Origin of the sequence: Mycobacterium sp. Root135 (assembly GCF_001426545.1) — a bacterium.
In the GTDB taxonomy this organism is placed as follows: domain Bacteria; phylum Actinomycetota; class Actinomycetes; order Mycobacteriales; family Mycobacteriaceae; genus Mycobacterium.
The window spans coordinates 574,303-631,973 of record NZ_LMEZ01000004.1 but is presented as its reverse complement, the minus strand read 5'-3'; the positions used below and the strand labels follow the sequence as shown (position 1 = coordinate 631,973).

The 57,671-nt window shown below is 67.7% G+C and carries 55 protein-coding genes (2 of these 55 only partly in view); 36 read left to right on the top strand and 19 right to left on the bottom strand.

The genetic code is table 11. The features are described 5' to 3' along the window. The 4 genes in view from dnaK to ASD37_RS10725 are tightly spaced (at most 35 nt apart) and all read left to right on the top strand, a layout consistent with a single transcriptional unit that may run on beyond the window. Positions 1-797 carry the 3' end of a molecular chaperone DnaK gene (gene dnaK, locus ASD37_RS10740; protein ID WP_056550918.1) on the top strand. 1,060 nt of this gene lie to the left of the window's left edge, so only the last 797 of its 1,857 coding nucleotides appear in the window; its start codon lies off the left edge, out of view; it ends in the stop codon at positions 795-797. Continuing rightward, complete coding sequence (gene grpE / locus ASD37_RS10735; RefSeq protein ID WP_056550917.1) at positions 794-1,420, top strand: nucleotide exchange factor GrpE; 627 nt, start codon at positions 794-796, stop codon at positions 1,418-1,420. The genes dnaK and grpE overlap by 4 nt, the downstream gene beginning before the upstream one ends. A gap of 35 nt (positions 1,421-1,455) precedes the next feature. Beyond that, positions 1,456-2,631 (top strand): molecular chaperone DnaJ, encoded by a 1,176-nt coding sequence (dnaJ, locus tag ASD37_RS10730; protein WP_056550916.1) that lies wholly within the window; start codon positions 1,456-1,458, stop codon positions 2,629-2,631. Then, on the top strand, positions 2,631-3,008 hold the full coding sequence (locus ASD37_RS10725) for a heat shock protein transcriptional repressor HspR (RefSeq protein WP_056551066.1): 378 nt from the start codon (positions 2,631-2,633) through the stop codon (positions 3,006-3,008). The genes dnaJ and ASD37_RS10725 overlap by 1 nt, the downstream gene beginning before the upstream one ends. On the opposite strand, the gene ASD37_RS10720 is transcribed toward ASD37_RS10725, so the two are convergent. The 3 genes from ASD37_RS10720 to ASD37_RS10710 are packed head-to-tail and all read right to left on the bottom strand — an operon-like array spanning position 3,009 to position 5,776. Beyond that, complete coding sequence (locus ASD37_RS10720; RefSeq protein WP_056550915.1) at positions 3,009-3,911, bottom strand: aldose 1-epimerase; 903 nt, start codon at positions 3,909-3,911, stop codon at positions 3,009-3,011. It lies immediately after the preceding gene. Between the two features lie 18 nt (positions 3,912-3,929). Further along, positions 3,930-5,096, bottom strand: a complete 1,167-nt coding sequence (locus tag ASD37_RS10715) for an FAD-binding oxidoreductase (RefSeq protein WP_056550914.1) — start codon at positions 5,094-5,096, stop codon at positions 3,930-3,932. Positions 5,097-5,125: 29 nt separating this feature from the next. After that, positions 5,126-5,776: a GAP family protein gene (locus ASD37_RS10710; RefSeq protein WP_056550913.1), complete on the bottom strand. Its 651-nt coding sequence runs from the start codon at positions 5,774-5,776 to the stop codon at positions 5,126-5,128. A 122-nt stretch (positions 5,777-5,898) separates the two neighbouring features. Between ASD37_RS10710 and ASD37_RS10705 the strand changes: the two genes are divergently transcribed. Then, positions 5,899-9,072, top strand: coding sequence for a multicopper oxidase domain-containing protein (locus ASD37_RS10705; RefSeq protein WP_056550912.1), 3,174 nt, complete (start codon positions 5,899-5,901; stop codon positions 9,070-9,072). Between the two features lie 45 nt (positions 9,073-9,117). Next, on the top strand, positions 9,118-10,263 hold the full coding sequence (locus tag ASD37_RS10700; protein WP_056550911.1) for an AI-2E family transporter: 1,146 nt from the start codon (positions 9,118-9,120) through the stop codon (positions 10,261-10,263). Here the strand turns inward: ASD37_RS10700 and ASD37_RS10695 are convergent. The 3 genes from ASD37_RS10695 to ASD37_RS10685 are packed head-to-tail and all read right to left on the bottom strand — an operon-like array spanning position 10,244 to position 14,765. After that, positions 10,244-11,215, bottom strand: coding sequence for an antibiotic biosynthesis monooxygenase (locus tag ASD37_RS10695; RefSeq protein WP_056551065.1), 972 nt, complete (start codon positions 11,213-11,215; stop codon positions 10,244-10,246). The genes ASD37_RS10700 and ASD37_RS10695 overlap by 20 nt on opposite strands. 8 nt (positions 11,216-11,223) lie before the next feature. Beyond that, positions 11,224-13,941 carry a molybdopterin-dependent oxidoreductase gene (locus ASD37_RS10690; protein WP_056550910.1) on the bottom strand — a complete coding sequence of 906 codons (2,718 nt, stop codon included), beginning with the start codon at positions 13,939-13,941 and terminating at the stop codon, positions 11,224-11,226. After that, complete coding sequence (locus ASD37_RS10685; protein ID WP_056550909.1) at positions 13,938-14,765, bottom strand: xanthine dehydrogenase family protein subunit M; 828 nt, start codon at positions 14,763-14,765, stop codon at positions 13,938-13,940. Before ASD37_RS10685 ends, ASD37_RS10690 begins: the two co-directional genes overlap by 4 nt. A 121-nt stretch (positions 14,766-14,886) precedes the next feature. Between ASD37_RS10685 and ASD37_RS10680 the strand changes: the two genes are divergently transcribed. The 3 genes from ASD37_RS10680 to clpB all read left to right on the top strand — a co-directional run bounded on the left by ASD37_RS10680 (position 14,887) and on the right by clpB (position 20,813). Continuing rightward, positions 14,887-15,834, top strand: coding sequence for a hypothetical protein (locus ASD37_RS10680; RefSeq protein ID WP_056550908.1), 948 nt, complete (start codon positions 14,887-14,889; stop codon positions 15,832-15,834). Positions 15,835-15,874: 40 nt separating this feature from the next. After that, positions 15,875-18,184, top strand: a complete 2,310-nt coding sequence (locus ASD37_RS10675; RefSeq protein WP_162253255.1) for a bifunctional diguanylate cyclase/phosphodiesterase — start codon at positions 15,875-15,877, stop codon at positions 18,182-18,184. Positions 18,185-18,266: 82 nt separating this feature from the next. Beyond that, complete coding sequence (gene clpB, locus ASD37_RS10670) at positions 18,267-20,813, top strand: ATP-dependent chaperone ClpB (RefSeq protein WP_056550906.1); 2,547 nt, start codon at positions 18,267-18,269, stop codon at positions 20,811-20,813. Between the two features lie 70 nt (positions 20,814-20,883). Here clpB and ASD37_RS10665 read toward each other — a convergent pair whose 3' ends face one another. After that, entirely contained in the window at positions 20,884-21,561 is a 678-nt protein-coding gene (locus ASD37_RS10665; protein ID WP_056550905.1) for an SDR family oxidoreductase, read from the bottom strand. Between the two features lie 109 nt (positions 21,562-21,670). On the opposite strand from ASD37_RS10665, the gene ttfA reads away from it, so the two are divergent. The 7 genes from ttfA to ASD37_RS10630 are packed head-to-tail and all read left to right on the top strand — an operon-like array spanning position 21,671 to position 28,945. Beyond that, the gene (gene ttfA / locus ASD37_RS10660) at positions 21,671-22,477 is read left to right on the top strand and encodes a trehalose monomycolate transport factor TtfA (RefSeq protein WP_056550904.1); all 807 of its coding nucleotides are present in this window, start codon (positions 21,671-21,673) and stop codon (positions 22,475-22,477) included. Positions 22,478-22,502: 25 nt separating this feature from the next. Beyond that, positions 22,503-23,279 (top strand): SDR family oxidoreductase, encoded by a 777-nt coding sequence (locus ASD37_RS10655; protein ID WP_056550903.1) that lies wholly within the window; start codon positions 22,503-22,505, stop codon positions 23,277-23,279. Continuing rightward, on the top strand, positions 23,280-24,179 hold the full coding sequence (locus ASD37_RS10650) for a hypothetical protein (protein WP_056550902.1): 900 nt from the start codon (positions 23,280-23,282) through the stop codon (positions 24,177-24,179). It abuts the gene before it with no gap. After that, a complete protein-coding gene (locus tag ASD37_RS10645) occupies positions 24,124-24,825 on the top strand; it encodes a TrmH family RNA methyltransferase (protein WP_156720827.1) in 702 nt (233 codons plus the stop codon). The genes ASD37_RS10650 and ASD37_RS10645 overlap by 56 nt, the downstream gene beginning before the upstream one ends. Before the next feature lie 45 nt (positions 24,826-24,870). Then, complete coding sequence (locus ASD37_RS10640; protein WP_056550900.1) at positions 24,871-26,016, top strand: glycoside hydrolase family 76 protein; 1,146 nt, start codon at positions 24,871-24,873, stop codon at positions 26,014-26,016. Positions 26,017-26,030: 14 nt separating this feature from the next. After that, positions 26,031-27,986, top strand: a complete 1,956-nt coding sequence (locus tag ASD37_RS10635) for an acetoacetate--CoA ligase (protein ID WP_156720826.1) — start codon at positions 26,031-26,033, stop codon at positions 27,984-27,986. A 50-nt stretch (positions 27,987-28,036) separates the two neighbouring features. Then, positions 28,037-28,945, top strand: a complete 909-nt coding sequence (locus tag ASD37_RS10630; RefSeq protein WP_056550899.1) for an LLM class F420-dependent oxidoreductase — start codon at positions 28,037-28,039, stop codon at positions 28,943-28,945. On the opposite strand, the gene ASD37_RS10625 is transcribed toward ASD37_RS10630, so the two are convergent. Further along, positions 28,942-29,610 carry a DedA family protein gene (locus tag ASD37_RS10625; protein WP_056550898.1) on the bottom strand — a complete coding sequence of 223 codons (669 nt, stop codon included), beginning with the start codon at positions 29,608-29,610 and terminating at the stop codon, positions 28,942-28,944. The genes ASD37_RS10630 and ASD37_RS10625 overlap by 4 nt on opposite strands. A gap of 77 nt (positions 29,611-29,687) precedes the next feature. Here ASD37_RS10625 and ASD37_RS10620 point away from each other — a divergent pair, with 77 nt between their 5' ends. Continuing rightward, positions 29,688-30,701: an alcohol dehydrogenase catalytic domain-containing protein gene (locus ASD37_RS10620; protein WP_056550897.1), complete on the top strand. Its 1,014-nt coding sequence runs from the start codon at positions 29,688-29,690 to the stop codon at positions 30,699-30,701. Here the strand turns inward: ASD37_RS10620 and ASD37_RS10615 are convergent. Both ASD37_RS10615 and ASD37_RS10610 read right to left on the bottom strand, forming a co-directional pair. Further along, the gene (locus tag ASD37_RS10615) at positions 30,677-33,514 is read right to left on the bottom strand and encodes an RND family transporter (protein ID WP_056550896.1); all 2,838 of its coding nucleotides are present in this window, start codon (positions 33,512-33,514) and stop codon (positions 30,677-30,679) included. The two genes, ASD37_RS10620 and ASD37_RS10615, sit on opposite strands and share 25 nt — an antisense overlap. Continuing rightward, a complete protein-coding gene (locus ASD37_RS10610; RefSeq protein ID WP_056550895.1) occupies positions 33,511-33,945 on the bottom strand; it encodes an MmpS family transport accessory protein in 435 nt (144 codons plus the stop codon). Before ASD37_RS10610 ends, ASD37_RS10615 begins: the two co-directional genes overlap by 4 nt. Positions 33,946-34,132: 187 nt before the next feature. Between ASD37_RS10610 and ASD37_RS10605 the strand changes: the two genes are divergently transcribed. Both ASD37_RS10605 and fbaA read left to right on the top strand, forming a co-directional pair. Next, positions 34,133-34,711 (top strand): TetR/AcrR family transcriptional regulator, encoded by a 579-nt coding sequence (locus tag ASD37_RS10605; RefSeq protein WP_056551063.1) that lies wholly within the window; start codon positions 34,133-34,135, stop codon positions 34,709-34,711. Between the two features lie 76 nt (positions 34,712-34,787). Then, positions 34,788-35,825: a class II fructose-bisphosphate aldolase gene (gene fbaA / locus ASD37_RS10600; protein WP_056550894.1), complete on the top strand. Its 1,038-nt coding sequence runs from the start codon at positions 34,788-34,790 to the stop codon at positions 35,823-35,825. Here the strand turns inward: fbaA and ASD37_RS10595 are convergent, their stop codons facing one another. Beyond that, entirely contained in the window at positions 35,826-36,611 is a 786-nt protein-coding gene (locus tag ASD37_RS10595) for a hypothetical protein (protein WP_056550893.1), read from the bottom strand. Between the two features lie 101 nt (positions 36,612-36,712). On the opposite strand from ASD37_RS10595, the gene ASD37_RS10590 reads away from it, so the two are divergent. Beyond that, positions 36,713-37,129 (top strand): DUF3151 domain-containing protein, encoded by a 417-nt coding sequence (locus ASD37_RS10590; protein ID WP_056550892.1) that lies wholly within the window; start codon positions 36,713-36,715, stop codon positions 37,127-37,129. Here the strand turns inward: ASD37_RS10590 and ASD37_RS10585 are convergent. From ASD37_RS10585 to ASD37_RS10575, 3 genes are read right to left on the bottom strand one after another with little or no spacing between them, the layout of a single operon-like run. Continuing rightward, a complete protein-coding gene (locus ASD37_RS10585; protein ID WP_156720825.1) occupies positions 37,126-38,835 on the bottom strand; it encodes an FUSC family protein in 1,710 nt (569 codons plus the stop codon). The two genes, ASD37_RS10590 and ASD37_RS10585, sit on opposite strands and share 4 nt — an antisense overlap. 12 nt (positions 38,836-38,847) lie before the next feature. Continuing rightward, entirely contained in the window at positions 38,848-39,630 is a 783-nt protein-coding gene (locus ASD37_RS10580; RefSeq protein WP_056550890.1) for a site-2 protease family protein, read from the bottom strand. A gap of 10 nt (positions 39,631-39,640) precedes the next feature. Then, the gene (locus tag ASD37_RS10575; RefSeq protein WP_056550889.1) at positions 39,641-40,249 is read right to left on the bottom strand and encodes a hypothetical protein; all 609 of its coding nucleotides are present in this window, start codon (positions 40,247-40,249) and stop codon (positions 39,641-39,643) included. 90 nt (positions 40,250-40,339) lie between these two features. Here ASD37_RS10575 and ASD37_RS10570 point away from each other — a divergent pair, with 90 nt between their 5' ends. From ASD37_RS10570 to ASD37_RS10560, 3 genes are read left to right on the top strand one after another with little or no spacing between them, the layout of a single operon-like run. Beyond that, positions 40,340-41,635 (top strand): adenylosuccinate synthase, encoded by a 1,296-nt coding sequence (locus ASD37_RS10570; protein ID WP_056550888.1) that lies wholly within the window; start codon positions 40,340-40,342, stop codon positions 41,633-41,635. 4 nt (positions 41,636-41,639) lie between these two features. Then, complete coding sequence (locus ASD37_RS10565; protein WP_056550887.1) at positions 41,640-42,269, top strand: PaaI family thioesterase; 630 nt, start codon at positions 41,640-41,642, stop codon at positions 42,267-42,269. Positions 42,270-42,302: 33 nt separating this feature from the next. Continuing rightward, positions 42,303-42,968: a hypothetical protein gene (locus ASD37_RS10560; protein WP_235568052.1), complete on the top strand. Its 666-nt coding sequence runs from the start codon at positions 42,303-42,305 to the stop codon at positions 42,966-42,968. Here ASD37_RS10560 and ASD37_RS10555 read toward each other — a convergent pair. Genes ASD37_RS10555 through ASD37_RS10545 form a run of 3 tightly spaced genes read right to left on the bottom strand, consistent with a single transcriptional unit; the run spans position 42,948 to position 45,979 of the window. Continuing rightward, positions 42,948-43,136: a ferredoxin gene (locus ASD37_RS10555; protein WP_056550886.1), complete on the bottom strand. Its 189-nt coding sequence runs from the start codon at positions 43,134-43,136 to the stop codon at positions 42,948-42,950. The two genes, ASD37_RS10560 and ASD37_RS10555, sit on opposite strands and share 21 nt — an antisense overlap. Positions 43,137-43,148: 12 nt before the next feature. Then, a complete protein-coding gene (locus ASD37_RS10550; protein WP_056550885.1) occupies positions 43,149-44,357 on the bottom strand; it encodes a cytochrome P450 in 1,209 nt (402 codons plus the stop codon). A gap of 26 nt (positions 44,358-44,383) precedes the next feature. After that, positions 44,384-45,979, bottom strand: a complete 1,596-nt coding sequence (locus ASD37_RS10545) for a Na+/H+ antiporter (RefSeq protein ID WP_056550884.1) — start codon at positions 45,977-45,979, stop codon at positions 44,384-44,386. Positions 45,980-46,033: 54 nt separating this feature from the next. Here ASD37_RS10545 and ASD37_RS10540 point away from each other — a divergent pair, with 54 nt between their 5' ends. From ASD37_RS10540 to ASD37_RS10510, 7 genes are read left to right on the top strand one after another with little or no spacing between them, the layout of a single operon-like run. Further along, positions 46,034-46,348 (top strand): UBP-type zinc finger domain-containing protein, encoded by a 315-nt coding sequence (locus ASD37_RS10540; protein WP_056550883.1) that lies wholly within the window; start codon positions 46,034-46,036, stop codon positions 46,346-46,348. A 22-nt stretch (positions 46,349-46,370) separates the two neighbouring features. After that, a complete protein-coding gene (locus ASD37_RS10535; RefSeq protein WP_056550882.1) occupies positions 46,371-47,471 on the top strand; it encodes an ATP-grasp domain-containing protein in 1,101 nt (366 codons plus the stop codon). Beyond that, entirely contained in the window at positions 47,468-47,902 is a 435-nt protein-coding gene (locus ASD37_RS10530) for a hypothetical protein (protein ID WP_056550881.1), read from the top strand. The genes ASD37_RS10535 and ASD37_RS10530 overlap by 4 nt, the downstream gene beginning before the upstream one ends. 19 nt (positions 47,903-47,921) lie before the next feature. Continuing rightward, positions 47,922-48,335, top strand: coding sequence for a rhodanese-like domain-containing protein (locus ASD37_RS10525; RefSeq protein WP_056550880.1), 414 nt, complete (start codon positions 47,922-47,924; stop codon positions 48,333-48,335). Beyond that, on the top strand, positions 48,332-49,546 hold the full coding sequence (locus tag ASD37_RS10520; RefSeq protein WP_056550879.1) for an O-succinylhomoserine sulfhydrylase: 1,215 nt from the start codon (positions 48,332-48,334) through the stop codon (positions 49,544-49,546). Before ASD37_RS10525 ends, ASD37_RS10520 begins: the two co-directional genes overlap by 4 nt. Then, positions 49,547-49,921, top strand: coding sequence for a hypothetical protein (locus ASD37_RS10515; protein WP_056550878.1), 375 nt, complete (start codon positions 49,547-49,549; stop codon positions 49,919-49,921). A 31-nt stretch (positions 49,922-49,952) separates the two neighbouring features. Next, on the top strand, positions 49,953-50,471 hold the full coding sequence (locus ASD37_RS10510; protein ID WP_056550877.1) for a hypothetical protein: 519 nt from the start codon (positions 49,953-49,955) through the stop codon (positions 50,469-50,471). 10 nt (positions 50,472-50,481) lie between these two features. On the opposite strand, the gene ASD37_RS10505 is transcribed toward ASD37_RS10510, so the two are convergent. Continuing rightward, entirely contained in the window at positions 50,482-51,339 is an 858-nt protein-coding gene (locus tag ASD37_RS10505) for an SDR family oxidoreductase (protein WP_056550876.1), read from the bottom strand. 117 nt (positions 51,340-51,456) lie between these two features. Here ASD37_RS10505 and ASD37_RS10500 point away from each other — a divergent pair, with 117 nt between their 5' ends. From ASD37_RS10500 to ASD37_RS10490, 3 genes are read left to right on the top strand one after another with little or no spacing between them, the layout of a single operon-like run. Then, entirely contained in the window at positions 51,457-51,954 is a 498-nt protein-coding gene (locus ASD37_RS10500) for a GNAT family N-acetyltransferase (protein ID WP_056551061.1), read from the top strand. Beyond that, complete coding sequence (locus ASD37_RS10495) at positions 51,951-53,066, top strand: LLM class flavin-dependent oxidoreductase (RefSeq protein WP_056550875.1); 1,116 nt, start codon at positions 51,951-51,953, stop codon at positions 53,064-53,066. Before ASD37_RS10500 ends, ASD37_RS10495 begins: the two co-directional genes overlap by 4 nt. Positions 53,067-53,085: 19 nt before the next feature. Beyond that, entirely contained in the window at positions 53,086-53,376 is a 291-nt protein-coding gene (locus ASD37_RS10490; protein ID WP_056550874.1) for a hypothetical protein, read from the top strand. On the opposite strand, the gene ASD37_RS10485 is transcribed toward ASD37_RS10490, so the two are convergent. Further along, on the bottom strand, positions 53,373-54,113 hold the full coding sequence (locus tag ASD37_RS10485) for an MBL fold metallo-hydrolase (RefSeq protein WP_056550873.1): 741 nt from the start codon (positions 54,111-54,113) through the stop codon (positions 53,373-53,375). The genes ASD37_RS10490 and ASD37_RS10485 overlap by 4 nt on opposite strands. A 59-nt stretch (positions 54,114-54,172) precedes the next feature. Here ASD37_RS10485 and fgd point away from each other — a divergent pair, with 59 nt between their 5' ends. The 3 genes in view from fgd to ASD37_RS10470 are tightly spaced (at most 18 nt apart) and all read left to right on the top strand, a layout consistent with a single transcriptional unit that may run on beyond the window. Further along, complete coding sequence (gene fgd, locus ASD37_RS10480) at positions 54,173-55,183, top strand: glucose-6-phosphate dehydrogenase (coenzyme-F420) (protein WP_056550872.1); 1,011 nt, start codon at positions 54,173-54,175, stop codon at positions 55,181-55,183. 18 nt (positions 55,184-55,201) lie between these two features. Then, a complete protein-coding gene (gene pta, locus ASD37_RS10475; RefSeq protein ID WP_056550871.1) occupies positions 55,202-57,274 on the top strand; it encodes a phosphate acetyltransferase in 2,073 nt (690 codons plus the stop codon). Continuing rightward, positions 57,271-57,671: the 5' portion of an acetate kinase gene (locus ASD37_RS10470; RefSeq protein ID WP_056550870.1), read on the top strand. It continues 748 nt past the right edge of the window; only the first 401 of its 1,149 coding nucleotides appear in the window; its start codon is at positions 57,271-57,273; its stop codon lies off the right edge, out of view. The genes pta and ASD37_RS10470 overlap by 4 nt, the downstream gene beginning before the upstream one ends.

Sequence of the window (57,671 nt, the reverse complement as noted above, 5' to 3'; positions counted from 1 at the left end):
TGCTGGCCGGTGAGGTCAAGGACGTCCTGCTGCTCGACGTGACCCCCCTGAGCCTCGGCATCGAGACCAAGGGTGGCGTGATGACCAAGCTCATCGAGCGCAACACCACCATCCCCACCAAGCGGTCGGAGACCTTCACCACCGCTGACGACAACCAGCCGTCGGTGCAGATCCAGGTCTTCCAGGGTGAGCGTGAAATCGCCTCGGCGAACAAGCTGCTCGGCTCCTTCGAGCTGACCGGCATCCCGCCCGCCCCGCGTGGCACGCCGCAGATCGAGGTCACCTTCGACATCGACGTCAACGGCATCGTCCACGTCACCGCCAAGGACAAGGGCACCGGCAAGGAGAACACGATCAAGATCCAGGAGGGCTCCGGCCTCTCCCAGGACGACATCGATCGGATGATCAAGGACGCCGAGGCGCACGCCGAGGAAGACCGCAAGCGTCGCGAAGAGGCGACCGCTCGCAACGACGCCGAGGCGCTGGTCTACCAGACCGAGAAGTTCATCAAGGAACAGCGCGAAGCCGAGGGTGGCTCCAAGGTTCCCGAGGAGACGCTCGCCAAGGTTGAGTCCGCGATCGGCGAGGCGAAGTCGGCGCTCGAGGGCACCGACATCACGGCGATCAAGTCCGCGATGGAGAAGCTGGGCGTCGAATCCCAGGCTCTCGGCCAGGCGATCTACGAGGCCACCCAGGCCGAGCAGGGCGCCGCTGGAGCCGACGGTTCCGCATCGCAGGCTGACGACAACGTGGTTGACGCGGAGGTCGTCGAAGACGACGAGCAGGAGCGCAAGTGACCCAGGAGAACGATCCGCACGAGCCGGTGACCATCACCGACAAACGGCGCGTCGATCCCGACACGGGTGCAGTTCGTGACAGCGCGGATTCGGCGTCGGCCCCCAGTGGGTCGACGCCGGACCCGGCACCCGAGAACGACGAGGCTGCCGAGCTCAAGGCGACGCTGCAACGCGTCAAGGCGGAATACGACAACTACCGCAAACGATCCGTCCGGCAGGAACAAGCGGCCTCCGAACGCGGTAAGGCGTTCGCGGCCACCCAGTTGCTGCCCGTGCTCGACGACCTCGAGCGCGCGCGGCGCCACGGTGACCTGGAGTCTGGTCCGCTGAAGTCGGTGGCAGACAAGCTCACCGGCGCACTGCAGGCCATCGGACTGGTGGCCTACGGCGTGGAGGGCGACCCGTTCGACCCGTCACTGCACGAGGCCGTGCAGCACGACGGTGACGGATCGAACCCGGTGATCGGCACCGTCATGCGCCAGGGCTACCGCCTCGGCGACGGCCCGGTGCTTCGGCACGCGATGGTCGGGGTGGTCGATTCCGTCGTCGCTCCCGACACGAACGACGTGTCGGACGCGCAAAACGCATCGAATGGCAACGAGAATTCACAATCAGATCGATAGTTCGACAGAACTGACTGGCAAGGAGGTGACGCAGCATGGTCCAGCGCGAATGGGTTGAGAAGGACTTCTACAAAGAACTCGGCGTCGCCTCCGATGCCAGCGACAGCGAAATCAAGAGTGTCGCCCGCAAGCTGATGGCCGAGCTGCACCCCGACCGCAACCCGAACAATCCGGTTGCCGAGGAGCGGTACAAGGCGGTCGGCGAGGCCAAGGACGTCCTTCTGGACAAGGCCAAGCGCAAGGAATACGACGAAACCCGCAGGCTCTTCGCCAACGGTGGTCGTCGGTTCGGCGGTGGCGGTGGCGGTGGCAACTTCGGCGGGTTCAGCGGTGAGGGAGCCGAATTCAACCTCGGCGACCTGTTCGACGCCGCTCCGCAGACCGGTGGCGCCAACATCGGCGACCTCTTCGGTGGACTGTTCGGTCGCGGCGCTCAACAGCCGCGGCCCAGTCGTCCGCGCCGAGGCAACGACCTGGAGACCGAGACGGAACTGTCGTTCCTCGAGGCGACCAAGGGCGTGGCCATGCCGCTGCGGCTGACCAGCCCGGCGCCGTGCACCAACTGCCATGGCAGTGGCGCACGCCCCGGCACCAGCCCCAAGGTGTGCCCGAACTGCAACGGCGCGGGCGTCATCAACCGCAATCAGGGTGCGTTCGGCTTCTCGGAGCCGTGCACCGAATGCCGTGGCACCGGCTCGATCATCGAGGAGCCGTGCGACGAGTGCGGCGGCAAGGGTGCGACCACCCGGACCCGCACCATCAACGTGCGGATACCGCCCGGTGTCGAGGACGGCCAACGCATCCGTCTCGCCGGCCAGGGTGAAGCGGGGCTGCGCGGCGCACCGTCTGGCGACCTGTTCGTCACCGTGCACGTCCGCCCCGACAAGGTGTTCGGCAGGACCGGCGACGACCTGACCGTGACGGTTCCCGTCAGCTTCCACGAACTCGCCCTTGGCACAACGCTTTCGGTGCCGACGCTGGAGGGCAAGGTCGGGGTCCGGGTGCCCAAGGGAACGTCCGACGGACGCATCCTTCGGGTCCGCGGTCGCGGGGTGCCCAAACGCGCCGGCGGTCACGGTGACCTGCTGGTCACGGTGAAGGTCGCGGTCCCCCCGAACGTCGAAGGCGAAGCCGCCGAGGCACTCGAGGCCTACGCCAAGGCCGAGCGGGCAAGCGGGTTCGACCCGCGGGCCGGATGGACCGGTGCGTGATGTCCAAGAAGGACGATGCGCGTACCTTCCTCATCTCGGTCGCCGCGGAGCTCGCGGGCATGCACGCCCAGACGCTGCGGACCTACGACCGGCTCGGCCTGGTCAGTCCGCAGCGTAGCTCCGGCGGCGGTCGGCGCTACTCCGAGCGCGACGTCGACCTGCTCCGCGAGGTGCAGCGACTGTCGCAGGACGAGGGCGTCAACCTCGCAGGCATCAAGCGCATCATCGAGCTGACCAATCAGGTCGAGGCGCTGCGCTCCCGGATGGCCGAGATGGCCGACGAGATGGAACGCCTGCGGGCCAACCAGCGCCGCGACCTGGCCGTCGTGCCGAAGAGCACCGCGCTGGTCGTGTGGCAGCCCCGAAGCAAGCGCTGATCAGGTCGCCGTGATCGAGAACCTCATGGTCTCGGGTTTGCCGGCGACCGCGAAGCGGTAGTTGCCGCTGCGCAGCGCGTCGGTTGGCGCGGCCATCGGTTCGATCGCGATGACGTCGTCGTTGGGTGGCGCGAACAGCTGGGTGGCGGGATACCCCTTGAGGAACGCAATCTCGACCCTGCGGTCGCCGGCTGAGATGGCGAACACCGAACCCTCTGGCACCTGGTCGAATCCGTCGTCGTAGAGCGTGGACCCCATCGGTTCCGAGCTGGCCTGCCACTCGTCGTGGGCGCCGGTGGGGAGGCCCCAGTTGTCGGTCGGCCGGTGCCGCATCGCCGGGGTGGTCAAGGTCCATTCGGCGCGAGGGATCCCCGGCAGCTGGACGTACGGGTGGTAGCCGAAGCACAGCGGTACGGACGCGGCCGTCGTCGGCATCACGGTCGTCTCGACGGACAGGGTGCGATCGGCGAGCGTCACGCGTTGGGTCAGCACGTGGGGAAACGGGAACGACGCCAGCAGGCGGGGTCGTCCGCCGTAGTCGAGGACCGCGGTCAACGAGTTCTCCGACCGGTCGGAGATCAGCCAGCCGGGATAACCCGTGAGGACTCCGTGGATCGGCACGCCGTGCTCGTCGGTACGCACTCCACCGGTCCCGGGGGTGAGCGTCACGACGGCGCCGTTGATCCCATACTTGCTGGCGCTCAACCGGTTTGCCCACGGATAGAGGATCGGCACGCCCATGGTCTTGCCCGCGGTGATGTAGGCGTCGAGGCCGCGTCGTTGGCCGAGGAACTCGTGTTTCCCGTCGCGCAGCGACGTGACGATCATGCCTGCCATGGGGACGACGGTCGCGGTCAGCGACGACGACGGATCGGTCAGCGTGACGGCTTCGAACTCGGACATTTGGCGATTCTGTCACGCTCAACTGGCAAGTGGATCGTGTTGGATGCGACGTGGATCGGCACCCTTCGCGATCAGGGCCGCCGTGGTCGCCGCGACCATCCCCGGTCCGCCGCAGACCAGGATCTGCCGATCGCTCCAGCCGCCGTAGCGGGTCACCACCTCGGGAAGGGTGCCGACCTGGCGCACGTGTAGCCCGCGGGGAGGTTCGACGTCGGGATAGTCGGCCGCCCACGGCGGGTTGGTGGAGTACTCCGAGACCGGGGTCACCGACAACCACGGATTGGTCGACGCGACCTGCCATAGCGTCCGGAGGTCGTACAGGTCGCAGGGGTACCTGGCGCCGAAGAACAGGTGCACCCGCGGATTCTGGCCCCACTGTGCGAGATTCATGATGATCGACCGCAGCGGAGCCAGTCCGGTTCCACCCGCCACCATCAGCACGTCCCCGCCGTCGCGGTCGACGTGCATCGCGCCGAGCGGGTTGGACAGCCGCCACCGGTCACCGGGCTTCGTCTCGCCGACGATGGCGCTGCTCACCATGCCGCCCATCACCGAACGCACGTGGAACTCGATGGCGCCGCCGCGGTCGGCGGGAATCGAGGGGCTCAGAAACCGCCAGCGGCGCGGCCACTGCGGCACCTGCACCGTCACGTACTGGCCCGCGTGGAAGTGCAGCGGCTCGTCGAGTTGCAACCGGATCACCGACACGTCGCGGGTGGCGCGAATGTGTTCGACGACGCCGCCGTCGACGAAGGGCGGACCTTGCTCGGCGTCGGCCGCGCCGCGCATGATCCCGACGATCAACGTGACGGCCTGGAGCGTGGCATCGGCCAGCCGGTCGTCCCATCGGTCGATCAGGTGGCTGCGCAGCGTGGTGAGCAACGCGTCCTGCATGGAATCGTAATGTCGTTGCATGACACCGTATTTGCGGTGATCGCGACCCAGCTGAGCGAGGAAGGCCACGGGCTCGTCGGCGCGCTGGGCGATCAGCTCGCCGAACAGCCACGTCATGGCTTCGGCGAACACGGTGCGCTGCCTGCTCAGGTCCGGTGGGAACAGGTCCCGCACCTCGGCGTCGACGGCGAACCAGCGGGTGTAGAAGCGGTGGATCAGCTCATTCGAACCGGCCTGGGGATCGAACGCGGCGCGCAGCGTCGCCAGCGCGTCACGGTCGTCGAGTCCCACGCCGTTCGAGTGTAGGGGCGGGCTCGGGATCAGAGTCCGTGGAGGCCCTTGTAGAGCACCAACAGGCCCAGGACGATCAGGATGCCCGCGACGAGGGCGGCGTGTTGGGCTTCCATCCAGTCCTTCAGCCGGGTCAGTGGCTGATGCAGCCGGTCACCGGACACCGCGTACGCCAGCACGGGCAGCGCCACCGTGGAGGCGGCCATGGCGACGTAGAAGAGGACGCCAAGTGCGGCCCCCTTGCGGCCCAAACCCTCGGTGCCGATCGCCAGACCCGCTGCGGCACACATGAACAACACCTTCGGATTCGCCACGACCAGGACGAGCGCGGTGACCAACGCCTTGCGCGGGGTGATCTTTGCGAAGCTGCTCATCCACTTCGGCGAATGGTCGGAGCGTCCACGGGTCACCCACTTGTAGGCGCCGAAGACGATCAGGGCGGCGCCGGCGACGATGCGTACCCAGGACGCCCAGCTGGGTGGCTTGTCCAGACCGCCGCCGAGGACGTTCGACACCTCGACGAAGGCCTGCGTCACCACGGCCAGCCCGACGATCCACCCGGCCAGGAACGCGAGCCCCGTCGGCCTCGGCCGGGGCGAATGCAGCACCAGCACCCCAGGAATGATCGAAAGTGGTGACAGGGCCACCACCAGCGCGAGGGGGATCAGTTCGGCCAGCATCGCGGTAAAGGTAGCAAAGCTCGGGCAGGCGTCGTGCCCAAATGTCGTGCGGTGCGGTTGCGCGGTTGTACGCTGCCGCTCAGCCCCGACGGACGTTTCGGGCGAGACCGGGGGGAAACGTCATGAGGGTCCGTCGCGTTACGTCGGTTGTCGCGTTGCTGGTGGTGGTGTCGATGACTGCCATGCTGACCAGCTGCTCGAAGAGCTCGCAGGCGGTCTCCACCAACCCGCCGGCCGGGGTCAACGCCGGGCCCGACGGCAAACCGGCGCCGTTCCACGAGCCGGTCCGGCTGCGGAGCAAGGACGGCGTGCTCGAGGTGCGGCTGTCGGCGCACCAGGGCACCGTCAACCTCGACACCGTCAAAGAACCGGTCTCGAACTTCCTGGTGTTCGGCTTCGACCTGATCAAGGGCAGCAGTTCGGACGGCTCGACCAAGGGGGACAACCTCTATCCCGCGCCGACTCTTCGGGTCGACCCGGGCGAGCGTCTGATCGTGCACTACGACAACGACCTTCAGGGCCTGACGGTCAAGGACTTCTACGATCCGGCATTCACGCCCAAGGGCGGCGAGGTGCCCATCTACCCCCCGACGCTGACCGAGGCGCCGCTGAACCTACACACCCACGGCCTGCACGTCAGCCCCTCGGGCAACGCCGACAACGTGCTGCTGTCGATCCCGGCGGGCATGGGCAACACCTACACCTATGACGTGCCCGCCAACATGCCCAACGGGTTGTACTGGTACCACAGCCACCGTCACACGATGACGACCCAGCAGACCTACGCCGGCCTGGCCGGGCTGTTGGAGATCGGCCGCCCCGACGGCAATCTGCCGCTGGTCACGCAGAACGACATTCCCATGCGCAACATGGCACTTCAGTACAACTACGTGTTCGACCGCAAGGGCGGCGGACACCAGCTCAACAACTACGCCTGGCCGCAATTCGTCAGCACCCTGACGCCTCCCAAGGGCAACGAATTGGCCGACGGCACTTATCAACCGAGCCTGGCGCCGGTCAACATCGCCGACACCAGCAAGGGCTCGCAGTACTTGACCGCGTGGTGGGCCGGCCCACTGTCACCCCACAACAATCGCGGCCAGACCCAGTTCATCCCGCAGAACCTGATGAGCTTCGACAGCCCGACGCTCAAGATCCCCGAGAACAAGGCACTGCCCGACAACGAGCGTGACGTGCAGTTCACCGTCAACGGCCAGTTTCAGCCCGAGTTGAAGATCAAGCCGGGGCAGACGGAGATCTGGTCGGTGGCCAACATCAGCGACATCGGGTACATGACGGTCCGACTGACCGAGACCGCCACGGGCAAGCATCCGAAGTTCGCCATCGTCGGTCAGGACGGCAACCCGTACACGCAGGTGCAGCGGCCCGTCTTCGGAGACGGGACGACGCTGAGCGTTCCGCCAGGGTCGCGCTATGCGATCGCCGTGACGATGCCTGCCGAAGGCGACCTGGTTCTGGAGTTCCCGCCGAACCCCGAGGCCAAGCCGCTCGTGCTCCCCGGTGTGGTGTACACCAACAACGGCACCAAGAACACGCCCGCGGTCCTCGGCACGCTCACCGTCGACCCCAAGTACCTCAGCTTCGCCGACGGCTTCTTCGTCTTCCCTACGCAGACGTTGATCCGCGCGACGCAGGACACCAGTGGCCCTGGCCGGACCACGGCCTTCGAGCCGGGCCAAAACCTCGGTGCCTACACGTCATTCGTGGACACCTCGGTGATGACGCCCGCCGTGCGACGGGCGATGACGATCACCGACACGATCGGCGGCGACAAGGCCAGCCACAACGATCCCAAGGCCGTCATCTACATGTTCGAGCCCGCCGGATTTCCTAACGTCCCGCTGATTCAGCCCCGGCTCAACTCCGTCGAGGAGTGGACGATCACCAACCAGAACAACGATGCGCATCCAATGCACATCCACGTCAACGACTTTCAGGTGATGGAGATCGACGACCCGAATCGGGGGACGACGGGCGTCGAACCGTGGGGCGTCGACAACGTCAACGTTCCCGCCCCGATCTTCAACGACATGCACGTCGTGACCACCCCGGCGAAGCTGACGCTGCGCCAGGAGTTCCTCGAGTTCCCGGGAACGTACGTGATCCATTGTCACCGCCTAAACCACGAGGACAACGGGCTGATGGCCACCATCAACGTCATCCCGGAGGTGTCGACCTACGCGGTGGCCACACCCGGATCCAACGGCAAGCCCGCGACGGTTCAAGTCCGGGATGGCAACGGCGACAAGGTCGTGCAGACCGTCGTCCCGTTCCCCAACTTCGAGGGAGTCCCGTCGGTCGCGATGGCCGACGTCAACGGCGACGGAGTGCTCGACCTCGTCGTCGGCACCGGCAAGGGGGTGTCTCCCCAGGTGGTCGCCTATGACGGCAACGACACCACCGACGGCGTGTTCAAGACCGAACTCACCCGCTTCGCGCCCTTCGACGAGAACTTCACCGGCGGGGTGACGGTCGCAGGCGCCGACATCGACGGAAATGCGCGGGCCGACAACATCATCGTGGGCTCGGGGCCGGGGATGGAGTCGCAGATCAAGGTCTTCTCGTCCACCGTGCCGAGCGAATCGGGCAAGGCGCCCGACGTGTTCTCCGCGTTCACGCCGTACCCCGGCTCCGAATCCGGGGTGACGCTGGCGACCGGCATGGTCGAAATGGGCTCCGGTCGGGAGAGCATCGTCACGGCGCCTGGTGCAGGCGAGGCACCGCTCATCAAGACGTTCCGGTACGACCTCTACGAACCGACCGCCAGGGCGCGTGCCAACGGCACTGCGACGCAGGAACATTCGGCGGGCGGCCGGACCGATCCGCGGATGACGGCGCAGTTCATGGCCTACGACGACGCCTACCAGGGTGGCGTCGGCCTCTCGACGGGCTGGGTGGCCGGCGCCCAAGGTGGCGCAAAGAGCATCATGACCAGCCAGCTCGCCGGCGCCGGCACGGTGCGGGCGTGGTCGACGGGGTCGCTCCTCGACGGGCAGCCGGACGTCTACCTGGACAACCCGAACCACCACGAGGAGAACGCCACCTACGCCCAGATCGCGTCGTTCGACCCGTTCCCCGGGGCGGGTGTCACGGTCGCCACGACCAGCACCACCAGCGGCGCGGACGTACTGGTGGGCGGGGTGACGCCGACAGGGGTCGAAGTCCGCAAGTACACGCTGGAGCGCACCTCCCCCGAGGCGACGACCGTCGACCCGAAGCTGATCGCGACGATTCCGATGCCGGCGGGCGGTGCCGCACCCCTTGGCGGGCGTTGACCTGCGCCGGGTGACGATCGGGCGATAGTGGGTAAGGCTTTTGGCATGGCCCCCACCCGCGGTTCGATCTACGCTGCCCATCTGCGCCGGGGCGGGACCGCCGCGGTGCAGTTCATTGCCGTGGTCGCCGCCCTGTGGGTGCTCGGCTGGGTGGTGGGCAAGGCCTGGGTGATCATCCTGCCGGTGGTGCTGGCGCTGATCGTATGCACGGCGCTGTGGCCGCCGGTGCGGTGGCTCCGTGAGAAGGGCGTGCCCCCGGCCGCCGCGGTACTGCTGGTGCTCCTCCTCGCGGTGGGGGTCGTCGCCGCCCTGATCGCGGCCGTCGCGCCGGCCATCTTCGAGCAGTCGGTCGAGCTTGCCGATCAGGCTCAGGCAGGCGTCGTCCAGGTGCGGAACTGGCTCGACGGACCGCCACTGAACGTCAGCGAAGCACAGCTCAACTCGGGCGTCGCGGCCGTCAACGACTGGTTGAACTCCAGCAGCGCACAGATCGCCTCGGGGTTGTTCACCGGCGTCGGCGCGGCAGCGTCGGCACTCATCACCCTGTTCACCGCGATCGTCGTGACGTTCTTCCTGCTGAAGGACGGCCCGGACTTCATCCCCTGGCTTCGACGAAGCGTCGGCATGCCCGCCGCGCCGCACCTCGCCGAGGTGCTGAGCCGCTGCTGGTCGACCCTCGGCGGCTTCATCCGCACCCAGGCCCTGGTAAGCCTGGTCGACGCGGTGCTGATCGGCGTCGGCTTGGTGATCCTCGGGGTGCCGTTGGCCTACGCGCTGGCCATCGTCACCTTCATCGGCGGGTTCGTCCCCATCGTCGGTGCGTTCGTTGCCGGCGGTCTCGCCGTGCTGATCGCGCTGGTGTCCAACGGACCGGTCAACGCCCTGATCGTGCTGGGGCTGATCTTGGCCGTTCAGCAACTCGAGGGCAACGTGCTTCAGCCGTGGTTGCAGGCGAAGTCGATGAAGCTGCACGCGGTGATCGTGCTGCTCGCGGTGACCTTGGGCAGCACGATCTTCGGCATCATCGGCGCCTTCTTGGCCGTGCCGGTCGCGGCCACCGGGGCGGCGATCATCCGGTACTACGGCGAACAGGTGGGTAAACGGGCCGGCGAGACGCCGCAGGAAGACGACACTCCCGAGGACGAGTTAGTAGACGACGACGAAGAACCCGTCACGGCAGATGCCAAATGACTTGCGTCGCAAGGTAGAAGACCACCACCCAGAACGCGTTGAGGCCGAACAACAACGCGAGGCCACGCCGATTCTCACGTGCCGCCGAAGCCGCTGACGTGGGACGCAGCCAGCGTCTGAGCACGGGATTCACGTAGTACGGCATCGCCAGAAAGCTCATGGCGAAGCTGGACAACAGGTTTCCGACCAACATGCCGAGCCACAGCGGCATGTGTAGCGGCGACAGGGCGAGCGTCAGGACGACCACGGTGGGGTAGAGGCCCATCCAGACCGCAAGCGAGGTCTTGACGTCCGAGGGTGGTGGCGCCTCTCGGCCCTTGTCGTCGAAGGCAAACCAGCTGCCGAACGAGTTGTCGACGGTGCGCGAGTGGAAGTCGGCGAACTTCTCGCCTTCGGCGAGCAGCTGCCTGCGTTGATCGGAGACCAACCACTTCTCCAGATCCGCCTCGCTCTCGAAGCGGTAGAGGGTGGTCCACTCGTCCTGAATGCCCTCGACGGGACGGAACACCTCGGTACCCCGGAATCCCTCGAACATGCTCTCCGCCAGGCGAAGTCGATCCTGCCAGGCCAGGAAGTCGGCGACGTTGTCCGGGCTCACGCGGTGCGTCACCACGACGGTGACCAGGGGATCGCTGGGGCGGGCGCCGCCGCTGATCACCTGCTGCGTGCCGGGGCCGTCGAGGTAGCTGGCACCATCGGCCAGCAGTTCCTGGCGGGTGGCGCTGTTGATCCACGCCTGCACGTGGGCAATGGAATCGAAGCGGTATACGACCACCCAGTCGGGCTGCACCGCGGTCGGCGGGTTGACCTCGGCGCCAAGGAATCCCGGGTAGACCGCGGCGCGGGAGTTCACGTTGAGCTGCCACTCTTCGAAATCCCGCTCGCAGCCGGGCCGTACCTTCTGGCCGATGATGACGGTGGCCGCCGTGTCCGTCGACTTGCGGGTGTCCATGGCGTCGCTCACGCGACGGGGATCGGGCGAGCCGACGGCAGCCGGTCGTAGATTCGTTCGGGGGTCAGGGGGAGGTCGCGGAACCGCACCCCGGTCGCGTCCTCCAGCGCGTTGGCCAACGCCGGCGCGACGGGGTTGATGCAACACTCCGCCATGCCCTTGGCCTTCATCGGGCCAACGGAGTCAGAGGATTCCACGAACAGCAGCTCCGTGCGGGGCACGTCGGCGTAGGTCGGGATGCGGTAGTTGCGCAGGCTCGGGTTGGTCATCACGCCCGCGTCGTCGACGCCGAAGTTCTCGGTCAGCGCGAAGCCGATGCCCATCGCGACGCCGCCGTCGACCTGCCCCCGCGTCTGGGCCGGGTTGATGACCACGCCTGCGTCGGTGGCGTGCACGCTGTAGAGGATGCGGATCTCGCCGGTGACCCGATGCACGGCGATCCGAAAGCCGTGGCTGTTGGACGTGACGCTGCGGGGCGACCCGTATGCCTTGCGCGACTCGGTGAAACGGATGCCGCGGGCCGAGGCGGCCTTCAGGAGCTCGGCCAACGAGACCCGGGTGCCGCCGCACACCACGGCGTCGTCGTCCAGAGCGCAGTCGGCCAGCGGGACGCCGGTGTGGCGTGCGGCGAAGCCGAGGATGCGATTGCGCAGCGCCGTCGACGCGTAGTTCACCGCGTTGCCCGCGACGAACATCCCCGCGCTGGCGAACGCGCCGGTGTCGAACCCCGTCTTGTCGGTGTCGGACTGCACGAGATGGATTCGATCCGGCGTGGTGCCCAGGTTCGTCGCGGCGATCTGCACGTGCACCGTCGAGGTGCCCTCACCGAATTCCACCGTCCCGACCGCGATTTCGTACGTCCCGTCGGCACGCAGCGTCGCCCACGCGTCGGAGAGGTGTTCGGTCGGAGGTGCGGTCTCGTGCAAGGACGCCGCGGAACCCGCCCCCACGAGCCAGTCCTCGCCGAGGTCGCGCCCGCTGTCGTCACGGCGCAGGGCCTCGTCGACCAGGTCGACGCACTCGATGATGCCGTCCTCGGTGAACTCCACGTCGTCGGCGTGCTCGGCCAGTGCCAGCAGGGCGTCACCGGGTCGGACGACGTTGCGGCGTCGGAGTTCGGCAGGGTCGAGGCCGAGCTTGACCGCCAGTTCGTGGATGGCGCACTCGACGGCGTACCCGGGCTGCGTCATGCCGTAGCCGCGCAGCGCACCACTGGGAACGGTGTTCGTGTAGACCGACCAGGCGTCGAACTTCTTGTTGGGACAACGGTATAGCGCGATCGCGGCGCCGGCCGCGAACAGGGTCTCGCCACCGTGGTTGCCGTAGGCGCCGGTGTTGGAGACGTTGCGGTAGCCGAACGCGGTCAGCGTGCCGTCGGCCTTGGCGCCGAGGGTGACCGTGACCTTCATCGGGTGCCGGGGCGACGCGGTGGTGAACTCCTCCTCCCTGGTGAACTCCCACGACACCGGCCTTCCGGTGTCGAGTGTCGCCAGGGCGGGCAGGTCCTCCGAGATCAGTTCCTGCTTGCCGCCGAAGCCGCCGCCGACGCGGGTGCAGAACACCCGCAACTGATCTGGCCGCAGGTTGAACAGGTAAGCCAGCTTGAGCTTGGCGATCGACGGGGACTGCGACGCCGTGCGGACGTTGAGTCGGCCGTCCTCCATCCACGCGATGGAACCGTGGGTCTCCAGATGCGCGTGCTGGACCCGGGGTGAGAAGTAGGTGGCCTCGTGGATTACGTCGGCCTCGGCCAAACCCGCGTCGAATTCGCCTATTTCGCCGTGCAGTTCGAGCAGCACGTTGTGTGCCTTGTCATGGGCGAACGGGTCGTCGTAGCTGTGCAGTTGGGGGGCGCCGTCGCGCATCGCCTCCTCGGGGTCGAACACCGCGGGCAGCACCTGGTACTGCACCACGACCCGACGGCAGCCCTCCTCTGCGGCCCGCACGGAGTCGGCGAGCACGGCCACCACGCGCTGGCCGGCAAAGCGCACGACGTTGTCGAGCATGTACGTGTCGTCGGGGTCGACGAGGTGGTCGGTGTGGATGGCGGTGCTGTAGCGCCTCCGCGGGACGTCCTCCCACGTGTAAACCCGTTGCACACCAGGAACTTCCATTGCGCCCGACGTGTCGATCGACACGATCCTGGCGTGCGCGTGGGGGGAGTGCAGCACCTTGAGGTGCAGCATGCCCTCCATGGTGGTGTCCATGGTGAAGTCGACAGTCCCCGTCACGACGCCGGTGGCGGCGGGCGCGCCGACGCTGGTGCCGACGGCCTGTCCGGGCTTGGCCTCCTCGATGGCCGTGACGCCGTTGACCGCATCCTCGATGGCGCGGTAACCCGTGCAGCGGCACAGGTTTCCCTTCAGCGCGCGGGGGAGATCCTTCTTCTGCTCGTCGGTGAACGTCGCGGCGGTCATGATCATGCCCGCGGTGCAGAATCCACATTGGAAGCCGGGTGCCTTGCGGAACTGCTCCTGCATGGGGTGCAGGTTCCCAGGGGTGCCGAGGCCCTCGATGGTGGTGACTTCTCGGCCGTCTGCGCGGAAGGCAGGGGTGATGCAGCTGTGCACCGGAGCGCCGTCGAGCCACACGGTGCACGCACCGCAATCGCCTGCGTCGCAACCCTTCTTGACGCCGTGCACGCCGAGTGACCGGACGAAGGTCCTCAGGCACTGGCCTGGGTCGGGCTCGGCATCGACGGTCTCGCCGTTCACGGTGTAGGTCATCGGTGAGCTCCCGTGCTGAGTTCGGTGCGGATTTCCTCGGCGTAGTGCCGCGCCAAGTGCTTGCGGTGACCGGGGCTGCCGTTGGGATCGTCGAACCACACGTCGGCGCCGATCGCGTCGACTGCGTCCGCCACGGCGTCGGCCGACGGCATCGTGTCGAACGTCAGCCGGATCGGGTGCGTGGTGCCCGCCGTCAGTGTCAGTGTCAGGTCGTCGGTTCCCGGGCTTTGGGTCCCCACCATGAAGATCGTCGACCGGCCCATCTTGGTGAGGGTGAAGCGGCGGTGGGCATGGCGCTTGTGTAGCGCGCTCACCGGTATGTGGATGCTGCGCAACAATTCTCCGGGTCGAAGGACCGTCGAATGGTTGCCGGTGACGAAGTCGACCGCGTCGACGGTCCGCTCGGAGCCCGTCGTCGACCACAGCTCGTAGGTCGCGTCCAGCGCCACCGTCATCGTGATCATCGGGCCCGCGGGAAGGGCCATGCAGATGTTGCCGCCGACGGTCGCGGAGTTCCAGACCTTGAACGACGCCAGGAACGCTTCACAGCTGGTGTGCAGCAGCGGTGCGGCGGCCCACTCCGCGGGCGCGGTGAGCGCGTAGAGGTCCCCGATGGTGCACATCGCGCCGACGTCGAGACCGTCGGCGGTCACCTCGAGTGAGTTCCAGCCCAGTGGCGCGAGGTCGATGAGGCGTCGAAGATCGGGTTGCGAGTCGGAGAAGAGCCAGGTGCCGCCGGCCAACCATGCGTCGCCGGGCCGCCACACCGGGCCAGGGACGGCGGGCGGATTTCGGATGACGTCCGTGACCGTGCTGATGTCCACGCAGTTCCCCCTAGTCGATCGAACTGTTCGACTGTAGGTCTTCGAGCGAGTTCCTTCCTCGCGGTCTACGTTCAGGGCGGCGACTCAACCCCCAGCAACCACGCCACCCGAGGAGGTCCCGGTGACAGCGATCGCCGTGACCGTGCTGCACCGCCCGGTCGAGGCCCCCGCACTGGACGGGTGGCTGGCGGCGGTGCGGGCTGGTTGCGACCGGCTAAACGGCTTCGTCGGATTGTTCGTCTCGGCGCACGTCGACGAGCGCCTCGAGCTGGCAGTGGCGGTCACCTTCGCCCACGAGGAGCAGCTGTGCGAATGGCTCGACGGGCCGGCGTGGGCCGCACTCCTCGCCGACGGCGCGGTTGTCGGAATTCGCCGGGCGTCATCGGATCTGGTGATCGCCGACGACGAGCCGACCCCCGCCGGGGTCGGCGTCTTCCGGCACAGCGTGCTCACCGGTCGGGTCGACGAGTTCACGTCCGCGCAGGCCGCGCTCGTCGACGTGAGCGCTCGGTTCCCCGGGTACGAGGGGACCGTGGTGGTGCCGACGTCGGCACCCGGAGAGTGGTTGTCGCTCATCCGTTTTCGTACCGACAGGCTGCTCGCCGCGTGGCTCGGCTCACGCCAGCGTGCGGAGGCCCTGCCGTCGTTGCGGTCCACGCTCCTGAAGGACTTCTCGACGATGTCCAGCACCACCCCGTTGGGCACCACCGTGCGCACCAGCAACGGCAAGACGGTGATGACGCCGAATTGGAAGTCGGCGATGTTGGTGCTCCTCGTCCTCTATCCCACCGTGATGGTGCTGTCGAGGTTCTTCGGCCCAATGCTCGACGCGGTCGGTGCAGAGCCCTGGTTGGCGCTGTGGGTCAGCCAGGTCGTCAGCGTGTCGGCCCTGCAGTGGTGGCTGATGCCCGCCGTCACGCGCCCGTTCCGTAGGTGGCTGGATCCGGTCGACGGCGCCGGTCGGAGGGTCAGCGTGATCGGCGGCGCGACCGTCGTCGCGCTCTACGTCGTGACGTTGGCCGTGTTCGCGTCGGTAAAGTGGCTGCAGTTCTGGGACTATGTGGATTGACCATGCTCGAACTGCGTCGAATCGGCTGAGAGGGCGGCGAGTGACTTTGCTAGCCCCGCGGCGCGCCGCACTGGTCGGTGTTCTGCTGTGGGTCGTCTTCGCGGTCTGGCTCAGCTGTCATCGGTTCCTGGGGGAGGCGTGCGGCCCAGAAGTGGAGCGCGTCGTGAGCCATGTGGCGTTCGTCGTCTTCGGCGTGTTCGCGCTGGTGTGCGCCTGTATCGCGGCCGTGGCGAACCGGGGACGGGCGCGGGCGGCCTGGATATTGGTGGGTGTCGGCGCGGCCGCGTGGATGGCCGCCATCGCCGGCTCTGACGTGCATTCGCCTTTGGGCGTCGTCGCGGTGACCTTCGCCTCGGTGTTCGACGCCGGTTTCGTCGTCTTCCCGATCGTGACGTGCGTGGCGCTGCTGCTGCTGCCCGCCGGGCCTGCCGGACCGTCGACCATGCGATTGGTCTCCGACGGGCTCGTCGTCTTGGGGTCGCTGTTCCTGATCGCCTGGATCGTCGTCCTGCGCGCGCTGTTCGACGCCGGCCGCATCGATCCGGTGATGCTGGGGGTCAGGTTGGCCTATCCGATCCTCGACCTCGTCGCCATCACCATCGGAGTTTTGGTCGTCATTCGGGCGAAGGGCGCCGCTCGGATGTCGGTGGCGTTGTTGACGGTGGGCATCGTGCTGATGTCCATCTCGAACGACGTGCTGTATCACCTGGTCGCCAACAGTGGCCGCAGCAGGGGAGACCTACTCGACCTTGGCTGGGCAACCTCGCTGGTGGTGGTCGGGATGGCCGCACTGGCCGGCTGTCGCCCGCAACGCGCCAGACCCCTCCCGGTCAACGACATCCTGTGGTTGCCGTACGTACCGCTGACGATCGCGGGGGTCGTCGTGGTCGTCGATCTCGCCAAACCCGCATCGGTCGTCGTGCTGTCGGTGTCCGTCGTGCTGGTGGTCACGGTGCTCTTCCGGCAGTTCCTGGTGATGGGCTCGCACCAGCGCCTCTTCGCCGCCGTGGCCGAACAGGCGCTGAGGGATCCGCTGACGGGGTTGGCCAATCGGTCCCTGTTCACCGACCGGCTCGAACATGCCGTGGAGCTCCATAGACGCGAACTGTTCGGGGTGCTCGCGGTCGTCACACTCGACCTGGACGACTTCAAGCTGGTGAACGACGGGCTCGGACATGCCGCGGGTGACGTGCTGCTGGCCGAGGTCGCGGCGCGGATCGTGGGCGCGGTGCGCAGCGGTGACACCGTCGCCCGGCTCGGTGGCGACGAGTTCGCGATCCTGATCGAGAAGGGGCGGGAGTCTCCCGACGTCGTCGCGCAACGCGTCGTCGACGCGTTCGACGAACCCTTCATCGTCGACGGCCACCTGCTGCCCATCCGGCCCAGCGTCGGGCTGTCCGTCGCTCCGGCCCGCAGCGACCTTCAGGCCGACGTGCTGCTCAAGCAGTCCGACCTGGCGATGTACGCGGCCAAACGCACCAGGGGCTCCGGGATGGCGACCTTTGCGTCGGATACGGGACCGATGAGCCGTCTGGCGGTCGAGGACGACGCGCCCCGACTCGGGCTGCTCGGCGATCTGCGCCAGGCAATCGCGCGCGGCGAGCTGTCGATGGTGTACCAACCGAAGGTCGACCTGCGGGCCGACGGACAGGTGGGCACGGGGGTCGAGGCGTTGGTCCGGTGGCACCACCCCGAGCACGGTCTGTTGACCCCAGACGAGTTCCTTCCCCTGGTCCGGCGACACGACTTGACCGAGGCCATGACCGAGTTGGTGTTCGACCTGGTGTTCGCGGACGCGGCGCAGTGGCGCTTGGCCGGCCGCACGGTCCCCGTCGCGGTCAACCTCTTCGCCCCGTCGTTCGACGACGCCGACCTTCCCGAGAAGTTGACGGCCGCACTCGCCGACCACGGGATGGCACCCACCGAGCTGACGTTGGAGATCACCGAGGACCTGGTCATCGAGGATCTGGAGCGCGCTCGCGACGTGCTGGAGCGACTGCGCGAGAGTGGCATCCGCGTGTCGATCGACGACTTCGGCAGTGGGTTCAGCGGTTTGTACTACCTGCGGGAGTTGCCGGTCGACGAGGTCAAGCTCGACCAGCGGTTCGTCATGCCCATCGTCGAGGACGACCGGGCCGCCTCGATCGTGCGGGCGGTGATCGACCTCGCCCACGACCTAGGGGTGACGTGCGTCGCGGAGGGTGTCGAGACGGTGGAGATCGCCGACCAGCTCAGGACTTACGGGTGCGATTTGGCGCAGGGATACCTCTTCAGCCGGCCGGTCACGGCGACTGAGTTGCTCGAGACGTTGGCGAGCGTCGACGGCGAAATGATCGCGTCGGCACACTAGATAGAGTTGAGTGGAACAGACTCAACCTTGACGGCGTTGAACTACCCGAGAAACATCTTTCCCTGACAGAAATGGAGGTGTCGTGGACTCGTTCAACCCGACCACGAAGACCCAGGCGGCGTTGAGTTCGGCACTGCAGGCGGCCAGCGCCGCAGGCAACCCCGAGATTCGGCCCGCTCACTTGCTGGCGGCGCTGCTCGCACAGAGCGACGGCATCGCAGCACCCCTACTCGAGGCCGTCGGCGTTGATCCCGCGATCATTCGGACCGGGGCCACCAACCTCGTCGAACGCCTGCCCAAGGCCAGCGGCGCCAATTCGACGCCCAACCTGTCGCGTGAGTCGCTCTCGGCGGTCACCGCCGCGCAGCAACTGGCCGGTGAGATGGACGACGAATACGTCTCCACCGAACACCTGCTCGTCGGTCTCGCCACGGGCGACTCCGACGTCGCCAAGCTCCTCAGCGGCGCAGGCGCATCTCCGCAGGCGCTACGTGAGGCGTTCACCAAGGTGCGTGGCAGTGCCCGCGTCACCAGCCCCGACCCCGAGGGCACCTACCAGGCGCTGGAGAAGTACTCCACCGACCTGACCGCCGCCGCCCGCGAAGGCAAGCTCGACCCAGTCATCGGGCGCGACAACGAGATTCGTCGCGTCGTCCAGGTGCTGAGTCGCCGCACCAAGAACAACCCGGTGCTCATTGGCGAACCCGGCGTCGGCAAGACTGCGATCGTCGAAGGCCTCGCCCAGCGCATCATCGCCGGCGACGTCCCGGAGAGCCTGCGCAACAAGACCGTCGTCTCCCTGGACCTTGGTTCGATGGTCGCGGGCGCGAAGTTCCGCGGTGAGTTCGAGGAGCGGCTCAAGGCTGTGCTCGACGACATCAAGAACTCGGCAGGCCAGGTCATCACGTTCATCGACGAGTTGCACACCATCGTCGGCGCCGGTGCCAGCGGTGAGGGCGCGATGGACGCAGGCAACATGATCAAGCCCATGCTGGCCCGTGGCGAGCTCCGCATGGTCGGCGCCACCACGCTCGAGGAGTACCGCAAGTACATCGAGAAGGACGCGGCCCTCGAGCGGCGCTTCCAACAGGTGTTCGTCGGCGAACCCTCGGTCGACGACACCATTGGCATCCTGCGCGGACTCAAGGACCGCTACGAGGTGCACCACGGTGTGCGGATCACCGACTCCGCTCTGGTCGCCGCGGCCACGCTGTCCGACCGCTACATCACCAGCCGCTTCCTCCCCGACAAGGCCATCGACCTGGTCGACGAGGCCGGTTCCCGGCTGCGGATGGAGATCGACTCCCGTCCCGTCGAGATCGACGAGGTGGAACGCCTGGTGCGCCGCCTCGAGATCGAGGAGATGGCGCTGGCCAAGGAAACCGACGCGGCGTCAGTCGATCGACTGGACAAGCTGCGCGCCGAGCTGGCCGATCACAAGGAGAAGTTGTCGGAGCTGACCACGAGGTGGCAGAACGAGAAGGGCGCCATCGACATCGTCCGCGACCTCAAGGAGCAGTTGGATCACCTGCGCGGTGAGTCCGAACGCGCCGAACGCGACGGCGACCTGGCCAAGGCCGCCGAGCTGCGGTACGGCCGCATCCCCGAGGTCGAGAAGAAGCTCGACGCTGCGCTCCCGCAGGCTCAGGCGCAGGCCAACGTCATGCTCAAGGAAGAGGTCGGACCCGACGACATCGCCGACGTCGTCGCGGCCTGGACCGGCATCCCCGCCGGTCGCCTGCTCGAAGGCGAAACCGCCAAGCTGCTTCGCATGGAGGACGAGCTCGGCAAGCGCGTCGTCGGGCAGAAGAAGGCCGTCCAGGCCGTATCCGATGCGGTCCGTCGTTCCAGGGCTGGCGTCGCCGATCCCAACCGGCCGACGGGTTCGTTCCTGTTCCTCGGCCCGACCGGTGTCGGCAAGACCGAGCTGGCCAAGGCGTTGGCGGACTTCCTGTTCGACGACGAGCGGGCGATGGTCCGCATCGACATGAGCGAGTACGGCGAGAAGCACTCCTCTGCCCGCCTCGTCGGTGCGCCTCCCGGCTATGTCGGCTACGAACAGGGCGGTCAGCTGACCGAGGCGGTGCGGCGACGCCCGTACACCGTGGTGCTGTTCGACGAGGTCGAGAAGGCCCACCCGGACGTCTTCGACGTGCTGCTTGCCGTGCTCGACGAGGGCAGGCTGACCGATGGTCAGGGCCGCACGGTCGACTTCCGCAACACCATCCTCATCCTGACGTCCAACCTCGGTGCCGGCGGCAGCAACGAGCAGGTGATGGACGCGGTCCGTCGCGCGTTCAAGCCGGAGTTCATCAACCGTCTCGACGACGTGCTGATCTTCGACTCGTTGCAGCCCGACGAGCTGGTGCGCATCGTCGACATCCAGCTCGAGCAGCTGCAGCGGCGGCTGGCTCAGCGTCGGCTGACCCTCGAGGTGTCCCTGCCGGCCAAGCAGTGGCTCGCGGACCGTGGCTTTGACCCGCTCTACGGGGCGCGTCCACTGCGCAGACTGGTTCAGCACTCGATCGGCGACCAGCTCGCCAAGCAACTGCTGGCGGGTGAGGTGCACGACGGCGACGTGGTGCCGGTGAACGTCACCGCGGACGGCGAAGGCCTGATTTTGGGCTGAGTTCCCCCCGCGACCAGACACAAATGGCCCTCATTCCACGCGAATGAGGGCCATTTGTGTCTGTTCGCGGCTAGAAAGCGGTACTTGGGACGTCGGTCTCCGTGCCCAGCAGCGCCTCGACGATGCGCGCCGCGACGTCGTCGGGGTTTAGCCCGGCTGGCAGCTTGGGCGGATCGCCCGCGATCGCGCGACCGGCCAACCCGGTCTCGGTGTGCGGCGGACGGACGTCGACGACGCGGACCTTGCGCCGCCGCGCCTCGGCGCGCACGGCGGTGAACAACGCCGCCGTCGCGGCCTTCGCTGCCGAGTAAGCGGCCATGTTGGCCATCGGCTTCTCCGCCACCACGGCACTGATGCCGAGGATCACACCGTCGCGTTCCAGTACGGGCAGCGCGGCGCGGATGAGCCGCAGCGGAGCAAGGAAGTCGACCAGCAGCAGGTCGTCCACCGTGTCGTCGTCGACCTCGGTCAGTGCGCCGAAGGCCACCACGCCGGCGGCGATCACCAGGCCGTCGAGCCGTCCGTGCCGCTCGACCGCGGCGGCGACGATCGACCGCGGGGCGTCGGGTTCGCGCAGATCGGCGGCCACGGCGTGGGCGCCGTCGATGTCGAGTGCCGCCAGGGCGTCGGCCGACCGGCCGCTGACGGTCACGTCGGACCCCCGGTCGGCCAGCAGCCGCGCGATCCGGGAGCCAAGGGCTCCGGTAGCGCCGACGACGAGGAAGGCCTTGCCGGAGAGTTCGCTCACCCGACCAGTCTGCGTGACCTCCCAGGTGAACGGCGCCCACGAGGCGTGACCGGTTTGTGATCAACACGAGTTCGGGCGAAACCGGTACCAACCAGTAGGCTAGGGCGCAATGGTCCCGCTTTGGTTCACACTGTCCGCACTCTGTTTCGTGGGTGCGGCCGTGTTGTTGTACATCGACCTCGACAAACGCCGCGGGCTTGGCCGGCGCCGTAAGTCGTGGGCGAAGTCGCATGGGTTCGACTTCGAACCCGAGTCGACCGAGATCGTCGACCGCTGGAAGCGCGGCGTGATGTCCACCGTCGGCGACGTGCCTGCCAAGAACGTCGTCCTCGGACAGATTCGCGGCGAGGCCGTCTACATCTTCGACCTCGAGGACGTCGCCACCGTCATCGCCCTGCACCGCAAGGTCGGGACGAACGTCGTGGTCGACGTCCGGCTCAAGGACATCAAGGAACCCCGCGAGAGCGACATCTGGCTGCTCGGCGCCATCGGCCCGCGGATGGTGTACTCCACCAACCTCGACGCCGCCCGCCGGGCCTGCGACCGCCGCATGGTGACCTTCGCCCACGCCGCGCCCGACTGCGCCGAGATCATGTGGAACGAGCAGCACTGGACGCTCGTCAGCATGCCGGTCACCAGCACCCGCGCCCAGTGGGACGAAGGGCTGCTCGTCGTCCGGCAGTTCAACGACCTGCTTCGCGTACTGCCGCCCATCCCGCAGCCGGGACAGAGCGGCGTCGCCGGTCAGGCCATCGCCAGGCGCGGCGGTTCGCCGAGCCGTCCGGTCGCCCCGCGTCCCGCCGAGTTGCCCGCTGGCCGCACCGATGCCCCGCCCAACCGTGGTGACGTCGGCCGCTACACCCAACAGCGTCCCCCGGTGCGCAACGGGCGTCAGTCGCCTCACTATCAGCGTTAGAGTCCCTCCCGCGTAACCTGTCGGCATGCCACGACCCGTTGCACTGATCACCGGACCGACGTCGGGACTGGGCCTGGGCTTCGCCCGCCAATACGCCGTCGACGGACACGACCTGGTGCTGGTGGCCCGCGACGTCGAACGACTGGAGCGCCTCGCCGCCGAACTGCGTGCCGACACCGGAGTCGACGTCGAAGTGCTGCCCGCCGACCTGGCGCTGGCCGCCGACCGACTGAAGGTGGCCGACCGACTCGCAGTCGGTGTGCGAATTCTGGTGAACAACGCCGGCTTTGGCACCTCGGGTGAGTTCTGGACCGCCGACCCGGACAAGCTCCAAGCGCAACTGGACGTCAACGTCACCGCCGTCATGCACTTGACCAGGGCCGCGCTGCCACCCATGTTGGCCTCGGGCGCGGGCAGCGTGATCAACGTGGCCAGCGTCGCGGGTCTGCTTCCGGGCCGGGGGTCGACCTACTCCGCGTCCAAGGCGTGGGTCATCTCGTTCTCCGAGGGCCTGGCCAACGGTCTGGGTGGCACGGGCGTCGGCGTGCATGCGCTGTGCCCGGGTTTCGTCCGCACCGAGTTCCACGAACGCGCAGGCATCGACATGGAGGGCACGCCGTCGTTCCTGTGGCTGGAGGTGGACGACGTCGTGCGCGACTGCCTGTCCGCCGTGGCGAAGGGCGAGGTGGTCATCGTCCCCGGGCTCCAGTACAAGGCGCTCACCACGGCCGGGCGCATCGTGCCGCGAAGCCTGGTGCGGGCGGCGACCAAGGTCGTTGGCCGCGGCCGGGGACGTACCTGAGTGCGTCCACTCATCGCGGCGCTGATGGCACTGGTCGTCGGCGTCGCCCTCGTCTCCTGTTCGGATGACCCGGAGCCGAGCCCGTACGCCACCCAGGGTGCGGCCATCGGAGAATCGCTGGCCGTCCTCGGGTGGAACATATCGGCGTCCAACCTCCGTTTCGACGGCGACTACGTCCTCGTCGACGTCGACGCCTCACCGTCGATGGCCGGCGGTCAGCACGCGAAGGCCGACTCCCTGCGGTTCGGTCTCTACGGTGCGCTGGCCCACCCTATCGAGAGCACCGCAGTCGGCAGCTGCTCGAACGTGACGACGCTGAGCCTGCAGCCCGCCGTCTCGCCGGATCCCGACAAGCTTTCCGGGACGGTCTGTTTGGGGCCGCTTCGCGATCAGACCCAGGTGCGCGGGGTGTACGTGTATTCGCCGCAGGACCGCATCCCCGGCACCATCGCCGCCTACCCGGCGTCGTTCCCGGTGGGGCTGAGCCCCACCAGTGACACCGACACCGGCTTGGTGCTGAGGTCCACGAGCGTCGACGCGTTCGACGCCACCGGATCGCAACTGATGCCTACCGCGCTCGGCGAGCCGACGGCGTTCAACGGCAACGGCTACATGCTGCTCGGCCTCGACATCAGCGGGCTGGCGTCGCGCTACCGCGACGAGTCGATCCGGCGCGGAGGCCCGCTGATGGTGCAGGTGACGCCGACACTGCCCGGCAAGGGGCTGTCGTACGCGTGCTCGGTCTACGGTGCGTCGCTGCTGGTGCTGCCCGACTCGTCGTTGGACGCGGTGTCGGTGCGAGGCTCGCTGTGCACACAGGGCGAGATCAACCAGGCCCTGCTCTATGCGACGGTCGCCGTGGTCGGCACGCACGCCGCGCTGTGGACCACCCGTGACTGAGGGCCCGACGCTGCCCGGTCCGACGGAGTGGGGAACGGCCCCCGGCGTCGGGCCTTGGGAAGGGCCGCTGCCCGACGATCCACGCTACGACCGAGACCTGTTGCGCGACGGCGACACTCGCAACGTCGTCGACGCGTACCGGTACTGGACCCGCGAGGCCATCATCGCCGACATCGACCACCGGCGGCATCCTCTCCACATCGCCATCGAGAACTTCGGCAACGACGCCAACATCGGCGCCGTCGTCCGCACCGCCAACGCGTTCGCCGTCGACACCGTCCACATCGTCGGCAGGCGTCGGTGGAACCGCCGCGGCGCCATGGTCACCGACCGCTATCAACGCCTTCGCCACCACGCGACCACCGCCGAGTTGCTCGACTACGCCGCCGAGGAGGGCCTTGAGGTGGTCGCGGTGGACAACGTGCCCGGAGCCGTGCGCCTCGAGCACACCCGACTGCCGCGCAACTGCCTGCTGATCTTCGGGCAGGAGGGGCCCGGTATCACCGACGACGCACAGAGCGGCGCCACCCTCACAGTCTCCATCGCTCAGTTCGGTTCCACGCGAAGCGTGAACGCCGCGGTGGCGGCGGGCATCGCGATGCACGCCTGGATCGCGACGCATGCCGACACATCGCGCGCCTGGTAGGGCAGGATGAAAACCACCAGGCGAGCGAAGCGACGGGAAGATTCAATGGATCAGCTGTGGGCCAATCGCGCGGCCAGTGCAGAAGCCGCGATCGCCAAACGGCACTACCGGAAACTCTGGCAGCTGCCCGGTACCCAGCTCGGCGTGGTGTCCTGGCCGCCGACCAAGAAGAGCCTGTCGTTCGGGACGTGGCACTACTGGTGGCAGGCACACCTGCTCGAATGCCTCGTCGACGCTCAGACCCGCGACCCTCAGCCAGAGCGCAAGGCGACGATCGAGCGCCAGATCAAGGGCCAGCACTGGCGCAACACGTGGAAGTGGACCAACGACTACTACGACGACATGGCATGGCTCGCACTGGCTTTGGAACGGGCGGGAAGCCAGGTCGGCATCGAGCGACCCAAGGCGCTCGACAAGTTGGCCAACCAGTTCCTCAACGCCTGGGTGCCCGAGGACGGCGGCGGCATCCCCTGGCGCAAGCAGGATCAGTTCTTCAACGCCCCCGCCAACGGGCCTGCGGGCATCTTCCTCGCGCGCTATGACCGGTTGCGTCGTGCGCAGCAGATGTCCGACTGGATCGACGAGACGCTGGTCGACCCCGACACCCACCTGGTGTTCGACGGAATCAAGGGCGGCTCGCTGGTGCGTGCGCAATACACCTACTGCCAGGGCGTCGTGCTCGGGCTCGAGGTCGAACTCGCCGTTCGCACCCAGGACGCCAGGCATTCCGAACGCGCCCGTCGACTGATCGACGCGGTCGCCGACAACATGGCGCCCGGCGGCGTCATCCAGGGCGCGGGTGGGGGAGACGGCGGCCTCTTCAACGGAATTCTCGCGCGCTACCTGGCGCTGGCGGCAAACCAACTGCCGGAGGACTCGCCCGAGGACACCGCGGCGCGCGCCACCGCAAGGGAGTTGGTGCTCAAGTCGGCGCAGTCGGCCTGGGACTTCCGGCAGAACGTCGACGGTTTGCCCCTGTTCGGAGCGTTCTGGGACCGCAGTGCCGAGATGCCGAATGCTGCCGGAGCGGACGCGCAGGCGAAAGACGGCGCGGTCAACGCCTCGGAGATCCCCGAGCGGGACATGTCCGTGCAGGTGTCGGGATGGATGTTGATGGAGGCCGCGCACACGGTCGCCGACGAGACGCCCGACGGCCAACTCCTCTTGGACGTGCCCGAACCAACTGAGTAGGAAGGTCTTTCGCAGTGACCGCCGCAGACCAGCTGTCCGGATCGTGGACCCCCGACCAACAAACCGTCGACGACGCCAACCTGACGACCTTCATCGCCTGGCTGGCCAAGACCGGGCGGGGAGAGTTCGCCGACTACCACTCGCTGTGGACGGCGTCCGTCGACGATCTCGACTGGTTCTGGGACGCGGTGTGGCACTACTTCGAGATTCAGGCGACGACGCCGCCGACGGCCGCGCTCACCAGTTCCGAAATGCCTGGCGCACAGTGGTTTCCGGGTGCAAAACTGAACTACGTCACCCAGATCTTCCGTCATGCCACCGAGGACCGGCCCGCGATGGTGGTGGCAGGCGAGGACGGTTCGACGGAGTGGTCGTGGGCACGACTGCGTGCCGAGACCGCGGCGTTCGCGGCGTACCTGCGAAGCGTCGGCGTGGTGCCTGGTGACCGTGTGGTCGGCTACCTGCCCAACATCGGCGAGGCCGTCGTCGCGTTTCTGGGCGCAGCCAGCGTCGGAGCCACCTGGGCGGTGTGCAATCAGGATCTCGCCGTCGGAGGCGTCGTCGCCCGACTCGGGCAACTCGAGCCGAAGGTGCTGGTGGCCAGTGACGGTTCTGTGTACGCGGGCAAGCGCCGCAACCGACATGACGAGCTGACCGAGATCCGTTCTCAGCTGCCCACTTTGGTGGCCACGGTGCTGGTACCACGACTCGGGGAACCCGTGGACGGGGTGACCCCCTGGGCCGAGGTGCTCGCCCGCGGTGCCGACACAGAACTCGACGTCGAGCCCCTTCCGTTCGACCACCCGCTGTGGGTGCTGTTCTCCTCTGGCACCACGGGCACGCCGAAGGGCATCGTGCACGGCCACGGGGGCGTGCTGATCGAGCACGTGAAATACCTGAGCCTGCAACTGGATCTGAAACCCGAAGACCGCTTCCTCTGGCAGTCCAGCACCAGCTGGATGATGTGGAACCTCCTGGTGTCGGGGTTGCTCGTCGGGTCCACGATCGTGCTGTACGACGGAAGCCCAACGTTCGGTCACACGGGCTACCTCTGGAAACTGGTCGCCGACCACCGTGTGACGGTGGTCGGTGCAGGCGCCGGATACTGGCTGGCCTGCGCCAAGGAGGAGCTGACTCCCGGCAAGGACCATCCGCTCGAATCACTGCGAGCGGTCGGGTCGACGGGTTCGCCGTTGCCGGCCAGCGGTTTTCGCTGGTTGCAAGAGGGCATCGGTAGGGCGGTTCCCGTGTTCTCGATGAGCGGCGGCACCGACGTCGTCACCGCGTTCATCGGAGGAACTCCGCTGGTGCCGGTCCGCGCGGGTGAGCTGAACGCGATCTGCCTCGGCGTCGCGGCCGAGGCCTGGGGTGACGGCGGTCGGTCGGTCACCGAGGAGGCCGGTGAGCTGGTGGTGACCAAGCCGATGCCGTCGATGCCGGTGTTCTTCTGGAACGATCCCGACGGCGAGAAGTACCGCGGGGCGTATTTCGACAAGTACCCCGGGGTGTGGTGTCACGGTGACTGGATCACCGTTACCGAGCGTAATTCCGTTGTGGTGCACGGCCGTTCGGATGCCACCCTCAACAGGGGCGGGGTCAGGATGGGCAGCGCCGAAATCTACGACGCGGTCGAGGGTATGGCCGAGATCCAGGACTGCCTGGTGGTCGGCGTCGAGCTCGACGACGGCGGGTACTGGATGCCGTTGTTCGTCGCCTGCGCCGACGGCGTGGACTTCGGCGAAGATCTCCGCGCGCGAATCGTCGAGGCCGTCCGCACCGGCGCGTCGCCCCGCCACGTCCCCGACGACGTCATCGCGGTGCCCGGCATCCCGCGCACGATGACCGGCAAGCGGCTCGAGATTCCGATCAAGCGCATTTTGTTGGGCGCCAAGCCCTCTGACGTCCTCACCCCCAGTGCGGTGGACCGCCCCGAGTTGCTCGCCGAGTTCGAGGAGCACGCGAGGACGTGACGCTGGAGGCGCCCGACCAACCCGATGGTTGACCGCCTACCATCGATCGCGTGACCGAAACCCAACGCGCCCGGATCGACTTTCCCGCCACCATCGGCGTGTGGTGGTCCAGTGACACCTGGCCCATCGCCGACGCCCAGGACGTCGCCAGGGAGATCGAAGCCCTCGGCTACGGTTCGCTGTTCATCCCGGAAGTCACCGGCAAGGAGTGCCTGACGCAGTCGGCGGCGTTCCTCGCGGCCACCGAGCGGCTCGTCGTTGGCACCGGTATCGCGAACATTCACGCTAGGGCCGCGTCGGCAGCCGAGTCTGGCGCACGCACCCTGACTGCGCTGCACCCCGGACGTTTCGTCCTCGGGCTGGGGGTGAGTCACGCCCCGCTCGTCGAGCACGGTTTCGGCGGGACCTACGCGAAACCGCTCGCGACGATGCGCTCTTACCTTGAGAAGATGGCCGCCGTGCCCGAGCAGATCGAACCGGGCGCTGGCAGGCCGGCGCGCCTGCTCGCCGCACTCGGGCCGAAGATGATCGAGCTGTCGGGCACGGCAGCCGACGGTGCCCACCCGTATCTGGTGATGCCGGAGCAGTCCCGCAAGACCCGCGAAATCCTCGGCCCGGACAAGTGGATCGTCTCCGAGCAGGCCGTCGTCGTCGGTGGCGACGACGCAGAGCAGCTGAGCGCGGCGCACGGGCACCTCAACGTCTACAGCGGGCTGCCCAACTACCGGAACTCGTGGCTGCGCCAGGGTTTCGACGAGTCAGACCTCGTCCGTGGCGGATCCGACCGGTTGGCCCGAGGGCTCGTCGGCATGGGCTCGGTGGACGACGCGGCGGCGATGCTACGGGCCCACCTGGATGCCGGTGCCGACCACGTGGTGGTTCAGGTGCTCGGGGACGACCCGACCGCCGATCCGCGTTCCGCGTTGCGGACGCTGGCGTCCGCGCTGGGACTCGGCTAGGCCTCGCCGGCCCGCTTGGCTGCCTTCCGCCGCTTGTACCACTCGTAGACGATCGGGGCGAGCGACGCCAGGACGATCACGATGAAGATCGGCTCGAGCAGCTTCTGGATGATCTCGAACTGGCCGAGCCAGTAGCCGAGCAGGGTCAGCCCGACGCCCCACACGACGGCCCCGATGACGTTGAACAGGGTGAAGACGCCGTAGTTCATCTTCGCCGCGCCCGCCGTGATGGGGACCAGCGTGCGGACGATCGGGACGAACCGGCCCAGCACGATCGCGAAGGGCCCGCGCTCCTCGAAGAACGCATGCGCCTCGTCGAGGTACTTCTGCTTGAGGACGCGGTTGGTCGGCTTGAACATCGACGTGCCGAGGCTGCGTCCGATCCAGTAGCCGACCTGGCTGCCGGCCACCGCGGCGATGGGGATGAACAGCAGCAGCTGCCACAGGTGGAAGTTGGTCTGCACGGTGTCGGCCTGGGCGGCCGTCCCCGCGGCGAGCATGCCGGCGACGAAGAGCAGCGAATCTCCCGGCAGAACGGGGAACAGGACACCCGACTCGATGAACACGACGACCAGCAGACCGACGAGCGCCCACGTGCCGAAGTAACCCAGGAGCGTCAAGGGGTCCAGGAAGTCCGGCAGCAGCGCCAGGGTCGTGGTGGTCATGGCTGCCGAGGATACCGGCGGCAACTGAAGTCCCCGACAGCCTCACGTGGTGGACGCCCGGTCGTTAACCTCAACCCATGCCCACTCACAAGGCCGTCCACGTCGCATCCCCCGGCGCCGAGCTCATCCTCGTCGAGGTCGAGACCACGTCCCCGCCGCGTGACCACGTGCGGATCGCGGTGGTCGCGGCAGGCGTGTGCGGAACCGATCACGCCTTCGTCAACGGCGGTATGCCTGGTCTGAACTGGCCCATCACGCCAGGACACGAGATTGCGGGCACCGTCGCCGAACTCGGCGACGGCGTCGAGGACTTCGCCGTCGGTGACCGCGTCGAGGTCGGGTGGTTCGGCGGCAACTGCAACCGGTGCAACCCGTGTCGCAAGGGCCAGTTCATGCAGTGTGAACGTCTGCAGGTGCCCGGCTTGCAGTACCCGGGCGGCTACGCGGAGTCGGTCATCGTGCCTGCGACGGCCATGGCCCGTATCCCCGACGGTCTGTCGTTCGCGGAGGCGGCACCGCTGGGCTGCGCCGGCGTGACGGTGTTCAACGGACTGCGCAGCACGAAGGCAAAGGCCGGTGACCTCGTCGCGGTCCTCGGCGTCGGCGGGCTCGGACATCTCGGCGTGCAGTTCGCCCGCGCGATGGGCTTCGAGACGGTGGCCATCGCCCGTGGTTCGGGCAAGGCGGCCGACGCGAAGGAGTTGGGCGCACACCACTACGTCGACTCGACGTCCGAGGACGTCGCCGAGGCGCTGCAGAAGCTCGGCGGCGCGGCGGTGGTGCTCGCCACGGCGGCCAACTCCGAGGCGATGGCCGCGACCGTCGGCGGCCTCGGCCCCCAGGGCGAGCTGGTCATCATCGGCGTCACGACCGAGAATCTCCCCATCAGCCCGCTCGAGTTGATCAACGCCGGCCTGTCGGTGACCGGGCACCCGTCGGGTACGGCCCGTGACGTCGAGGAGACGATGCACTTCGCGGTGCAGTCCGGCGTCCGAGCCGTCATCGAGGAGCGCCCGCTGGCCCAAGCCGCCGAGGCGTACGCCGCCATGGACGCAGGCAAGGCGCGCTACCGGATGGTGCTGACGGTCTGACGATGGCGGGCGGGACGCTGGCGCACGTTCAGCGGCCACCAGAACCAACGGCCCAGCAACGCCGCGATCGACGGTGTCAGGAACGACCGGATCACCAGGGTGTCGACGAGCAGGCCGAGGCCGATGGTGGTGCCCACCTGGGCCATCACCTTCAGGTCGCTGATCGCAAACGACATCATCGTGAACGCGAACACCAGACCGGCCGAAGTCACGACGCTGCCGCTGCCCGCGATCGCCCTGATGATGCCCGTGTTCAAGCCTGCGTCGCGTTCCTCCTTGAACCGCGACACCAGCAGCAGGTTGTAGTCCGACCCCACCGCCAGCAGGATGATGACCGACATGGCGAGCACCAGCCAGTGCAATGGGACGCCGATCACGTGCTGCCACAACAGAACTGACAACCCGAATGACGAAGCCAGCGACAACGCCACCGTGCCGACGATCACCAGTGCGGCGACCGCTGCCCGGGTGATGATGAGCATGATGACGAAGATCAGGCAGATGGCCGAGACGGCGGCGATGACGAGGTCGTAGTTGGAGCCGTCGCGCATGTCCTTGTAGGTTGCCGCCGTGCCGCCCAGATAGATCTTCGAGGTCTCCAGCGGCGTTCCCTTGATGGCCTCGAATGCGGCGTTCTTGATCTCGTCGATGTGCGAGATTCCCTCCGGCGTCGCGGGATCACCCTGGTGAGAGATGATGAACCGCACCGACTTTCCGTCGGGGGAGACGAACTGCTTGAGGCCTCTCTTGAAGTCGGGGTTGTCGAAGACCTCGGGCGGCAGATAGAACGAGTCGTCGATCTTGGAGTCGTCGAAGGCCTTGCCGAGGGCAGTGGGGTCGGACTGTTGCCGGTCCTGCAGGCTCTGCTGATCCTGCTGCGTCGCGTAGTTCGTCATGATCTGATCGCGGTTGCGTTCCTGGCTGGCAATCTGCGGAGGGATCAGCGCGATGAGCTTGGGTTGCAGGGCGTTGAGTTTGTCCAGGCTGGCGGTGGTCTGACCGAGCAGATCTGTCAGTTCGCCGATCCCGTCCAGCGCGTCGAAGATGGACCGCAACGTGTAACAGACTGGAATGTCGTAGCAGTGGGGTTCCCAGTAGAAGTAGCTGCGCAGGGGGCGGAAGAAGTCGTCGAAGTTGGCGATCTTGTCCCGCAGCTCTTGGGTCACGGCGACTGTCTTCTTGAGGTCGTCGGTCTGTTCCTGTTGTGCGGCAGCGCTTTCCTTCTGCAGCGACAGCTGTTGCCGTAGGACGTCGATCTGCTTGTTGATGTCGGCTGCCTGGGTCAGCATGTCGGCGGTGCGCTGTTCGGCGTAGGACTGGCCGAGTTTTTGGTTGACGCCCTGCTGGCCGACGATGTACGGAATGGAACTGCCTTCGATCGGCGTGCCAAGCGGCCGGGTGATCGTCTGCACCCGGGCGATGCCGGGCAGGTGGAAGACGTCCTTGGCAACTCGGTCGACGACGAGCATGTCCGTGGAGTTGCGCAGATCGTGGTCGGCCACGAGCATCAGGACTTCGGGGTTGAGCCGCGCCTGGGGGAAGTGTTTCGCCGCAGCCGCATATCCGATGTTGGCCTCCACGTCGGCCGGCAGGTACTTCTTGTCGTCGTAGCTGGTTTGGTACGACGGCAGCGCGAGAAGGCCGACCATGGTGATCGCCGCCGACGCCACCAGGATGGCTCCAGGCCAGCGCACCACGGCCGTCCCGATCCGGCGCCACCCCCGGGTCTTGGTCTTTCGCTTGGGGTCGAGCAAGCCGAACCGCGCCGCGATGGTCAACATCGCCGGCGCAAGGGTCAACGCCGACATGGTCACGACGAACATGCCTATGGCAAGGGGGATTCCGAGGGTCTGGAAGTACGGCAGTCGAGTGAAGTGCAGGCACAGAGTGGCGCCGGCGATCGTCAACCCGGATCCCATGATGACGTGGGCGGTCCCGTGATACATCACGTAGAACGCGTCCTCCCGGTCGTCGCCGGAGTTGCGCGCCTCGTGGTAGCGGCCGACGAGGAAGATCGCGTAGTCGGTGGCCGCGGCAATTGCCAAGAGCGTCAACAGGTTCACCGCGAACGTGGACAGTTCGATGACGTGGTGATAACCCAGGAAGGCCACGATCCCACGGGCCACGGCCAGTTCGAGCACCACCGCCAACAGGACGACGAGCACCGTGACGATCGAACGGTAGACCAGCAGGAGCATCGTCACGATCACCACGAAGGTCAGTGCCGTGACCAGCTGAAGACTCTTGTCGCCGGCGTGCTGCTGATCGGAGTTCAGGGGTCCCGCGCCGGTGACGTAGACCTTCAGTCCCGGTGGTGGTTGGTGGGCGGCGACGATGTCGCGGACCGCTTGCACCGATTCGTTGGCCAGTGTCTCGCCCTGGTTGCCTGCGATGTAGAGCTGGACGTAGGCCGACAGGTTGTCGGCGCTCTGCGATCCCGACGACGTCAGGGGATCGCCCCACAGATCCTGGACGTGCTGGATGTGGGTGGTGTCCTTCTCCAGGTCCTTGATCAGGCCGTCGTAGTACTCGTGGTCCTGTGCGCCAAGGGGTTTGTCGCTCTCCAGGACGATCATCGCCGAACTGTTGGAGTCGTACTCGCCGAAGTTCTTGCCGACCAACTGGGTGGCTTGCAGGGACGGCGCGTCGTTCGGTGTCAGCGACGTGGAGTTGGCTGCCCCCACGACCTCGAGTTGCGGCACCACGACGTTGACGAGCGCCGTGAGCGCCAGCCAACCCAACAGGACGGGCACGCAGAACAGGCGCAGGAACCGAGGAACCCGGGCCCGCTGGACCGTCTGGTGGTCGCTCATGCGGACTTCACCAGGCAGGAGACCTGAGCGTTGACGCCGGTCGACGATCGCTCGTCTCTCACCTCGTCGTCGACGCTGACGCGGCAACCGATCTGATCGCCGTCGCTTTGGGCGATGATGGTGGCGCTTGCCGACGGCTTGGTGGTCTTCAGCGTGATCGACCAGGGCAGACGAGCGTCGTCGACGCGCTGCGGGGTCGAGTCGAGGTCGAGGTAGTTGATGGTCGCCACGGCGCCTTCCGTTCCGGTGATCTGATAGGTCACGACTTTGGGGTTGAACGGTTCGGCGTCCTGCGCCAGCCCGGCGCCCGTGCGAGTCGTCTCGTTGTCCGACCCGAAGAGGCCGTGCATCCGGTACACCACGACGCCGCCGAGGGCGACCACCACCACGATGAGCAGCGGTATCCAGGCCCGCTTGACGATCCCGACCACTGATGCTCCTTCGTCGCTCTGACCACACCAAGTGGTTAGCGCGTCAAACAATAGAGCGGTGACGATAGTTGAGCAAGCCGAACGGCTAACTTCAATTACACGGCTCACTAATGACCACTCATGCGATGTGACGGACGTACAGTTGCGACATCCGGCCGGAAGCAAAGAACACGGAGAAGGCAAGGCATTGGCGAAACCCGTAGCACCGAGAGGCCTGGCCAGGGAGCGAGTCCTCGACGCCGCGGTTGCCCTCTTTGCCGAGCACGGGGTCCACGGCACGTCGCTGCAGATGATTGCCGACCGGGTCGGGGTCAGCAAGGCAGCGGTCTACTACCAATTCCCCTCCAAGGAAGGCATCGCGCTCGAGGTGATCCGGCCGTGCATCGAGGACATCGCCCGGGTCATCAAAATCGCCGACGGGCTTGCCGACCCGCAGCAGCGTCGCGCGGTCGCCGTCAGCGGGCTCGTCGAAATGGTGGTGCGGCACCGACGCTTGGCAGTGGTGTTCTACGGCGACCCGGCCATTGACGCGCTGATGACCAGCGATCCCGACTTCAAGGCGGTGAACGACCGGCTCCGCGACCTGATGGAGGGGCCGGGCCGCAGCGACGTCGACCGGGTGGCCTTCTCGGTGTTCTGCTCCGGTGTGGGCCGGGCCGCGGCCGACCCCGAGCTGGCCGACATCGACGACGCCGATCTGCATCGCGCGCTGCTCGAGCTGTCCGGCCGAATCCTCGTACCGGCCGTGCAGCCGTCCCAACCCTGAGGTGTCGCCGACCGGCGTCTGTTGAGATACTTCCCAGACAGACGAACCACGCGTGCAATGCCAGGAGGAAACCCACATGCCCATCGCGACTCCCGAGGTCTACGCCGAAATGCTGGACCGTGCCAAGGCGGACTCCTTCGCATTCCCGGCCATCAACTGCGTCGGCTCGGAGTCGGTGAACGCCGCCATCAAGGGCTTCGCGGACGCCGGTAGTGACGGGATCATCCAGTTCTCCACTGGCGGAGCGGAATTCGCGTCCGGACTCGGTATCAAGGAAATGGTGACCGGCGCGGTCGCGCTGGCCGAGTTCGCCCACGTTGTCGCCGCCAAGTACGACGTCACCGTCGCCCTGCACACCGACCACTGCCCCAAGGACAAGCTGGACACCTACGTCCGCCCGCTGCTGGAGATCTCGGCCGCGCGCGTCGCCAAGGGGCAGAACCCGCTGTTCCAGTCACACATGTGGGACGGCTCCGCAGTGCCGATCGACGAGAACCTCGAAATTGGCAAGGAACTGCTGAAGCTCGCGGCCGAGGCCCGGATCATCCTCGAGGTGGAGATCGGCGTCGTCGGTGGCGAGGAGGACGGCGTCGAAGCCGAGATCAACGACAAGCTGTACACCTCGGCGGAGGACTTCGAGAAGACCATCGACGCCCTCGGTGCGGGTGAGCACGGCCGGTACCTGCTGGCCGCCACCTTCGGCAACGTGCACGGCGTCTACAAGCCGGGCAACGTCAAGCTGCGCCCCGAGGTGCTCGCCGAGGGTCAGCGCGTCGCCGCGGCCAAGCTCGGACTGGCCGAGGGGTCGAAGCCGTTCGACTTCGTCTTCCACGGCGGGTCGGGCTCGCTGAAGTCGGAGATCGAGGACTCGCTGAAGTACGGGGTGGTCAAGATGAACGTCGACACCGACACTCAGTACGCGTTCACCCGTCCGCTGGCCGGGCACATGTTCGCCAACTACGACGGGGTGCTGAAGATCGACGGCGAGGTCGGCAACAAGAAGGCCTACGACCCGCGCAGCTACCTGAAGAAGGCGGAGGCCTCGATGTCCGAGCGCGTCGTCGAGGCGTGCAACGACCTGCACAGCAGCGGGCGCAGCGTCTCCGGAAGCTAGTTACTGGGGCGCTTGGCAGATCTTCCACTGCTCGTCGCGGAGCTCGAGATCGAAGCTCCGCGATGAGCGGGTGGACGGGTCGTATGCCATGAACGACGTCACGTTGGCCTCGGCGTGCGAATCGTGCACGACGACCTGATCGATGCTCGCGACGATCGGGTACTGCCTGGCCGCGGCGACCCGGGCGTGGATGTCCTTCCACTGGTCGTCGTCGTACCGGATGTAGCTGTCGGCGGTCTCGCCGCACGTGATGGTGCGCAGCGTCGAGAGGTCGCCCTTCTGGATCGCGGTGTCGAAGTTCTGGATCGTCGTGCGGACCATGTCCTCCTGCGACACCGCCGGCGGGTCGTCGCGCGACATCAGCGCGGTGCCGAGGATGGCGACCGCGGCCAGCGCGGCGATGACGAGCACCAGCGCGATCACCCAGCCCCAGCTGCGTTTACCGCGCGGCGGCTTTGGCTGGCTACCCCGGCCCGGAATCACTTGCGGCGCAGCGGATCCCACCTGGGGGATGGGTGCGGTGAAGGCGCCAGCCTCCGCGGCGTCGGGATGGGCTTGCGGCACGGCGAAGATCTCGGTGGCCGGTTCTGGCGCAGTCTGGATGATCTGGGTCTTGCCCGCGTCCATCCCCGACGGAGCGGTGAATCTGCGCTCGGGCTCCTCGGTGTCGGCGGCCCCCGCCAGCGCGGCCGGGTCGATCACCTCGGTCTCGGGCGAGGACCCGTCGTCTGCACCAGTTCCGCTGCCCGGTTGGTTGTTCTCGTCCGTCCCCGATGGGTTCGACATGCGCGTTTCGGTCCTCCCTCGTGACTACCTCAAAGCTTATCCATCCGCGCTCGGCGAAGCCTGACGGCGTCGGCGCGTGATCCGCACGGCACAATAAGCGCATGACTCACATGGGCGATCTGCTGGGGCCTGATCCGGTCCGGCTCCCTGGCGACACCGAAGCCGAGGCGGAATTGGCCGCAGGCGAGAATCCGGCCATCGTCGCCGCCGCTCATCCGACGGCCTCGGTGGCATGGGCGACGCTGGCCGAGGAGGCCCTCGCCGACGACAAGGCGGTCACCGCCTACGCCTATGCGCGCACCGGCTACCACCGCGGTCTCGACCAGCTCCGCCGCAACGGATGGAAGGGATTCGGCCCGGTGCCGTACTCCCACGAACCCAACCGTGGCTTCCTGCGCTGTGTGGCCGCGCTGGCACACGCCGCGGACGCCATCGGCGAGACCGACGAGTACCAGCGGTGCCTCGACCTGCTCGACGATTGCGACCGGTCGGCTCGCGCCGAGCTCGGCCTCGCCTAGCTTCTGAGCGCCTCGTTCAAGGCGGTGACGTCCGCGGCGGTGAAGGCGCACGCGCGCAGTGCGGCCGCCAGCTCGTGCAACTGAATCACCACGGCGTCGGCGTCGTCGGGGCCCAGTAGCGGGACGGAGCCTCGACTGTCCGTCTCCCAGCAGGCGGCGACGGCGCGATAAGCGAGGTGTTCTGCCGCGACCGCGGCGGGCGCAAGCCGCTCGCCCGTGGCGCGCAACCGAGCCGAACCTGCCGCGGCGGCGTCGGCGGCGTCTCGCATGTCGATGGCCGCGAGCTGCAGATCGCGGCGTGCGGTGCGCGCCGCCAGGGTGGCGGTGTCGGCGGCCAGGTGGGGCACGGTCGCGGCAACGGCGTCGACGGTGTCGGCGATGGAGTCCAGCAGTCTGGTCGATTCCTGGAACCGGCTCAGCACCAGGAACACCGCGACGCCCACCGCGCAGCCGACGAGGGTGTCGCTGCCGCGGGCCAGCAGCAGCTCGACCACGTCGACCCGGTGGCTGCCGGTCGCGATGGTCAGGGCCGCGGCGGTGATGAACACCGAGGCCAGCCCGTAGTGCCTGACGACGAGCATCTCGATGGTCAACTGCAGTGCCGCCAGGATGACGGCCAGCCACCAGCCCTGTGGATGCAGCCAGAGGATGCCTGCGGCGAGGATCAGCCCCACCCACGTTCCGGTGAGCCGGTCGAGGCCGCGCCGCAGCGTGCGGCTGCGATCGGCGCCCTGATGCAGGATCAGCACGGCTGCCGCGATGGCCCAGTACGCATGGCCGATCCCCAGCAGCGTGGCGGCCGTGCCCGCCAGTGGTGCGGCGATCGCGACGCGGACCATGACGTGTCTGACGTGCGAACCGGGTCGCAGGGCTGCCCGTAGCAGTACTGCGGCGGGAGGTCGGCCGAGCGGCGCCCGTTCGGTGGCACGCGTCGACACCGTCGCCGGGTCGACCGTCAGATCCCCGATCTGGCGGGCGGCGTCGGCGGCATCGGGAGGCGGGCCGTCGCCGAGGGCGGTGGCCGTCATGGTGTCGGCGAACAACACGTGCAGGGCGTGGTTGGCCGCCCTCAGCCGCTGCAGCGTGACGTCGGCGCGGGAGGTGGGCTGGAAGCCGATGAGCGCGTTCCATGCCGCGTGCAGCACCGCTGCGGCGCGGTGCCTGGCCGCCGTCTCGCCTGCCGACCCCACGGCCTCGACGTATGCGGCAACCGCAGCTCCCGCCGCGGCGACCGCGACGCGTTCGGGCCGGCGCCGTTCGCGTAGGGCACCCGCCATTTGCACCAGCCACGCCACGGAGCCGCCACAGAGCACCAGCGCACCCAACTGCCACGGCGCGAGCTTGGCCGCCGAGACGCCGACGCCCGCCGCGCAGGCCAGCGCGAACACGTATGCACCCGGTGGCCCGACGGCCAGCGCGTTGCACAGCCACACCGCCGCGACCGCCACCACCGAGACCACCGCGATGCCGAGCCACGCCACCTGCGCCGCCCAGGAACCCACGGCGACCGCCGTCGCCAGCGACACCGACACGACGGCCAGTTGCACGCCACGGTTGAGGTAGGGCCGGTCGCCGCCGAAGCGGGCGGTGAACGCCCCGAGGGTGGCGATCAGGCCGGCGCCGACGTTGCCGACCGCCGATCCGACGAGGACGGGAATCGCGGTGCTCGTCGCCGCGCGCACCGCAAGCGGCCACCGGGAAGCCATGGCGTGCCGGTCTCAGAACCAGGCGGACCAGAACCGCGTCAGCTGGCCGCCGATCGCCACCAGGCCACCGGGGGCGCCGAACAGGTCGACGAACCAGAACACCAGGCCGAAGAACCACTGGTTGAGCATCGGGGCCATCAGCAACACGAACAGGATGATGAAACCCCACTGCTTGACCGGCGCCAGCTGTCGCTGGGTCTCCGGTTTGAGGTGGGGTTCCAGCGCGCCGTACCCGTCGAGGCCGGGGACGGGCAACAGGTTGAGCAGCACCGCGGTCACCTGAAGGAAGCCGAGGAAGGCCATCGCCGCCCAGAACACCGTGTGCTCCGGATCCCAGAATGCCGCCGTGACCGTCAACAACACGATCGCCAGCACGACGTTGGCGAACGGACCGGCCAGGCTCACCGTGGTGCGTTGCCGCTTGGTCATCGACCACGTGCGGACGTACACCGCGCCGCCGGGCAGTCCGATCCCGCCGAGGGCGATGAAGAGCACCGGAATTCCAAGGGACAGAAGCGGATTCGAGTACTTCAGCGGGTTGAGCGTCAGATATCCGCGCACCTCGACGTCATGGTCGCCGTAGCGCCAGGCGGTGTACGCGTGGCCGAATTCGTGGAGGCACAACGACACCAGCCAGCCGAACACCACGAAGACGAACGTTCCGACGTAGGACAGCGCCGAGCGGGGTTCGCCGGCGAGCCAGGCGATGACTCCGCCGGCGACCGTGATCGCCACGATGGCCAGGAAGACCGGGCTTGGCCGCACGGATTGGCGCAGCGGACGGACGTTGCTCACCTCAACGAAACTACTGGATGCGAAGCCAGCCCTTCGTGTGTCGGTAGAACGTCGACCTACGAGCAGGACGCGCGGCACGCACCCCGTCGCGCACGACGAGCACTCCGGTGGTGCCGAGCTGCGCGGCCCGGCCGGTCACCCACGGTCGACGCCGCAGTCTGCCGGCCAGCACACGAGCTCGCAGTCCGGGCAGGTCGGTCGTCGGCTCGATCCGCACGCCCGCGACGTCGCCGTCGAAGAGCAGGAAATCGTCGACGACGGCCTCGCCCGTCAGCGTCGGCGCGGATTCCTCTGGCGGCATCCAGAGGGCGTAGCGGGTCAGTACGGCGCCCGTCTCGTCCCGGATCAGGGGCACCCGGCGCGCCGTCCCCGTGCGTGCCCGCCGGGCCTCCCATGGCCGCCGGACGAGGGCGACTTCGACGTCCAATCGGTCGGCGCGCAGCAGCCTGGCCAGCACGATCGCCAGATCGGCTGTCGTACCGAGCACGATGAGACGGCCCGCTTCCGCGGCGTCGTCGACGTCGGTGGGCGCGGTGACGTCGACGACGGACAGGCCCGTCAGGGGGCGTGGGACGCGACGGTCACCGAACCGCAGCACCACCGCGTTTGGGGCCGCCAACGCACTCCTTGCAAACAGGTGGGGATCAGGTCGGATAGGGTATGTCACCGGCTGTCACAGTATTCGAGGCAGATGAGCGGGAGAAACGCGATGCCGGCAATCGTCCTCATCGGCGCCCAGTGGGGCGACGAGGGCAAGGGAAAGGCCACCGATCTACTCGGTGGCCGCGTCCAGTGGGTTGTTCGTTACCAAGGGGGGAACAACGCCGGGCACACCGTCGTCCTTCCGAACGGTGAGAACTTTGCCCTTCACCTCATACCGTCGGGCATCCTGACCCCCGGTGTCACCAACGTCATCGGCAACGGTGTGGTGGTCGACCCCGGCGTGCTGCTGACCGAACTCAAGGGGCTCGAGGACCGCGGCGTCGACACGTCGCGGCTGCTGATCTCCGCCGACGCGCATCTCCTGATGCCGTACCACGTGGCCATCGACAAGGTGACCGAGCGGTACATGGGCAGCAAGAAGATCGGGACGACGGGTCGCGGCATCGGACCCTGCTACCAGGACAAGATCGCGCGCATCGGCATCCGGGTCTCCGACGTGCTCGACCCCGATACCTTGACCCAAAAAGTCGACGCCGCACTGGAATTCAAGAACCAGGTGCTCGTCAAGATCTACAACCGCAAGGCGCTGGACCCGCACGAGGTGCGCGACGCGCTGCTCGAGCAGGCCGAGGGCTTCAAGCATCGCATCGCCGACGCTCGACTGCTGCTGAACGAGGCGCTGGAGAACGGCGAGACGGTGCTGCTCGAGGGATCTCAGGGCACGCTGCTCGACGTCGACCACGGCACGTATCCCTTTGTGACGTCCTCGAATCCGACGGCGGGCGGCGCGTCCGTCGGCTCGGGCATTGGACCGACCAAGATCACGACGGTGCTGGGAATCCTGAAGGCGTACACCACGCGCGTCGGCTCCGGTCCGTTCCCGACCGAGCTCTTCGACGAGTTCGGTGCGTACCTGTCCAAGACCGGCGGGGAGGTCGGCGTCACCACCGGCCGGGCCCGTCGCTGCGGCTGGTTCGACGCCGTCATCGCCCGCTACGCCACCCGGGTCAACGGCATCACCGACTACTTCCTCACCAAACTCGACGTCCTCTCCAGCTTGGAGACGGTGCCGGTCTGCGTCGGGTACACCGTCAACGGCAAGCGCACCGACGAGATGCCGATGACGCAGAGCGACATCGCCATCGCCCAACCGGTGTACGAAGAGCTGCCCGGGTGGTGGGAGGACATCAGCTCCTGCCGCACCTTCGACGAGCTGCCCCGCAAGGCGCGCGATTACGTCCTGCGGCTGGAAGAGCTTGCCGGAGCCCATGTTTCGTGCATCGGCGTCGGCCCCGGCCGGGAGCAGACGATCGTGCGCCGGGACATCCTGGCGCAGCGATGAGCGCTTGCGCGAAGAGCAGAGCGCCCAGGTGACCGAAGGCACCGGCGGGTTCCCGCTCCTGGAACCCGTCGACCCAGGACCGGGTTTCGGGCACTTCCTGGAGTCGATGCGGCGACTGCAGGACCTCGCCGTGTCGGCCGACCCGGACGGCGACACCTGGACCGAGGCGGCCGAACGGGTGGACGCGCTGATCGAGCTGCTGGCCCCGTGCGAGGCGCCAGAGGGTGTCGGCCCGGCCAACCGGGTACCTGCGCTGCCGGGGGCGGGCAGCCTGCTGATGGCGCCCTACGTCATCACCAGCATGAAGCCCGACGGCGTCGCGTTGACGGTGCAGTTCAGCCGTTTTCACGTCGGAGGCAACTCCGCCGTGCACGGTGGAGTGCTCCCGCTGCTCTTCGACTCGATCTTCGGCATGGTGATCCACGCGGCGGGCCGGCCGATCAGCCGCACCGCCTTCCTGCACGTCGACTACCGCAACGTCACGCCGATCGACACGACGCTGACCGCGACCGGCTGGATCCGGGAGACCGACGGGCGCAAGGCGTTCGTCAACGCCGAACTGCGGAGACCCGACGGCACGGTGTGCGCGGAGGCCAACGGGTTGATGATCCGGCTTCTCCCCGGTCAACCCTGACCCAAATCAGCATGCGCGTGTCACCATGACGCGGTGACCGACGAGCAAACCCCGCGACACCTGCGCAAGCTGTCGACCCCACGCGCGGCGGCGGTGGCGGGCGTGTTGTTCGCGCTGCTGTTCGGCGCTGCGCTGATCCTGATCCGCACGTCGCTGCCCGAGCACCCCGAGATCGGTACCTCGTGGATCGAATCGGGGCGGGGCAAGATCCACGTCGCGGCCCTTCTGCTGCCCTTCTCCGGCGTCACGTTCCTGTGGTTCATCGGGGTGGTGCGCGACGGCTTCGGCCGCTACGAGGACAAGTTCTTCTCGTCGGTGTTCATCGGAAGCGGTCTGCTGTTCCTGGCGATGACGTTCGCGGCCGGTGCGGTCGGGGTGGCGTTGTCGACTGGCCATTCCTTCACCGCCGATGCGGCCGCCCACGCCGAGGTCGTCGCCTTCGGCCAGGTGCTGATGATGACGTTGACCAAGACCTACGCGCTGCGGATGGCGGCGGTGTTCATGATGTCGTTGGCCACCATCTGGTTGAAGACGGGCCTGATGCCGCGCTGGTTGGTGATGACGACCTACGCCGTGGTGGCGGCCGTGCTGGTCTCCGCGGACGTCAGCATGTGGATCGCGCTGGCCTTCCCGGCGTGGGTGATGGTGGTCAGCCTGTTCGTCCTGGCCCGGCGGGACTCACACCAGCCGGAGCGCTGACGCCGGGCAGATGTCGACCGCTTCGCGGGCGTGGTCCTCCTCGGCTTCCGGCACGTCCTCGGCGAGGAGCACCACGACGCCGTCGTCGTCCTGGTCGAACAGCGCTTCCGAGGTCATCACGCAGTTGCCCGACGAAATGCAGGCGTCGCGGTTGGCTTCGAGTTTCACGTCGTCGACCTCCTAGAAACTGACGGCCAGCGAGCGCAGGCCGTAGATGAAGTGGAACGAGCGGAATTGGACGTCGTCGAAGTCCTCGGCCAGCGCGAGCTTCGGGAAGCGACGGAACAGTGCGGGCCAGGCAATCCGCATCTCCATCCGCGCGAGCGGTGCGCCGAGGCAGTGGTGCACGCCGTGGCCGAAGGCGAGGTGACCCGCTGCGCCGCGGTGAATGTCGAAAGCGTCTGGCGCATCGGTGAATTCCGGATCCCGGTTGGCCGACGGCAACGAGGCGAAGACCAGCTGGCCCTCGGGGATCGTCACCCCGTTGACCTCGACGTCGGTCGTGGTGACCCTGGGAATCGAGGTGTGCACGATCGACAGCCACCTCAGCATTTCCTCGACGGCCGGGCCGACGGCGTCGGGATCGTCGCGCACGGCGGCCAATTGGTCGGGGTTCCGCAGCAGCGCGAGGGTGCCCAACCCGAGCATGTTCGAGGTCGTCTCGTGGCCGGCGAGCAGCAGCAGGCTGGCGATGCCGATGAGCTCGTCGTCGGTGAGTTCGTCGCCGTGCTCGCGGACCAGCATGCCGAGGATGTCGTCGCCGGGATTGTTGCGGGCACGCGTCACCAGGGACTGCATGTAGGCGCGGCCCTGGCGTTGCATCTCGAGTCGCTCGGGGATCGGCAGTGACAGGTCGAGCTGGCGCACCGAGCGGGCCTGGAAGTCGGCTCGGTCTTCATACGGCACGCCGAGCAACTCGCAGATGACCAGTGACGGGATCGGCAGGGCGAAGTTCTCGACGAGGTCGACCGGCGACCCGGCGGCCTCCATCGCGTCGAGGTGTTCGGTGACGATGTCGGTGATCCTGGGCTCCAGCCGCTTGATCCGGCGGATGGTGAACTCGGGTGTCAGCATGCGGCGCAGCCGTTGGTGTTCCGGCGGGTCGAGGCCGAGCAGGTTGCCCGCCCTGGTGCTCGCCACCTCCTCGTCGGACATCACCGGAGCCCCGGGAACCACGAAGCCCGGCGGCCGTGAGTTGGAGAAGTACTCGTGGTCGGAAAGCACCCGCTTGACGTCATCGTGCCTGGTGACCAGGTACACCGGCACGCCCAGCGCGTTGACCACCCGCTCGACGCCGGCGCCCCGGCGGATTTCACCCAGCTCGGGCGTGGGGTCGAACGCGTCGCGGCGCATGTGCACGGGGGGCAACGAGGGAGCCGATGTGGTCATGACATCGACGGTACCGACGCGTTCGCCTAGTCGCGGTCGAGCGTCGCTTCCTCGAGGTCGAGCCCCCGCAGCACCGACCTGAGCACTTCGTCGTCGATCCGGCCGGCGTCGCGCTCGGCGATGAACGTCTCCCGCTCGGCTCTGAGCATCTCGAGGCGCAACCGCCGGAACGCCGCCGCGGGGCCCTCGCCGATCTCGTCGTCGCTGCGCCCCAACTGCTCCCACGCGGCGTTGCTGCGACGGTCGTTCCAGTGGCGCAGGATCGTGGCGGCGCGTTCGGGGACGTCGGTGTCGGGGCGCTGATGGGCCATGATCTCGTCGAGCCGGTCGGCCGCGGCCTGGGCCGCCTTGGTCTGGGCGGCGGCCTCGGCGAGGGCGTCCTGATGGGCGTCGTCGCCGGGCACGTCGAGCACCTTGATGATCCACGGCAGGGTCAGCCCGTGCAGCAGCAGCGTGCCGACGACGACCACGAAGGTGAGGAACACCAGCTGCGGCCGGCCCGGGAACTCCTCGCCCGACAGCGTGGTGACGGGGACGGCGAACGCGGCGGCCAGCGACACCACGCCGCGCATCCCCGCCCAGGCGACGATGAACACCTGGGACTTGGTTGGCGCCTCCTCGTTCTCCCTGATGCGGCGCGACAGCTTGCGCGGCACGTACGCCATCAGGAACACCCAGACGATCCGGACGCCGATCACCGTCGCCAGCACCGCCGCCGAGGCGATCGCCAGAACCTGGGCGGAAATGCCCTTCAGCTCGGCGACCACCGTGGGGAGCTGCAGTCCGATCAGCAGGAAGGCGAACGACTCGAGGACGAACTGCAGCGTCTTCCAGACCGCGGTGTCCTGCAGGCGGGTGGCGTAGCTGGCCTTCGTCGAGCGCTGGCCGAGGATCAGCGCCGCCACGACCACGGCGATCACGCCGGAACCGTGGACTTCCTCGGCGAGCAGGTAGATGAAGAACGGTGCGACGAGGCCGATGGCGCTCTCCACCAACGAGTCGCCGAGCCAGGTCCTGACGTAGACGATGAGCGAGCCCGTGGCCAGACCGATGACGGTGCCACCGACCGCGGCGAGGGCGAAGGTGAACACCGGCGTGCCCCAGCTGCTCGCGGTGCCGATCGCCGCCGCGAGGGCGACCTTGTAGGCGGTCAGCGCCGTCGCGTCGTTGAGCAGGCTCTCGCCGCCGAGCAGCGTCATGATCTGGCGCGGCAGACCGAGCCTGCGACCGATTGCCGTTGCGGACACCGCGTCGGGCGGCGCGACGATGGCGCCGAGGGTCAGCGCCGCGGCGAGGGTCAACTCGGGCACCGTGTGATACGCGACGATGCCGACGGCGAAGGTGGTCACCAGGGGCAGCCCGACCGCCAGCAGGCCGATCCTGCGGGTGTTCTTGCGCATCGCGACGTAGCTGCTCTCCAGGCCCGCCGACCACAGCAGGGGCGGCAGGATGACGAACAGCACCAGGTCCGGTTCCAGTTCGATGCCGTCGACGCCGGGAATCAAGCCGGCCAGCAGGCCGGCGACCACCAGCGCCAAGGGTCCCGAGACGTCGTATCGGCGCGCGATCCCGGCGAGTACCACCGACGCCACGAGCACCGCGAGCAATGAGGCTCCACCCACGCTGCCAACCCCTTCTGTCCATGACCCGACTGGGGCCGCCCTATTCTTGACGGCATGCGGAGGAGAACGCGACAGCGCGACGTGAATTCCCCGCCGGCCCCGTCGACGTGCGAGCACTTGGCCGAGGCCGTCGACGCTGCCGAGCCGGAACCTCAGACGCCGGGCTTCTGCCAAGAATGCGAAGAACTCGGTGAGAGTACCTGGGCGCACCTCCGGATGTGCCTGTCTTGTGGGCACGTCGGCTGCTGCGACTCGAGCCCGCACAAGCATGCCAACCGGCATTTCCACGAGACCGAGCACCCGGTCATGCGGTCGGTGGAGCCGGGGGAGAACTGGCGGTGGTGCTACGTCGACATCCGGCTCGGCTGAGCGTCTGGCAGGGTGACAGGCGATGACTGAAAGCACCGAGCGACCCTCCACGACGGTCCTGCTCCTCGGCAGTGGGGACACGGGTCCCGAGTTGGCGCTGGCCTTCGAACGCCTCGGGGTCGCCGCCGTCCGAATCGACGAGTGCGCCGACGCCGACGCGATGACCGCCCTGCTCGACGAACACCAGCCGGACTACGTCGTCGCCGTGTCCCACGAGGTGTCAGCCGCGGTGCTCATCGCCGCGGCCGAACGCGAGTCGGTCGAGGTGTTCCCGACGCCGCGCGCCACCCGTCTCGGCGCCGATCGCGAGGGGCTTCGCAAGCTGGCCGGCGACGAGCTGGGCCTTCCGACCGTGCCGTTCTGGTTCGCGTCCTCGGCCGAGGAACTGGCGGCGGTGGCAGACCACGCCGGCTTTCCCCTGGTGGTCACCCCGCTGTTCGGCACCGTGACCGACGGGCAGTCGGTGGTGACGCGGGCCGACGACGTGGACGCGGCCTGGCAGCTTGCGGCCGCGGCGCTGCCGACGCCGCCCAATCGGGTGATGGCCGAGACCGTCGTCGAGGTCGACGAAGAGGTCACGCTGCTGACCGTGCGCACCACCGAGCCGTCCGGGCCCGCGGTGCAGTTCTGTGAACCGATCGGGCATCGCAGGAGCGACGGCCAACCGCTGGAGACGTGGCAGCCGCAGCGGTTGTCGCTCGCCGCGCTGGACGCCGCGCGTTCCATCGCGGCCCGCATCGTCCACTCGCTTGGCGGCCGCGGAGTGTTCGCCGTCGAATTGCTGGTGCACGGCGACGAGGTGTACTTCACCACGGTCGACGCCCAACCGTCCGAGGTCGGGCTGGTAACCCTTCGCTCGCAACGGCTTTCGCAGTACGAGTTGCACGCCAGGGCCATCCTCGGGTTGTCCCTCGACACGATCATGATTTCTCCGGCAGCCGCCAGGACCGGCGCTCGTCGCGACGTCCCAGCGGGCGCACTGAAGGAAGCCCTCGACGTGCCGGAGAGCGACGTCCGACTGCTCGCGACGACGTCGGCCGCCATCGCGACGGCCCCCGACGTGGTCCGGGCCCGCGACCGGGCACACCGGGTGTCCACCGTCGTGCACGGACTCGGGTCGTGAGCGAGCCGGAACCCGAGCCCGACCGTCCGACTCTTGCCCCGTTCCTCGGTGGGTTGGCGATCTTCGCGCTCGTCATCCTCGGAATCGTCTTGTTCAACGTGTTCGGATCGGACACCACGACGCCGGGGGACCAGGTGGCGAAGGCGGCCGTCGGGCAGAACGACGCGATGCAACGCCAGGACTACGGCAAGTTCCGTGACTTCACCTGTCGCGCGAAGCAGGGGGCCGAGGCGGACTTCCTGGCGCGCCAACGGGATTCGGTGGCCAAGCATGGTGAGCGCTACCTCGACGACGTCACCGACATCACCGTCGACGGTGCGCGCGCGTCGGCCACGGTCACCTATCACTTCGACAAGACCGCCGAGACGAAGACTCCCGGCGAGGTGGGCTTCGTCCAGGAGGACGGAGCCTGGAAGGTTTGCACCGACTAGATATGGGACACTCGCGGTCGTGAGTTATGCGGGAGACATCACCCCTGAAGAGGCGTGGAAGCTGTTGGCGGACGATCCCGAGGCCGTGCTGGTCGACTGTCGCACCGAGGCCGAGTGGCGCTTCGTCGGCGTGCCCGATACGTCGTCGCTGCGCCGCGACGTCGTCTACGTCGAGTGGAATCGCTCCGACGGTTCGCACAACGACCGCTTCGTCGACGATCTGGTCTCCGCCGGGGTGACTCCCGGTGAGCGTCCGGTGGTCTTCCTGTGTCGTTCCGGGAATCGCTCCATCGGTGCGGCGGAGGCCGCCACCGGGGCGGGGATGGCGCCGTCCTTCAACGTGCTCGACGGGTTCGAGGGCAACCTCGACGAGGCGGGCCATCGCGGCGCTACCGGCTGGAAGGCCGTCGGCCTGCCCTGGAGGCAGTCATGACAGAACCAGTGCCAAGCGTCCGCATCCCCAAGGCGTTGCCCGACGGTGTCAGCCAGGAGACCATCGGGGTTCGTGGCGGCCTGCTGCGGTCCAACTTCGAGGAGACCTCCGAGGCCCTGTACCTGACGTCGGGTTACGTCTACGCCACGGCCGCCGACGCGGAGAAGGCGTTCACCGGCGAGATCGACCGGTATGTCTACTCGCGCTACGGCAACCCGACTATCTCGATGTTCGAGGAGCGCCTTCGGCTGATCGAGGATGCGCCTGCGGCGTTCGCGACGGCAACGGGCATGGCGGCGGTCTTCACCGCCCTCGGTGCCCTTCTCGGTGCCGGCGATCGACTGGTCGCCGCGCGCAGCCTGTTCGGTTCGTGCTTCGTGGTGTGCAGCGAGATCCTGCCGCGCTGGGGTGTCGAGGTCGTCTTCGTGGACGGCGAGGACCTCGCGCAGTGGGAGGAGGCGCTTTCGGTCCCCACTCAGGCGGTGTTCTTCGAGACGCCGTCCAACCCGATGCAGTCGCTGGTCGACATCGCCGCGGTCTCCGACCTCGCCCACGCGGCGGGCGCAAAGGTGGTGCTGGACAACGTCTTCGCGACGCCACTACTGCAGCAGGGCATGCCGCTTGGTGCCGACGTCGTCGTGTACTCCGGCACCAAGCACATCGACGGTCAGGGCCGGGTGCTCGGTGGGGCGATCCTGGGGGACAAGGAGTTCGTCGACGGGCCGGTGCAGAAGCTGATGCGCCACACCGGCCCTGCCATCAGTGCGTTCAACGCGTGGACCATGCTCAAGGGTCTCGAGACGATGGCGGTGCGGGTGAACCACTCGAACGCCTCGGCGCAGCGGGTCGCGGAATTCCTACAGGACCACTCGGCGGTGTCGTGGGTGAAGTACCCGTTCCTGGAAAGCCATCCGCAGTACGACCTTGCCAAGCGTCAGATGCGCGGCGGCGGCACCGTGGTGACGTTCGAGTTGGCCGGCGGCACCAAGCAGAGTGCGTTCGACGTGCTCGACAAGCTTCAGGTGATCGACATTTCTAACAATCTGGGCGACGCCAAGTCGTTGATCACCCACCCCGCCACGACGACGCACCGTGCGATGGGCCCGGAGGGTCGGGCGGCGATCGGCCTCGGTGACGCGGTGGTGCGGGTGTCCATCGGGCTGGAGGGCACCGAGGATCTCATCGCGGACCTGGATCGGGCGCTGAGCTAGGTGTCGCGTGCGACTGCGGCCAAGAAGGCACGCCGCAAGAAGCGGGCCGTCACGCGCAACGACAGGTGGCTGCCAGACGAGATGCACGCCGAGATCAAGGGAGTCGCGCGCATCGCGAACGAGATCATCCCGCGCGGTTGGGAATTCGACCACGACTTCTCGACCGACGACTTCGTCACCTGGTACTACCCGCCGTCAGCGGCCGAGGACGATGCCGACGAGTCGGTCGAGCCGGTGACCAGGATCTGGCTGACCGATCCCGACGAGCCGCACGTGATCCTCGTCGGTTCCGGTGAGGATGACGGCGACGTGGCGCTCACCGTCGACGAGCTGTTCGCCCGCCTCGACGAGTTCGAGGGTCACCGGACGGGCTGAGTCTGTCGGTCGCCGCACGTACTCTCGTCCCATGTCGGGCTCGGATCATCTGGTGTACTACCTGCGCGGGACACCGGATCGCTTCGCCGGCGCCTCCGACTCTATCGAGGTTCCCCGGGTGTACGAATCGGAGGACGAGGCACGCGCCGAGCTGAGCGTCGTCATGACGCTGAGCCGCATGGTTCACGGTGACGCCGTCGCCGACTCGGCCAGCTGGTTCCTGCAGACCGCCGACGTGGCGAGTCCGCCGACCATCGACGAGGAGCAGGTGTTCCACGGATACCTGCTCGCCGACACCGTCTACCCGCTCGCGGGTGGCTGGAGCGAGCTGCTCGACGCCTTCGACTGGGAGCCGTTCGTCTGCGAAATCGAGCGGGCTCGGGCACATCGGGCTCGGCTGCCGTGGCAGCGAGACATGTTGGGCCAGTTCAGCATCGAGACGTGTCGGCCGACGTGCTCGATCGACTACTCGTTCTTCCGGTTCACGCCGGTGGCGTCGGAACTGCTGGTGCGCCCGCTGAACGTCTACGTGACCGAGCCGCTCTTCTAGTCCGCGCGGGCTAGTCCGACTTCTCGAGCACGCCGACCGCAGCCTGCGCGCGGTCCTCGTAGGCCTTGCGCGCCGTGGTGTCGAACTGCAGGAAGACGTGGTCGTTGCCCATCTGCTTGGACAGCCAACGCCTGCCGCGCGGTCCGAGCATCGAGGTGACGGCGCCGACGAAGCGCAGCGGGCCTGGCACCGAGACGTGGGTCTTCGGCTTGTCGAGTGACTTCACGATGGCCGCCGCGATGTCCTCGGGTTCGACCGGCTTCTGCGCGCCGGTGTTCTTGGTGCCCGAGATCAGTTCGGTGTTGGTGAACGTCGGCAGGATGCAGGTGACCTCGACGCCCTGCGGCGCGAACTCGTCGGCCATCGCGGTGGTGAGGCCGACGACGGCGAACTTGGTTCCGGCGTAGACGACCTGGCCGGGTACCGCGACCATGCCTGCCATCGACGCGATGTTGACGACGTGTCCGCGGCGGCGGCGCACCATTTCGGGCAGCACCAGCTGGCAGCCGGTGAGCACGCCGTAGAAGTTGACCTCGATGGAGGAGCGGATCGACTGCTCGGACTGCTCGAGGAACGGGCCGACGGGCATGACGCCCGCGTTGTTGATCAGGACGTCGATGTGGCCGTCGCCGTCGGTGCGTGCCTTGTCGAGGAACATTTCGAATGATTCCCGGTCGGTCACGTCGAGGGGATAGCCGGTGACCTGGCCGTACTTTGCCAAGCCGGTTACTGCCGATTCGAGCACCGCGACGTCGCGGTCTCCGATGACCACCCGCGCGCCGCGGTTGAGAAGAGCCTTGGCGGTGGCGTGTCCGATGCCGCGGGCGGCTCCGGTGATGGCGACGGTTCTGCCCCTGATGTTGTCCATGCGGAAAAACTTTACACGTGTCAAGTTTGGATCCCAAGAGGGAGTTCTTTCGATCAGCACGAGCTGATGGCCGCGGCGCGGAATGCGGGCGGCCAGTTGGCGGTAGACATGAAGGTGATGACTCTGCCCACCGTCGACGGACTGCGATTCGTCACCGTCGGCCAGGACGACGCGCTGGCCGAGCCGCTGATGGCTGAACTCGCCGTCGAGTACTCCACCCGCTACGGCGGCACACCCGCGACGGTGACCTCGTGGCTGCGCGGCTTCCCGGCGGCCCAGTTCGCAGCGCCAACGGGCGGCATGCTGATCGGGCTGGTCGACGGCACCCCCGTGACGGGCGGCGCGTTCTGCCGCTTCGACGAGCACACCGCCGAACTCAAGCGCATTTGGACCGACAGCGGGCATCGTCGCCGCGGTTTGGGACGGGTGCTGCTCGTCGAGCTCGAGGCCGCGATCGTCGAGCGTGGCTACCGCCGCGTCTACCTGACCACCGGCGACCGCCAGCCCGAGGCCGAGGCCCTCTACCTGGCCGCCGGCTACACCAGACTCACCGAACCGCTGCCTGCCGACGGCGACGTCTACCCGATTGCCTTCGCGAAGGAGCTGCAGCCGTGACCGTGCCGCTGTCCATCCTCGACCTCGCGCCGATCAGCGAGGGCGGCGACGCCGCCACTGCGCTGCGCAACACCGTCGACCTCGCTCAGCACGCCGAACGCTGGGGCTATCGCCGGTACTGGCTCGCCGAGCACCACTTCGTCTCCGTGGCGAGTTCGTCGCCCGCGGTGCTTATCGGCCAATTGGCCGCGGCCACCGAGCGCATCCAGGTCGGTGCGGCCGCCGTCCAGCTCGGCTACACCACGGCCGTTGCGGTGGTGGAGAGCTTCGGCATCCTCGACGCGCTGTACCCCGGTCGCGTCGACCTCGGGGTGGGGCGTTCCGGCCAACGCCGCCGGGAGGAGATCACCGCGACGATGCCTGCCGGGCCGGCGAAGGCTCCCCGGGTCTGGCAGGAGGTCGACGGCGTCGTCGTCCCGACGCCGTTCGACCTGAGCGCCATGATGCGCAACCCGCGCCTGCGGGCCCGAATGTCGGTGTTGCAGCAGCCCGAAGCCAACGCCCCGGACTTCGCCGACCAGGTCGCCGACATCCTCGCCATGGTCGACGGCACCTACCGCGTCGACGGCGTCGAGGTGCACGCCGTGCCGGGGGAGGGAGCTGCGTTGCGGCCGTGGGTGTTCGGCAGCAGCAAGGGCCAGAGTGCAAGGGTGGCTGCGAAGTTCGGTCTCCCGTTCGTCGCGAGCTACCACATCACGCCGGCGACGGCGCTCGAGGCCGTCGACGTCTACCGCGAGAACTTCCAACCGTCGGCCGCTCTTCGGGAGCCCTACGTCGTGGTGTCCGCCGACGTCGTGGTGGCCGACGACACCGCCACCGCCGAACAACTCGCGTCGTCTTACGGACAGTGGGTCTACGCCATCCGTGCGGGCGACGGCGCCGTGCCGTACCCCGACCCGGCATCCACGCAACCCCTGACGACCGAGCAGCTGGACGTGGTCAAGGATCGCACCGCAACGCAATTCGTCGGCGACCCCGATCAGGTTGCCCATCGTCTCGACGCGTTGCAACGGCTCAGCGGTGCCGACGAACTGGTGATCACCTCCGTCACCCACCGCCACGCCGACCGGCTGCGGTCCCACGAGCTGATCGCCACGCGGTGGGGGTTGTAGGGGCGGCTACGCTCGAAGGATGCTCTCTGAGCTGATCGTGGGCTGGCTGATCATGGCCGCGGGCCTGTTGACCTTCGTCGCAGGGGTGGGGCTGCGCTCCCACGTCGGCAAGCGGCCCAACGAGCGAGTCGGCCGGGCGCTGAGCAGGTTTCGGGAGTCGTCGGTCGGCAGCGCCCTCTACGGGCCCGTCGCCTCGGACGCGCGCGACCCAGAGGAACTCGACCAGACGATCCTCATGCCGACGATCGTGCTTGGGTGCGGCTTCCTGCTGACCGGAATCTTCTTGCTCGGGTACGAACTGCTTACTTAGCTAGCGGCCGCCGCGGCTGCTAGCTTCGCCGCCTCGCGGACCGAACCCCGCCAGGCCGGCCCGTGACCCGGCAGCAGCACCTCGGCGTCCAGCACTTCCAACGCCGAGAGGCTGCGGACGCAGGCGGCCTGATCGTGGTTGAACAGACCGGGAAGCAGTTGCGGGCCGCGGTGCGACGACACCGGGTGTCCGGTGACGAGAGCGTCCCCGCTGACGAGCACGCCGTCAACCAGATACGAGCAGTGCCCGCCGGTGTGGCCGGGCGTCGCGATGACCGTCGGCGTTCCGGGCAGTGCCGCTGCCACCTCGTCGGTGAGGGCGTGCGCGGTGGGGATGGCGGCGCGCGTCAGTGCGCCGACGCGGGTGATGTCGAAGGACCACTTCAGATACTTCGGCTGCCAGGCCTTGGCCGCCAGCGCGATCGGCGACACCTGCTCGAGGTAGTCGCGATGGGCGTGTCCCACCTCGCTGGCGTGGCAAAACACCGGCGTCCCATGGGTTTTCGCAAACCAAATGGCTGAGCCGAAATGGTCGACGTGGGCGTGGGTGAGCAGGATCGCGTGAATGTCGTCGACGTCGAAGCCAAGCTGACGCACCGAGTCGAGGACTTCGTCGCGTTGACCTGGGAAGCCAGCATCGATGATTACGACACCACTGCCATCGGTGACCAGCGTCCAGTTGACCAGGTCGGTCTGGGCGAAGTGCACGGAGTCGGTGATGGCTGTTAGGGCCGCCATGTGAGGAGTGTATCGAGACGGGTGGAATATCCCGTCGGCCCCAGGAGTAGAAAAGAAGCGTGGCTGAACTCAAGTTGGGATACAAGGCGTCGGCGGAACAGTTCGCCCCGCGGGAACTCGTCGAGCTGGCCGTTGAGGCCGAGGCGCACGGCATGGACAGCGCGACTGTCAGTGATCACTTCCAGCCGTGGCGCCACGAGGGCGGGCACGCGCCGTTCTCGCTGGCGTGGATGACGGCCGTCGGCGAGCGCACCAAGCGGCTAGTGCTCGGCACCTCGGTGCTGACGCCGACCTTCCGCTACAACCCGGCGGTGATCGCGCAGGCGTTCGCCACGATGGGATGTCTGTACCCCGACCGGATCTTCCTCGGCGTTGGCACCGGCGAGTCGCTCAACGAGATCGCCACCGGCTTCGAGGGCGAGTGGCCGGAGTTCAAGGAGCGCTACGCGCGGCTGCGTGAATCCGTCCGCCTCATGCGCGAGCTGTGGCTTGGCGACCGCGTCGACTTCGAGGGTGAGTACTACAAGACCAAGGGCGCGTCCATCTACGACGTCCCCGAGGGTGGCATCCCGATCTACATCGCCGCCGGCGGGCCCCAGGTGGCCAAGTACGCGGGCCGCGCGGGTGACGGGTTCATCTGCACCTCCGGCAAGGGCGAGGAGCTCTACAAGGACAAGCTCATCCCCGCGGTGAAGGAAGGCGAGGAGGCCGCTGGAAAGGCCCCCGACGCCATCGACCGGATGATCGAGATCAAGATCTCCTACGACACCGATCCCGAGCTGGCGCTGGAGAACACCCGCTTCTGGGCGCCGCTGTCGTTGACCGCCGAGCAGAAGACCAACATCCACGACCCGCTGGAGATGGAGAAGGCCGCCGACGAACTGCCCATCGAGCAGGTCGCCAAGCGCTGGATCGTCGCGTCGGATCCCGACGAGGCCGTCGCCAAGGTCAAGGACTACGTCGACTACGGACTCAACCACCTCGTCTTCCACGCCCCGGGCCACGACCAGCGCCGCTTCCTGGAGCTCTTCCAGCGCGACCTGGAGCCGCGGCTGCGGAAGCTCGGCTGATTTGGCAGGCTGGCACTCGTGACCCCAACGAGTGTTTCGGCCATATACATAGCGTCGCCCGAAGGGGACACCGGAAAGTCGACGATCGCGCTGGGCATTCTGCACCGCCTCGCCGCGACCGTCGCCAAGGTTGGGGTGTTCCGCCCGATCACCCGCATGGGCGAGGATCGCGACTACATCCTCGACCTGCTGATCGCCCACACCACGGCGGGCCTGAGCTACGGCGAGTGCGTCGGCGTCGGCTATCAGCAGCTGCACGACGACCCCGATTCGGCGCTGTCGGAGATCGTCGACCGCTACCACCAGGTGGCCGAACGGTGTGACGCCGTCCTGATCGTCGGCAGCGACTACACCGACGTCGCATCGCCGAGCGAGTTGTCGGTCAACGCGCGGATCGCCGTCAACCTTGGGGCGCCCATCGTCCTCGCCGTGCGCGCCGCCGACCGCACTCCGGAGGACGTCGCCCACGTCGTCGAGTTGTGTCTGGCCGAGATCGCAGGCCAGCACGCCCACACCGCCGCGGTGGTGGCCAACCGGTGCGATCCGGCCGAGCTGACCGCGGTCGCCGAGGCGCTCAAGCGCGTCGCCCCGAAGAGCTACGTGCTTCCGGAGGAGCCTCTTCTGGTGGCGCCCTCGGTCGCGGAGCTGACGGTTGCCGTCCATGGCGCGGTGATGAGCGGTGACGAAGACCTGCTGCACCGTGAGGCGCTCGGCGTCCTCGTCGCGGGGATGACGGCCGAGCACGTGCTGGAGCGGCTGCGCGAGGGCATGGCGGTGATCACGCCGGGTGACCGTTCCGACGTCGTGCTGGCCGTCGCGAGTGCGCATGCGGCAGAAGGCTTTCCGTCGCTGTCGTGCATGATCCTCAACGGTGGCCTGCCACTGCACCCGTCGATCGCGGCGCTGGTATCCGGCCTTGGCCTGCGGCTGCCGGTCGTCACCACTGAGCTCGGAACCTACGACACCGCGCGGGCCGTGGCGTCGGCTCGCGGACGCGTGACGGCCGACTCGAATCGCAAGATCGACACCGCGCTGTCCTTGATGGACACCTACGTAGACACCGCTGATCTACTTGCGCAGCTGTCTATTTCGGTGCCGTCGGTGGTGACGCCCCAGATGTTCACCTACCAGTTGCAGGACCGGGCACGCTCGGACCGCAAGCGGATCGTGCTGCCGGAGGGTGACGACGACCGCATCCTCAAGGCGGCGGGCCGGCTGCTGCAGCGGTCGGTGGCCGACCTGACCATCCTCGGCGAGGAGTCCGCGATCCGGGCCCGCGCAGCGGAATTGGGCGTCGACCTCTCGGCGGCCACGGTGGTCGACCCGCAGACCAGTGAGCTGTGCGACAAGTTTGCCGAGCAGTACGCCGAACTGCGCAAGCGCAAGGGTGTGACTGTGGAGCAGGCGCGCGAGACCATTCACGACGTGTCGTACTTCGGCACGATGCTGGTGCACAACGGTATGGTGGACGGTATGGTCTCCGGGGCCAAACACACCACCGCGCATACGGTTCGGCCCGCGTTCGAGATCATCAAGACGCTTCCCGACGTGTCGACGGTGTCGAGCATCTTCCTGATGTGCCTCGCCGACGAGGTGCTGGCCTATGGTGACTGCGCGATCGTGCCCGACCCCACGGCCGAGCAGCTCGCCGACATCGCCATCTCGTCGGCGCGCACCGCCGCGCAATTCGGCATCGAGCCCCGGGTGGCGATGCTGTCCTACTCGACGGGTACGTCGGGTACGGGTGCCGACGTCGACAAGGTAAGGACGGCAACCGAATTGGTGCGATCCCGGGAACCCGACCTGTTGGTCGAGGGGCCCATCCAGTACGACGCCGCGGTGGAGCCGTCGGTGGCGGCCACCAAGATGCCCGACTCCAAGGTGGCGGGCCGGGCGACGGTGCTGATCTTCCCTGACCTCAACACGGGCAACAACACCTACAAGGCGGTACAGCGCAGCGCGGGTGCGATCGCCATCGGGCCGGTGCTGCAGGGGCTCAACAAACCGGTCAACGACCTGTCGCGGGGCGCGCTCGTCGAGGACATCGTCAACACCGTGGCGATCACCGCAATCCAGGCGCAGGGCAAGTGAGCGCCGCGCGCACCGTGCTGGTGCTGAACTGTGGGTCGTCGTCGTTGAAATATGCCGTGGTCGAGCCGGATTCGGGACGTCAGCTGGCCGACGGCATCGTCGAGCGGATCGGCGCCGGACCGATCGCCGACCACGAGGCAGCGCTGCGGGCGGCGTTCGACGAGCTGTCCGAGGCCGGGCTTGATCTGGATTCGTTGGGGTTGGTGGCGGTCGGTCACCGCGTCGTGCACGGCGGGCCAGACCTGTACCGGCCGACGGTCGTCGACGACGCGCTGATTGCCACGCTGGAGACGCTCGCGCCGTTGGCTCCGTTGCACAACCCGCCGGCGATCGTCGGCATCGAGGTGGCCCGCAAGGTGCTACCGGATCTGCCGCACGTGGCGGTGTTCGACACGGC

Coding starts and splice junctions, on each gene's coding strand:
- ASD37_RS10710 (WP_056550913.1), bottom strand. CDS start 5,776: ATGCTGGCCGAACTGATCCCCCTCGCGCTGGTGGTGGCCCTGTCACCA.
- ASD37_RS10490 (WP_056550874.1), top strand. CDS start 53,086: ATGCTCTCTGAGCTGATCGTGGGCTGGCTGATCATGGCCGCGGGCCTG.
- ASD37_RS10655 (WP_056550903.1), top strand. CDS start 22,503: ATGCCACGACCCGTTGCACTGATCACCGGACCGACGTCGGGACTGGGC.
- ASD37_RS10570 (WP_056550888.1), top strand. CDS start 40,340: ATGCCGGCAATCGTCCTCATCGGCGCCCAGTGGGGCGACGAGGGCAAG.
- dnaJ (WP_056550916.1), top strand. CDS start 1,456: ATGGTCCAGCGCGAATGGGTTGAGAAGGACTTCTACAAAGAACTCGGC.
- ASD37_RS10550 (WP_056550885.1), bottom strand. CDS start 44,357: ATGACCACATCGGCTCCCTCGTTGCCCCCCGTGCACATGCGCCGCGAC.
- ASD37_RS10640 (WP_056550900.1), top strand. CDS start 24,871: ATGGATCAGCTGTGGGCCAATCGCGCGGCCAGTGCAGAAGCCGCGATC.
- ASD37_RS10725 (WP_056551066.1), top strand. CDS start 2,631: ATGTCCAAGAAGGACGATGCGCGTACCTTCCTCATCTCGGTCGCCGCG.
- fbaA (WP_056550894.1), top strand. CDS start 34,788: ATGCCCATCGCGACTCCCGAGGTCTACGCCGAAATGCTGGACCGTGCC.
- ttfA (WP_056550904.1), top strand. CDS start 21,671: ATGGTCCCGCTTTGGTTCACACTGTCCGCACTCTGTTTCGTGGGTGCG.
- ASD37_RS10620 (WP_056550897.1), top strand. CDS start 29,688: ATGCCCACTCACAAGGCCGTCCACGTCGCATCCCCCGGCGCCGAGCTC.
- ASD37_RS10585 (WP_156720825.1), bottom strand. CDS start 38,835: ATGGCTTCCCGGTGGCCGCTTGCGGTGCGCGCGGCGACGAGCACCGCG.
- ASD37_RS10720 (WP_056550915.1), bottom strand. CDS start 3,911: ATGTCCGAGTTCGAAGCCGTCACGCTGACCGATCCGTCGTCGTCGCTG.
- ASD37_RS10615 (WP_056550896.1), bottom strand. CDS start 33,514: ATGAGCGACCACCAGACGGTCCAGCGGGCCCGGGTTCCTCGGTTCCTG.
- ASD37_RS10520 (WP_056550879.1), top strand. CDS start 48,332: ATGACAGAACCAGTGCCAAGCGTCCGCATCCCCAAGGCGTTGCCCGAC.
- ASD37_RS10695 (WP_056551065.1), bottom strand. CDS start 11,215: ATGGACACCCGCAAGTCGACGGACACGGCGGCCACCGTCATCATCGGC.
- ASD37_RS10625 (WP_056550898.1), bottom strand. CDS start 29,610: ATGACCACCACGACCCTGGCGCTGCTGCCGGACTTCCTGGACCCCTTG.
- ASD37_RS10700 (WP_056550911.1), top strand. CDS start 9,118: ATGGCCCCCACCCGCGGTTCGATCTACGCTGCCCATCTGCGCCGGGGC.
- ASD37_RS10645 (WP_156720827.1), top strand. CDS start 24,124: ATGCGACGGTCGCCGTGGTCGGCACGCACGCCGCGCTGTGGACCACCC.
- ASD37_RS10590 (WP_056550892.1), top strand. CDS start 36,713: ATGACTCACATGGGCGATCTGCTGGGGCCTGATCCGGTCCGGCTCCCT.
- ASD37_RS10690 (WP_056550910.1), bottom strand. CDS start 13,941: ATGACCTACACCGTGAACGGCGAGACCGTCGATGCCGAGCCCGACCCA.
- ASD37_RS10510 (WP_056550877.1), top strand. CDS start 49,953: ATGTCGGGCTCGGATCATCTGGTGTACTACCTGCGCGGGACACCGGAT.
- ASD37_RS10540 (WP_056550883.1), top strand. CDS start 46,034: ATGCGGAGGAGAACGCGACAGCGCGACGTGAATTCCCCGCCGGCCCCG.
- ASD37_RS10500 (WP_056551061.1), top strand. CDS start 51,457: ATGACTCTGCCCACCGTCGACGGACTGCGATTCGTCACCGTCGGCCAG.
- ASD37_RS10595 (WP_056550893.1), bottom strand. CDS start 36,611: ATGTCGAACCCATCGGGGACGGACGAGAACAACCAACCGGGCAGCGGA.
- ASD37_RS10535 (WP_056550882.1), top strand. CDS start 46,371: ATGACTGAAAGCACCGAGCGACCCTCCACGACGGTCCTGCTCCTCGGC.
- ASD37_RS10505 (WP_056550876.1), bottom strand. CDS start 51,339: ATGGACAACATCAGGGGCAGAACCGTCGCCATCACCGGAGCCGCCCGC.
- ASD37_RS10705 (WP_056550912.1), top strand. CDS start 5,899: ATGAGGGTCCGTCGCGTTACGTCGGTTGTCGCGTTGCTGGTGGTGGTG.
- ASD37_RS10485 (WP_056550873.1), bottom strand. CDS start 54,113: ATGGCGGCCCTAACAGCCATCACCGACTCCGTGCACTTCGCCCAGACC.